Source organism: Paraglaciecola psychrophila 170 (assembly GCF_000347635.1).
Taxonomy (GTDB): Bacteria; Pseudomonadota; Gammaproteobacteria; order Enterobacterales; family Alteromonadaceae; genus Paraglaciecola; species Paraglaciecola psychrophila.
Map to the genome: position 1 here is coordinate 4786733 of NC_020514.1, position 57671 is coordinate 4844403.

General features: G+C 40.3%; 48 protein-coding genes and 5 pseudogenes. 23 read left to right on the plus strand and 30 right to left on the minus strand.

Translation table 11 applies throughout. The features are described 5' to 3' along the window. Positions 1–100 precede the first annotated feature (100 nt). Entirely contained in the window at positions 101–547 is a 447-nt protein-coding gene (locus C427_RS20985; protein WP_007642988.1) for a hypothetical protein, read from the plus strand. Here the strand turns inward: C427_RS20985 and folA are convergent. Continuing rightward, positions 522–1040 carry a type 3 dihydrofolate reductase gene (gene folA / locus C427_RS20990; RefSeq protein WP_409371882.1) on the minus strand — a complete coding sequence of 173 codons (519 nt, stop codon included), beginning with the start codon at positions 1038–1040 and terminating at the stop codon, positions 522–524. The genes C427_RS20985 and folA overlap by 26 nt on opposite strands. Positions 1041–1282: 242 nt before the next feature. Here folA and C427_RS28350 point away from each other — a divergent pair, with 242 nt between their 5' ends. From C427_RS28350 to C427_RS20995, 3 genes are all read left to right on the plus strand, one after another. Next, positions 1283–1408 (plus strand): hypothetical protein, encoded by a 126-nt coding sequence (locus C427_RS28350; protein WP_007642984.1) that lies wholly within the window; start codon positions 1283–1285, stop codon positions 1406–1408. A 92-nt stretch (positions 1409–1500) separates the two neighbouring features. Continuing rightward, a complete protein-coding gene (locus C427_RS26585; RefSeq protein WP_007642983.1) occupies positions 1501–1653 on the plus strand; it encodes a PA2779 family protein in 153 nt (50 codons plus the stop codon). Positions 1654–1667: 14 nt separating this feature from the next. Further along, positions 1668–2195, plus strand: coding sequence for a PA2778 family cysteine peptidase (locus C427_RS20995; RefSeq protein ID WP_007642981.1), 528 nt, complete (start codon positions 1668–1670; stop codon positions 2193–2195). A 485-nt stretch (positions 2196–2680) separates the two neighbouring features. On the opposite strand, the gene cgtA is transcribed toward C427_RS20995, so the two are convergent. The 3 genes from cgtA to rplU all read right to left on the minus strand — a co-directional run bounded on the left by cgtA (position 2681) and on the right by rplU (position 4552). Continuing rightward, the gene (cgtA, locus tag C427_RS21000; protein WP_007642973.1) at positions 2681–3832 is read right to left on the minus strand and encodes an Obg family GTPase CgtA; all 1152 of its coding nucleotides are present in this window, start codon (positions 3830–3832) and stop codon (positions 2681–2683) included. Between the two features lie 138 nt (positions 3833–3970). Further along, on the minus strand, positions 3971–4225 hold the full coding sequence (gene rpmA / locus C427_RS21005) for a 50S ribosomal protein L27 (protein ID WP_007642966.1): 255 nt from the start codon (positions 4223–4225) through the stop codon (positions 3971–3973). Between the two features lie 15 nt (positions 4226–4240). Then, entirely contained in the window at positions 4241–4552 is a 312-nt protein-coding gene (gene rplU, locus C427_RS21010) for a 50S ribosomal protein L21 (RefSeq protein WP_007642951.1), read from the minus strand. Positions 4553–4803: 251 nt separating this feature from the next. On the opposite strand from rplU, the gene ispB reads away from it, so the two are divergent. Both ispB and C427_RS21020 read left to right on the plus strand, forming a co-directional pair. Continuing rightward, positions 4804–5775, plus strand: coding sequence for an octaprenyl diphosphate synthase (gene ispB, locus C427_RS21015; RefSeq protein ID WP_007642950.1), 972 nt, complete (start codon positions 4804–4806; stop codon positions 5773–5775). Positions 5776–6113: 338 nt separating this feature from the next. After that, positions 6114–9182: a TonB-dependent receptor domain-containing protein gene (locus C427_RS21020; protein WP_007642949.1), complete on the plus strand. Its 3069-nt coding sequence runs from the start codon at positions 6114–6116 to the stop codon at positions 9180–9182. Between the two features lie 222 nt (positions 9183–9404). Here the strand turns inward: C427_RS21020 and C427_RS21025 are convergent, their stop codons facing one another. From C427_RS21025 to C427_RS21035, 4 genes are read right to left on the minus strand one after another with little or no spacing between them, the layout of a single operon-like run. Beyond that, positions 9405–10355 (minus strand): DUF4097 family beta strand repeat-containing protein, encoded by a 951-nt coding sequence (locus C427_RS21025; RefSeq protein ID WP_007642947.1) that lies wholly within the window; start codon positions 10353–10355, stop codon positions 9405–9407. Positions 10356–10382: 27 nt separating this feature from the next. Next, a complete protein-coding gene (locus C427_RS27920; protein WP_015431290.1) occupies positions 10383–10541 on the minus strand; it encodes a hypothetical protein in 159 nt (52 codons plus the stop codon). Positions 10542–10564: 23 nt separating this feature from the next. Continuing rightward, positions 10565–10882 (minus strand): hypothetical protein, encoded by a 318-nt coding sequence (locus tag C427_RS27925; protein ID WP_015431291.1) that lies wholly within the window; start codon positions 10880–10882, stop codon positions 10565–10567. Next, positions 10875–11441, minus strand: a complete 567-nt coding sequence (locus C427_RS21035; RefSeq protein ID WP_007642944.1) for an RNA polymerase sigma factor — start codon at positions 11439–11441, stop codon at positions 10875–10877. Before C427_RS21035 ends, C427_RS27925 begins: the two co-directional genes overlap by 8 nt. A 98-nt stretch (positions 11442–11539) precedes the next feature. Here C427_RS21035 and C427_RS21040 point away from each other — a divergent pair, with 98 nt between their 5' ends. The 3 genes from C427_RS21040 to C427_RS27930 are packed head-to-tail and all read left to right on the plus strand — an operon-like array spanning position 11540 to position 12606. After that, positions 11540–12175: an MOSC domain-containing protein gene (locus C427_RS21040; RefSeq protein WP_007642942.1), complete on the plus strand. Its 636-nt coding sequence runs from the start codon at positions 11540–11542 to the stop codon at positions 12173–12175. Positions 12176–12190: 15 nt separating this feature from the next. Then, on the plus strand, positions 12191–12448 hold the full coding sequence (locus C427_RS21045; RefSeq protein WP_007642939.1) for a DUF4287 domain-containing protein: 258 nt from the start codon (positions 12191–12193) through the stop codon (positions 12446–12448). Continuing rightward, on the plus strand, positions 12445–12606 hold the full coding sequence (locus tag C427_RS27930) for a hypothetical protein (protein WP_236613719.1): 162 nt from the start codon (positions 12445–12447) through the stop codon (positions 12604–12606). Before C427_RS21045 ends, C427_RS27930 begins: the two co-directional genes overlap by 4 nt. A 195-nt stretch (positions 12607–12801) precedes the next feature. Here the strand turns inward: C427_RS27930 and rplI are convergent, their stop codons facing one another. The 5 genes from rplI to C427_RS21070 all read right to left on the minus strand — a co-directional run bounded on the left by rplI (position 12802) and on the right by C427_RS21070 (position 15502). Continuing rightward, positions 12802–13254 (minus strand): 50S ribosomal protein L9, encoded by a 453-nt coding sequence (gene rplI, locus C427_RS21050; protein WP_007642932.1) that lies wholly within the window; start codon positions 13252–13254, stop codon positions 12802–12804. A 15-nt stretch (positions 13255–13269) separates the two neighbouring features. Continuing rightward, positions 13270–13497 (minus strand): 30S ribosomal protein S18, encoded by a 228-nt coding sequence (gene rpsR / locus C427_RS21055; protein WP_007622887.1) that lies wholly within the window; start codon positions 13495–13497, stop codon positions 13270–13272. Further along, a complete protein-coding gene (gene rpsF, locus C427_RS21060) occupies positions 13497–13922 on the minus strand; it encodes a 30S ribosomal protein S6 (RefSeq protein WP_007642931.1) in 426 nt (141 codons plus the stop codon). The genes rpsR and rpsF overlap by 1 nt, the downstream gene beginning before the upstream one ends. A 918-nt stretch (positions 13923–14840) precedes the next feature. Further along, positions 14841–15227 (minus strand): hypothetical protein, encoded by a 387-nt coding sequence (locus C427_RS21065; protein WP_007642919.1) that lies wholly within the window; start codon positions 15225–15227, stop codon positions 14841–14843. A gap of 35 nt (positions 15228–15262) precedes the next feature. Continuing rightward, positions 15263–15502: a type II toxin-antitoxin system RelE/ParE family toxin gene (locus C427_RS21070; protein WP_015431292.1), complete on the minus strand. Its 240-nt coding sequence runs from the start codon at positions 15500–15502 to the stop codon at positions 15263–15265. Between the two features lie 279 nt (positions 15503–15781). On the opposite strand from C427_RS21070, the pseudogene C427_RS21075 reads away from it, so the two are divergent. Then, positions 15782–16436 (plus strand): annotated as a pseudogene (locus tag C427_RS21075) (DNA-methyltransferase). A 167-nt stretch (positions 16437–16603) separates the two neighbouring features. Here the strand turns inward: C427_RS21075 and C427_RS21080 are convergent. Then, positions 16604–17461: a MipA/OmpV family protein gene (locus tag C427_RS21080; RefSeq protein WP_007642913.1), complete on the minus strand. Its 858-nt coding sequence runs from the start codon at positions 17459–17461 to the stop codon at positions 16604–16606. 346 nt (positions 17462–17807) lie between these two features. On the opposite strand from C427_RS21080, the gene C427_RS21085 reads away from it, so the two are divergent. From C427_RS21085 to C427_RS21095, 3 genes are all read left to right on the plus strand, one after another. Next, a complete protein-coding gene (locus C427_RS21085) occupies positions 17808–18098 on the plus strand; it encodes a co-chaperone GroES (protein WP_007622844.1) in 291 nt (96 codons plus the stop codon). Between the two features lie 38 nt (positions 18099–18136). Further along, positions 18137–19774, plus strand: a complete 1638-nt coding sequence (gene groL / locus C427_RS21090; protein ID WP_007642907.1) for a chaperonin GroEL — start codon at positions 18137–18139, stop codon at positions 19772–19774. 616 nt (positions 19775–20390) lie between these two features. Continuing rightward, positions 20391–21035 (plus strand): hypothetical protein, encoded by a 645-nt coding sequence (locus C427_RS21095; RefSeq protein WP_007642905.1) that lies wholly within the window; start codon positions 20391–20393, stop codon positions 21033–21035. A 243-nt stretch (positions 21036–21278) separates the two neighbouring features. On the opposite strand, the gene C427_RS21100 is transcribed toward C427_RS21095, so the two are convergent. Then, positions 21279–22880: an IS1634 family transposase gene (locus C427_RS21100; protein ID WP_007642903.1), complete on the minus strand. Its 1602-nt coding sequence runs from the start codon at positions 22878–22880 to the stop codon at positions 21279–21281. Between the two features lie 910 nt (positions 22881–23790). Between C427_RS21100 and C427_RS21110 the strand changes: the two genes are divergently transcribed. Beyond that, positions 23791–27894 (plus strand): Ig-like domain-containing protein, encoded by a 4104-nt coding sequence (locus tag C427_RS21110; protein ID WP_015431294.1) that lies wholly within the window; start codon positions 23791–23793, stop codon positions 27892–27894. Continuing rightward, entirely contained in the window at positions 27891–28529 is a 639-nt protein-coding gene (locus tag C427_RS21115; protein ID WP_015431295.1) for a TonB-dependent receptor domain-containing protein, read from the plus strand. The genes C427_RS21110 and C427_RS21115 overlap by 4 nt, the downstream gene beginning before the upstream one ends. Before the next feature lie 787 nt (positions 28530–29316). Here C427_RS21115 and C427_RS25705 read toward each other — a convergent pair. The 5 genes and pseudogenes from C427_RS25705 to C427_RS28920 form a co-directional block, all read right to left on the minus strand. Beyond that, positions 29317–30400, minus strand: a pseudogene (locus tag C427_RS25705) (IS3 family transposase). 107 nt (positions 30401–30507) lie between these two features. After that, positions 30508–30909 carry a disulfide bond formation protein B gene (locus tag C427_RS21130; RefSeq protein WP_236613720.1) on the minus strand — a complete coding sequence of 134 codons (402 nt, stop codon included), beginning with the start codon at positions 30907–30909 and terminating at the stop codon, positions 30508–30510. Between the two features lie 54 nt (positions 30910–30963). Next, the gene (locus tag C427_RS21135; RefSeq protein WP_236613721.1) at positions 30964–31638 is read right to left on the minus strand and encodes a DUF1826 domain-containing protein; all 675 of its coding nucleotides are present in this window, start codon (positions 31636–31638) and stop codon (positions 30964–30966) included. Continuing rightward, positions 31590–32818, minus strand: a pseudogene (gene zigA / locus C427_RS21140) (zinc metallochaperone GTPase ZigA). The gene C427_RS21135 and the pseudogene zigA overlap by 49 nt, the downstream one beginning before the upstream one ends. 52 nt (positions 32819–32870) lie before the next feature. Beyond that, positions 32871–33197: a MerC domain-containing protein gene (locus C427_RS28920; RefSeq protein WP_081589051.1), complete on the minus strand. Its 327-nt coding sequence runs from the start codon at positions 33195–33197 to the stop codon at positions 32871–32873. A gap of 2000 nt (positions 33198–35197) precedes the next feature. Between C427_RS28920 and C427_RS21150 the strand changes: the two genes are divergently transcribed. Continuing rightward, the gene (locus C427_RS21150; RefSeq protein WP_007641304.1) at positions 35198–35494 is read left to right on the plus strand and encodes a hypothetical protein; all 297 of its coding nucleotides are present in this window, start codon (positions 35198–35200) and stop codon (positions 35492–35494) included. Positions 35495–35530: 36 nt separating this feature from the next. Beyond that, positions 35531–35728, plus strand: coding sequence for a hypothetical protein (locus C427_RS21155; protein ID WP_007641306.1), 198 nt, complete (start codon positions 35531–35533; stop codon positions 35726–35728). A 91-nt stretch (positions 35729–35819) separates the two neighbouring features. Here the strand turns inward: C427_RS21155 and C427_RS26590 are convergent, their stop codons facing one another. The 6 genes from C427_RS26590 to C427_RS21175 form a co-directional block, all read right to left on the minus strand. After that, positions 35820–35993, minus strand: a complete 174-nt coding sequence (locus tag C427_RS26590) for a hypothetical protein (protein ID WP_153810673.1) — start codon at positions 35991–35993, stop codon at positions 35820–35822. 770 nt (positions 35994–36763) lie between these two features. Next, positions 36764–41077, minus strand: coding sequence for a DEAD/DEAH box helicase (locus tag C427_RS21160; RefSeq protein ID WP_007641309.1), 4314 nt, complete (start codon positions 41075–41077; stop codon positions 36764–36766). Between the two features lie 174 nt (positions 41078–41251). Next, the gene (locus C427_RS28355) at positions 41252–41713 is read right to left on the minus strand and encodes an alpha/beta hydrolase fold domain-containing protein (protein WP_269079237.1); all 462 of its coding nucleotides are present in this window, start codon (positions 41711–41713) and stop codon (positions 41252–41254) included. Next, entirely contained in the window at positions 41656–42294 is a 639-nt protein-coding gene (locus C427_RS28360) for an alpha/beta hydrolase fold domain-containing protein (RefSeq protein WP_015431305.1), read from the minus strand. Before C427_RS28360 ends, C427_RS28355 begins: the two co-directional genes overlap by 58 nt. A gap of 45 nt (positions 42295–42339) precedes the next feature. After that, positions 42340–43134, minus strand: coding sequence for an SDR family oxidoreductase (locus C427_RS21170; RefSeq protein WP_007641313.1), 795 nt, complete (start codon positions 43132–43134; stop codon positions 42340–42342). A 15-nt stretch (positions 43135–43149) separates the two neighbouring features. After that, complete coding sequence (locus tag C427_RS21175) at positions 43150–44637, minus strand: flavin-containing monooxygenase (protein ID WP_007641315.1); 1488 nt, start codon at positions 44635–44637, stop codon at positions 43150–43152. A 183-nt stretch (positions 44638–44820) separates the two neighbouring features. Here C427_RS21175 and C427_RS21180 point away from each other — a divergent pair, with 183 nt between their 5' ends. Next, positions 44821–45825: an AraC family transcriptional regulator gene (locus C427_RS21180; RefSeq protein WP_007641317.1), complete on the plus strand. Its 1005-nt coding sequence runs from the start codon at positions 44821–44823 to the stop codon at positions 45823–45825. A 148-nt stretch (positions 45826–45973) separates the two neighbouring features. On the opposite strand, the gene C427_RS21185 is transcribed toward C427_RS21180, so the two are convergent. Continuing rightward, on the minus strand, positions 45974–46894 hold the full coding sequence (locus tag C427_RS21185) for a LysR family transcriptional regulator (RefSeq protein WP_007641319.1): 921 nt from the start codon (positions 46892–46894) through the stop codon (positions 45974–45976). Between the two features lie 69 nt (positions 46895–46963). Between C427_RS21185 and C427_RS21190 the strand changes: the two genes are divergently transcribed. Next, positions 46964–48739 carry an arylsulfatase gene (locus tag C427_RS21190; protein ID WP_226991244.1) on the plus strand — a complete coding sequence of 592 codons (1776 nt, stop codon included), beginning with the start codon at positions 46964–46966 and terminating at the stop codon, positions 48737–48739. Between the two features lie 157 nt (positions 48740–48896). Here the strand turns inward: C427_RS21190 and C427_RS21195 are convergent, their stop codons facing one another. Further along, positions 48897–50117, minus strand: a complete 1221-nt coding sequence (locus C427_RS21195) for a M24 family metallopeptidase (RefSeq protein ID WP_007641323.1) — start codon at positions 50115–50117, stop codon at positions 48897–48899. Positions 50118–50339: 222 nt separating this feature from the next. Between C427_RS21195 and C427_RS27935 the strand changes: the two are divergent. Next, positions 50340–50689, plus strand: a pseudogene (locus tag C427_RS27935) (DUF3703 domain-containing protein). Here C427_RS27935 and C427_RS21205 read toward each other — a convergent pair. Further along, positions 50686–51303: a LysE family translocator gene (locus C427_RS21205; protein ID WP_007641325.1), complete on the minus strand. Its 618-nt coding sequence runs from the start codon at positions 51301–51303 to the stop codon at positions 50686–50688. The pseudogene C427_RS27935 and the gene C427_RS21205 overlap by 4 nt on opposite strands. A gap of 114 nt (positions 51304–51417) precedes the next feature. Then, the gene (locus C427_RS21210) at positions 51418–52224 is read right to left on the minus strand and encodes a YiiX/YebB-like N1pC/P60 family cysteine hydrolase (RefSeq protein WP_007641327.1); all 807 of its coding nucleotides are present in this window, start codon (positions 52222–52224) and stop codon (positions 51418–51420) included. A 534-nt stretch (positions 52225–52758) separates the two neighbouring features. Between C427_RS21210 and C427_RS21215 the strand changes: the two genes are divergently transcribed. The 3 genes and pseudogenes from C427_RS21215 (at position 52759) to C427_RS26070 (ending at position 57559) form a co-directional block, all read left to right on the plus strand. Beyond that, complete coding sequence (locus C427_RS21215) at positions 52759–56058, plus strand: nSTAND1 domain-containing NTPase (protein WP_007641329.1); 3300 nt, start codon at positions 52759–52761, stop codon at positions 56056–56058. A 2-nt stretch (positions 56059–56060) separates the two neighbouring features. Next, entirely contained in the window at positions 56061–56408 is a 348-nt protein-coding gene (locus C427_RS21220; RefSeq protein WP_007641331.1) for a DP-EP family protein, read from the plus strand. Between the two features lie 75 nt (positions 56409–56483). After that, positions 56484–57559 (plus strand): annotated as a pseudogene (locus C427_RS26070) (transposase). The last annotated feature ends 112 nt before the right edge of the window (positions 57560–57671 follow it).

Consider the following 57671-nt stretch of genomic DNA (forward strand, 5'->3'; position numbering starts at 1 on the left):
CCAGCATTCCCAAAAGACCATGAACTCTACAATAAGATTAATTATTTCAGCGGTTATCTCGTTTGTTTTTTATTTTACCTGGTCATATTGGGCAAACGGGATGGCTACAGATGATCAGGCATTAGTGCTTAGATCCGCATTATTACAGGGCACACTCAGCGCCACTATTACCATATTGTTTACCTTCATTTTAGAAAAATCAGTATCTAAATTTGGTAAGAGTTACCTATCGCTCATGTTTATAGTACCCATTATTTGTACTGTGCACTCCAAGACGTCGCAAAATATTGCTATTTTTAAAACATTTAAAAATGCACTCGATAATTCAGCAAAATATCTAAGTAACAATGTCATCCCTGGCAGTTTATTAGCGCCTTTGTTGCCTATTGCAATCCAGGCCAGTATTGCCATCAGTGTTAACTGGGTTAATCAAACTCCAAACTTATGGTTGACTGTCGCACCGAGCATTTTGATTACCGCTATTTATGGCTATGCGTATACTTTCACCTTGTTGTCGAAACCTAAACAGCCTGTTTTAGAAGAGTAATAAAACGGTAGGCATAAGGATGTAATGATTCTGCTTGATGAGCTTCATTATCTAATTCTTGCCAATTATACCTTGCTAGATAATCAGGAAAATGAGTATCACCAGCTACGTCCAAATCAATAAGAGTCAAGTAAAGTTGATGGCAAAATGCTAGGAAGTGCTTATAAATAGTGCCCCCACCGATGATCATCACTTCAGGAGTTTCAACTTTCTGTTCTCTACAATATCTTTCAGCCACATCAATAGCCTGTTCACAGCCCTGCACCACCGTTGCATCTGTGAGCTTAAGATCAATATCTGAACTGACCACGATGTTTAGTCGCCCAGGTAATGCTTTACCTATAGAAACGTAGGTTTTACGACCCATAATAATCGGTTTTCCGAGGGTTATTTTTTTAAAGTGCTTGAGATCTGCAGGCAAATGCCAAGGCATCGCATTGTCGGCACCAATGACCCGGTTGTTGGCCATTGCAGCTATCATTGATATCTTCATTTTGAATATTACATCGATTATTAAAAATCTAATTTTACACAATTTAGCTTTGAGTTGACACGGACCAACAATCTAATGTTTACATAAAGACGGATAAAAATTTGTTACACCTGAAGAAATCAAAGATATCGTTATTTATGAGTGATGAGAAAACACACTAGCCCTTAATATGCAAAGTAAAAATAGGCTTGATAGCTTAAAATTTGTTCTCCTATTATCAAATTTATTTTTTTGGAGAAAGAATGAAACACTTAAATCTTTTTACCTGTGCAGCCTTAATCAGTTTGGCTTTGTCGGGAACAACACATGCCGGAGTTTTTACTTCTGAGCAAGTTATTCAGTTTCAGCAGTTTGATTTTAATAAATAATAAGTCTTGAACATGATTGATGATGCAACTGTACAACATAAATTAATTGCACTAGGCGTAAATGCAGATGACGCACTAAAAGGTTAGATACGATGACCCCACAAGAGGTAACTGAGCTAAATAGACAGTTAAACCAAGCGCCTGGGGGAGTGATTGTAGGCACCGTTGTGACTGTACTTGTTGTCGTAGCAGTCCTCGAACTAATGGGTATTACCGACGTTTGTCCCTTTATTCGACCCATATAGGTAACTTAGGTTAAATGCTTAGCAAAAAGCGGTGGATCAGTGCATTAACGTGTTCACTGCTATTATTACAAGGCTGTCAAAATACACCACAAACTGAAATGCTCAGTGGCTCTATTCTGAATAATGTCAGCCCGAGAAAATTGATAAAAGACGTCCCTTTTTACCCACAAGAAAAATTCTTTTGTGGTCTCACTACTCTTTCTGAAGCATTGAATTTTTATGGACACTCAACCACCCCAGAAAGTATAGCGCCTAGTTTATTTATTCTAGGTCGAGAAGGCAGTTTACAACTCGAAATGATTTCAGCAGCCAGATCGTATGGTCTTTTAGCCTACTCCACTCAATCTGACTTTAAGACTCTATTCTCGCTTATTGACAATGATGTGCCCGTCATTGTTTTCCAAAATGTTGCGGCATCCTGGTTTCCAATGTGGCATTACGCTTTAGTTATTGGTTATGGCCAAATCGAACAAAAAATAATCCTACATACTGGCGAGGCAGAAGTTCACGAGATGTCATACGAATTGTTTGAAATAGTTTGAAATAGTTTGGCAAAGAGGAAATTATTGGATATTGGCTTTATTAAGATCGGAGCAAACTCATAAGTACTTAGACCTATTTATCTATACTCAAGCGGCTCACGATATGCTCAAGATTGGCTTAAATGAGACGGCACTTTCTCACTTATCACAGCAACCGAAGTTTGGCCGAAACAATGGTTATCCTATTTTTTGCTAGGTAATCACTTTCTTAATATTTCAGCCGAAGCGGCAAGTTGGTTTAGCGAAGGATATAAGTATGCTTCTGACATACCAGAATATCTTAATAATTATGGGTATGCTTTGGTTTAAAAAGGGTGCATTAGCGCTGCAAAAGAATTAATAACGTCAGCATTAACAATAACACTTATTGACCAAAACCTATTGGCTACCAAGAATCAATTTGATTTAATTCAGATAGCCCATGACACGGCACTGAAGGATCATTGCGCGTCATACGCATTATATAGCGATGACGCGTTATTTGGTCATCTCTTGGTGTAAACCACTTCTACACCAGAGTCATCATTATCATCGAAGTCATCATCATAGGCATCTTCAATAATATCTTTATGATACGTATCCCACTTGAATCCCACCTCTTCATCCTTAATTTCAGGTTCAACTTCAGCAGGCAGTGCCTCAATGAAGTCCATTGATTTCATACACAATGCATGTGTACCAAGTTTCTGGAATGCTGAAATTTGGAAATATTCACCTTGCCATTCAAGTGCTTCTGCAATCTGCTTGCACAACTCATTGGCTTCATCTTCGAGCATCAAATCGATTTTATTAAATACTAACCAACGTGGCTTAGCAGCCAGTTTCGGGCTGTATTTTTCAAGCTCTGCGACAATGGCTTTAGCGTTCTCAACAGGGTCTGAACCATCTGCTGGCATCAAATCTACCAGATGTAATAACACTCGGCAGCGCTCTAAATGCTTTAAAAATTGAATACCAAGACCTGCGCCTTCTGCAGCACCTTCAATTAAACCTGGAATATCAGCAATAACAAAGCTTCGCATAGAGTCCAAACGCACCACACCTAGGTTTGGTACCAATGTAGTAAAAGGGTAATCAGCGACTTTAGGTTTGGCTGCTGAAACACTGCGAATAAAAGTAGATTTCCCAGCATTAGGCATACCGAGTAATCCCACATCGGCAAGCAACAATAATTCTAACTTTAAATGCCTGACTTCACCTGGTGTGCCATCAGACTTTTGTCTTGGCGCACGATTAGTACTGGTCTTGAAACGAGCATTACCTAAGCCATGAAAACCACCCTGGGCCACTTTCATGCGCTGGGTATGTTTGGTTAAATCACCTAATACTTCTCCCGTTTCGCTATCGGTCGCGCGAGTACCAACCGGCACTTTCACATCTAGGTCAACACCGCCTCTACCAGTACAATTAGCACTTTGGCCTTTTTTACCGTGCTCAGCACGATGAAATCGTTCAAAACGGTAATCTATCAAGGTGTTTAAATTTTCATCTGCAACCAAATAGACGCTTCCGCCATCACCGCCATCACCTCCGTCTGGGCCACCATCTGGCACGTATTTTTCGCGGCGAAAACCGACTACACCATTACCGCCATTACCTGCATCAACACGGATATCAGCTTCATCTACAAATTTCATTACTTAACGACACCTTGAATGTTACTCAATTGAGCCTAGTATAGTCTGTTGAATACCAAAATGGATTCACTTTTTACTAGTTCAACAAAAAACCCCGCTTAAAGCGGGGCTTTTAAAAAATCTATGCGTAATTGCTAATTAAGCAATGATGCTCACAAATTTACGATTTTTAGGACCTTTTACTTCAAACTGAACTTTACCATCTGATAAAGCGAATAAAGTATGATCTTTACCGATACCCATGTTGTTACCCGCGTGGAACTTAGTACCCCGTTGACGAACAATAATGTTACCTGCTAGAACTGACTCACCACCGTAACGCTTAACACCTAGGCGTTTACTTTCTGAATCACGGCCATTGTTAGTACTACCACCAGCTTTTTTATGTGCCATTTGTATATACTCCTATTAAGCGCTGATACCAGTGATCTTCACTTCCGTGAACCACTGACGATGACCCATTGTGGTTCGTGAATGTTTACGACGACGGAACTTAACGATTTTAACTTTATCGCCACGTCCGTGCGTTACAACTTCAGCTGTAACCTTGCTACCACTTACAAAAGGGGTACCAATTTTAATATCGTCACCATTACTTACCATTAAGATGTCATCAAATTCAATTGACTCACCTGGAGCCACTTCGATTTTTTCTAGACGAAGGATTTGACCTTCAGCCACACGGTGTTGTTTGCCACCACTTTGGAAAACCGCGTACATAATTAAACTCCGCACTGTGTCTCTTGACACTTATATTCAAAAACAGGCGGCGAATTGTACGTGAACAGATAATACCGATCAAGCACATTTCAGAATTAATTTGGTTAAATATCAAACGCTTTAATATCGTTTCAGTTTTTTCGTACTACCAAGCCAAAGAGTCACTGGATACCCCGATAAATTACTGTAAAATCAATTAGCGTATTTACATCACGTAACTCAACTTCAAAAAAACGGGTAAAAACGGCAGTATGAAATTAGAAACAATTAATCAACTAGCTCGTACAGATATGATGGCGGTAAACAGGCTCATTCAACAACAAGTGGACTCTGAAGTGTCGTTGATTAACCAATTAGGCTTTTATATCGTTAACAGCGGAGGAAAACGCTTAAGACCTTTGCTGACTGTTTTAGCAGCAAGAGCACTTAACATACAAACAGATCAGCACCATACCTTAGCTACTATAATCGAGTTTATTCACACTGCCACACTACTTCACGATGACGTAGTCGACGAATCCACTATGCGCCGCGGTAAAGAAACGGCCAATGCCGTATTTGGTAATCAAGCTAGCGTTCTAGTAGGAGACTTTTTATATACGCGTTCATTTCAGATGATGGTTAGTTTGAAAAGTATGCGTGTAATGCAAATCTTGTCTGATGCTACCAATGTCATAGCAGAAGGTGAAGTACTTCAATTGATGAACTGTAACGACCCTGAAACCAGTGAAGAAAGTTATATGCAAGTGATTTACAGTAAAACTGCACGTTTGTTCGAGGCTGCTACTTTGCTAGCCGCGGTATTAACTGATCAGGGTGAAGAGATTGAATTCGCAATGCAAGAGTACGGTAAATACTTAGGAACAGCGTTTCAATTAGTAGATGACATTCTTGATTATGCAGCAGATTCAGAGGTAATGGGCAAAAACGTGGGTGACGATTTAGCAGAGGGTAAACCAACACTGCCTTTACTATATGCAATGTGGCACGGCACTGATGAACAAAAAGCACTCATAAAAGAAGCGATTGAAACCGGTAATGGAATGCATAACTTCACAGAAATCATGGCAGCAATGGAACAAACTGGCGCATTAACCTATACCAAAGAACGTGCAGCAGATGCATCTGAAAAAGCAATTAAAGCATTAGATAATGTTCCCAGCTCAGAATATAAGGATGCATTAATAGGATTAGCCAATATCGCCCTAGTAAGAGCAGCTTAACTCCATTTTTCGTTATTTTCCCTCATCGAAAGCGTTTAATCCACAAATGACCTGTGGCAATAAAATTCAGTAGATTTAACAACCATTAATAATCGTTTTGTCTTAAAACGATTATTAATGCTCATAATTCAACATTTACCCAATAATAATTGTAAATAAATTCTTACACTCAGGGCCATTTAGCGTCGGCTTATCCATATCTGACAAGTCAAACAGTACATCTTATTGGCCAAGCGTCCAACTTACGTATACTATCTTGAGGGAGGTTCACTACCTCTTAATATTAAAAGTCGTTTAAACGACAAAACAAACTAAAATTGTGGTCCAGGGAGACATACATGTTTACAAATTCAAAATTGACTAAGTCAATTCGTTTAGCATTAGTTTTTGGAGCTACGGCTCTAATTACGCCTTACTCAATCGCTCAAGAAGTTGCCTCTGAAGCAATTTCAGAAGAAGAGTCTTTTGAAAAAATTGAAGTTACTGGCTCTCGTATAAAGAAACTTGACCTAGTAACTACACGTCCGGTGACATTTATTGATTCTGATTATTTAGCAGAAAGAGGCATAACAAATGCACAATCTGCGGTAACCGATATCCCAGGCGTATTCGCAGCTGCTTCTCCAGAAGTCGGCGGAAACACTGCCGCTGCATCTCAAGGTGTTGGTCAACGTACCATCAATATATTTGGCCTAGGTTCCCAACGTACGTTGACACTAGTCAATGGTAATAGATTTGTATCAAGCAACTCACCAGTTGGCGGTTCATCTAGTGACGGTTCTCAATTAGATGTAAGTAACATCCCAGTTGCACTTATCGACAGAGTTGAAGTAGTAAAAGTAGGTGGTGCAGCAGTATACGGTGCAGATGCCGTCGCTGGTGTAGTTAACTACGTATTGAAAAAAGACTATGAAGGCGCTGAAATATCCGTTGACAACAATTTCATAGGTACTGATTTAGGCAATGACTTTTCAGTTCGCGGCTTAATCGGTGGAAATTTTGATTCTGGTAAAGGTAACGCAGTAATCGCCGTTGAATATAGCAAGCTAGACAACATTCTTGCTAAAGATGTAAAAACACTATCGAACAACTGGTCTGCATTCACCCCTACGGCTGCTGATGCGGTACTTGATGCCGATGGTGAGCGTTTTGCTGGCCAGATACGTTTATATGAAAACACGCGTGCTGGTATTCTATCGTTTAGCGGCTTATTGACTCCGGGTGATACTGCTATAACCAACTTGGGTTTAGGCCAATGGTCAGATGGAAATTTTTATCAAGTAGATCCTTCTGGTACAGGTAACTTAGTACCTTATGATACTGGTGTACCAACTGGTAATGCAGTTTGGTCTGCAGGCGGTGACGGTTTAGATTTGGGTCAAACCAATACTGCACAAGAAGGTATTGAGCGTTGGAATCTAACCTCAATGTCAACTTATGCAATTACTGATAATATTAATTTAAACTTTTTAGCTTTTGCCAATTCTTCAGAAGCGAAGAATCCAGGATACCAAGCGGCACAATATAACTCTGGTGTATTTGGTGGACTAGCCGGAGCACTTGAGTTTGCTACTGACTATCCATATTTAAACGATTCAGCTAGAAGTGAAATTGAAGGACTATTAGGTGGTCCGGGTAACTTTTACATGCACAAAGGCTGGACTGACTTAGGGCAACGTGAAGTTATCAATGAATCTAATGTATTTAGTTTCAAATTTGGCTTTGACGGTGATTTTGAAGTCGCTGATGAGTTTTGGACTTGGGAACTTAACTATCAAAAAGGTTGGAGTTCAGTTTATTCACAATCTTCATCTGTCAATGAACTTAGATTTGTAACCGCTATGGATGTGGGTGTTAACCCGGATACTAATCAGATTGATTGTCGTTATAATTATGAAGATGAATACGGCGAGCAATACCGTCCAGAAGGATTCGGCTTAACTGCTGACGACAATCCATTAGGCGGAGCTGATGCATGTTCACCACTTAACCCTTTTGGTGAAATAACTGACGCCGCTCGTGATTATGTTTTATACAACTCGATTGGTAAAACGCGAATCGAGCAAGAAATATTTAACGGCTACCTTTCTGGTACCGTGATGAGCTTACCAGGTGGTGATTTAGGTGTTGCAACTGGTTTTGAACATCGTAAAGAGTCCGCTTCTTTTGCTGATGATGCTTCTAGTTCGTTTATTGGTACTACAGCTAACTCACTTTCGGGTGGATATGACACAACGGATGCTTACGTGGAAGTGTATGTGCCTTTAGTGTCATCTGATATGGATATTCCATTCTTAGACTCTCTGTCAATAGAAACTTCTTTTAGAAGCATGGACAACAGCCGTTCAGGTTCTGATAAAGCATGGGCTCTAGGCGTTAACTTTCGTCCACTTGAAGATGTTATGATACGAGGTAATGTACAACGAACAGTAAGAGCACCAGCTGTTTCAGAACTGTTCTTACCTGTTGTTGAAATCTCTTCTTTTGCAACTGATCCATGTGATGCACGTAATAGAGAATCTGGGCCTAACCCAGCTATAAGACAAGCAAATTGTGATGCTGAAGGCATTCCAGCTGATTTTGCTAGTATTGCGCAAAATGCTTCACGTCGTGGTTTCCAAGGTGGTAATCAGGAATTAGGTAACGAGCAGTCTAAGAGTAAAAACATCGGGGTTATTTACAGTCCGTCTTGGGCTGAAGGTCTTCAGTTCGCTGCAGACTATGTAGAAATCGATATTACTAACGCAATTGTTAGCTTTACACTGACCGATATAATGGAAGCTTGTTATGACGGAGTTGACTTTCCTAACAGCTTCTGTGGCAACTTTACTCGTTTGGATGACAATCAATTACCTACCAATAACGCCTTTACTTCTGGCTTTGTTAACGCGGCGTTGAGAAGTTTTCGTGCGATAGAATATACAGCTAGTTATTCTTCAGATATCAAGGATATTCCTTTTGTAGGTGATATTTTAGGTGAAGTTGGATCTTTTGATATTGCGCTAAGAGCCTTTAATCTGAAGAAAAATGCTACATCTAATACTGGATTCGACTTTTCTGATAATACTGGTCAATATAATAATCCTGATTGGAGAAGCGATTTACGTATTCGTCATTCACTTGGTGATTTCACTACATTGCTCGATATTGAATATTCTGGAGAAGGAGCAAGAAACGTAGAGCAAACCAACGACCTACAGTATATAGATCAATTTGGTAACGCTTACAAAACAATCGAAAGTAGAACACTTGTTAATTTATCGCTTAACTATGCGGTTACTGAAGGCACAGTGGTTAGAGCTAGAATTACCAACTTATTAGATTGGGAACCGTCAGAGAGAGAAAACGCCATTGGTCGTTTCACTTATGGCCAATCAGTTAATGTTGGTTTTACAACTAAGTTCTAGTAGTAATAAAAAGAGCATGTAAAAGTGCTCACGTATGAACCTTAAAAGCTTGGATATTTATTCAAGCTTTTTTTATGTTCGTTAATAGAGTGATTTGGATAGATCATGTCAATTTTTGCTACTTCCATTACAGCTATTGATCGCGTTTTTAACTCTTTCTTTTTGTTTTAATTAAGTCGTTCATAATATACTGAATTATGTGTATACAACATAAAGCTCAGTTTACTTCTTATCTAATCGAGTGTGTCCACTAACAGTTGACACATTCACTTTTGCACTGCCGCCATTTAAAGAGAACTTTAACCAACGATTAGGGCCATACTTCGCTTTTTGCATTTTATCAGTAGATAAATTATTAGTGATACCGCCACCAGCATGACCTTCAATGTCAAACCTTGCCGATACCTCGCTTTGCAAATAGAGGCGAATCGAACCACCTACTGATGAAGCTTCAATCTCGCCGTTGTTCTCAAGTTCAAGCCAAGCCTCTGTCGAACCATTTACTGTATCAAGATTTAGCTGACTGATCTTACCAAGCTTTAATTTGATATCGCCATTGACGGTTTCTACGTTTATATCAGCACTATCACTGAATACTTCAATATTGCCGTTCACCGACTCGTAGGTGTCTTCATTACCTTTTGAACTGCGCGAGTCAATCGAGCCGTTTACAGTACTTATTTTTACGTCACCTTCTAAACTATCTGCAGTGACCTCGCCATTCACTGATTCTAGACGAATACGCCCTGCTAACTCTTTTACATCTATAGAGCCGTTAACTGTTTCAACTCTTGCACCACCGCGAATTTTTTCTAACTCAACATCAGCATTGACTGCGCTGTAGTAGACTTTGCTTTGACGAGGGACGAATATTTCTAAATCGTCACCATTATCTGATCCCCAGTTGCTCCAACCATGGTTATTCTTTACTTTGACTTTGATAAGCACTTCATTGTCGTCTTTTTCGAAGATAAACTTTTCTGTTCTGTCGCCTAGAATGCCTGTTACTTTAACTTCAGATTTATCCCAAGCAATCACCTTGGCAGAACCATTTACATGCTCAATCTGCACATAAGGGGCTTTAGATACGTCCAGTGAACGGTTGATCTTTTCATCAGCCAAAGCAGTCCAGCTCAGACATAAAAGCCCAGCAAAAATTAATAACTTTTTCATTCTTTATACTCCTAAAAATTCAGCACTTTAAATTTGTGACAGTTGTGACCACTTCGGTGAATGCACGCGCTCAATTATATTAATTTGTTGTTGATGCACACTTTGTAGCATCTTTAATAGGGCCATATTGTTTGGCTCATTTTCTAACGCCGTTTTAATCGCATCTGCAGCGTCATCTAATTCCATTAGTTGGTTTTGCCAATTTTGGGTCAGTGCAGGTTGATCTTGAAACCTGACCAATAAAGCATTTTTTGTTTTAGATGCTGTGCACTTAATGATGCAACCAAATCATCACCCGTTAACGAAACAGCCGGCTGGTTAACCGACAACCAGCCAATCAATCCAAACATAGCCACCGTAGCTGCCACCAAGTACATCTTCTTTCCCAAGGCTACACGAGGTGGTTCTGAAGCTTCACTCGACAACGCTAACTCGATACCCGGCCATAAATCTCTCTCTGGCTGTTGGTCTTTATTTAAGTCCGCTAGCTGGTCCGCTAAGGCCTGTTTAAAATTAGTTTTATTCATAGCCCATCCACTCCTTCAACAAATGCTTGGCCCGGTGAAATTGTGCTTTACTTGTGCCCACAGCCATATTGGTCATAGTGGCAATCTCTTCGTGTCGGTATCCTTCAATGGCATGCAGCACAAACACGATTCGTGCTCTGTCAGGCAGTCTTGCAACATAGCTTTCGATGTCAACGCTACTGCTCGACTCTTGTGCTGCTGCGTTCATAACCACAGAATCTTCGATATTAAACATCTTCTGCAGCCACCCTTTTTGTTTACGTATATAAGAAATTGTGATGTTAGACGTTACGGTGTGTAACCAAGTAGAAAACTTACTGTCACCTTTGAAATTTCCGATTTTTCGCCACAACTGAATAAACACTTCTTGTGTTGCATCCTCAGCCAACATTTTTTCACCTGTCAGCCGATAACATAGCCCATACACTTGCCCAATGTATGCTTGATACAATCGGTTATAAGCTTGTTTATCTCCGCCCTGCACAGCTTTTATTAAGTCCCACTCACTTTTTGTGGCAAACTTATGCTGAGCATCGACAACGTTTCCTTGGATAGTCAATCTAATGTCTTACTCTTGTTGTGTTAAAAGATTAGTCGCAGAGTAGATCATTAAAGTTTAAAGCACCAAAAAAATAATTAAAGTGAGTGAAAATAATTATGAAAATCATTGGTTTATATTCGGGGAAGTTATCCAACATTGGTGAAAAGCGCAGTCCAACGGGTATATACAAGCAATCGGTAGAACAAGTATCGGTGGATGAATTAGGTATCATTGGCGATATTCAGGCTGATAAACGCTTCCATGGCGGCCCAGAGAAAGCATTACATCAATATGCATTGAGCAGCTACGAAAAAATCATCAAACGTTACCCGCTTCTACATAAACAAGCCAAGTCAGGCATGATAGGCGAAAACCTGTCAGCCACTGATATGAATGAGCACAATGTGTGTATTGGTGATATCTACAATGTGGGCAGTTGCGTTTTACAAGTTAGCTCACCACGAATTCCCTGTTGGAAAATCGACGCAAAGTTCAAACAACCTGATTTAAATCACTTTATTAGCCAGCATAGACTCAACGGCTGGTATTACCGGGTTTTGCAGGCCGGTGACATCACGCTAAATGATAAATTCCTGTTGCAGCAAAGACCAAATACAAATGTCACTTTAGATACTATGCTTAAGGTGATTCATGGTAAGGCTGAATCGCACCTTATTCAGCTTACAACGAATGCCACAGGCCTTGATCATGAATGGCAAAAACGGCTGCAAAACAAATACCAATTAACTTAGAACGTGAGCCAAGTTATGGAACAAAATTTACTAGAAAAAACAGGTAAAACACTGGACCAGTGGAAGTTATTATTGTCACAACAGTCATTTAGCAAACATGGCGAATACATAACGTTTCTTAAAAGCGAACATGCTATTACTCTCGGTTTTGCCAATTTTATTACCTTGAAGTTTCATGAAGCGTATGCGGCTTCATCTGATGCTGATGATTTAGTTGCTAACCAATATAAAGTAAGGAATGCCTCAAACCTATATTCAACAAATTACTCATGACAATCACCCACCTTGGTTCTGATGTCGAAGCTGTCGCAAAAAAACTGGTAGTGAGTTTGGGAGTAACAAGACAATTCACTCCTATTCAACCGACGACAAAAAAGCGAATCGATCTAGGTCTTAAATTGAATAACACACCCCACAGTGAAAGACTGTAGACATCAGGGCGATTTGGCACTGTGTGAACACATAGAGTGCAACTCACAGAATTAGAAGAAGTTGATAATGAACAAATAAAGTGGATTAAAGAGACCTATAAACAAGCGAAGTAACATTTAAAAACACTAAACAAAAGACATACAAAAACACCGCTAACTTAGCGGTGTTTTTAGATGCTCAAAGACAATTAGCGATTAGGCTTCTTGAATTATAACCAACTTGATGGTCGCAGTAACTTCTGAGTGAATTTGCAAATCAATTTCGAATTCGCCAGTTTCACGTAAAGTACCAACAGGTAATTTAACTTCAGATTTAGTCACTTCGACACCAGCAGCAGTAATCGCAGCAGCTATGTCGCGTGTACCGACAGAACCGAACAACTTACCTTCATCACCAGCAGGAGAAGCGATAGTCACCTCACCCAACTCAGAAATCTTATCTGCACGAGCCTGTGCAGATGCAAGTTGTCCAGCAATTTTTGCTTCCAAATCAGCACGGCGTGCTTCAAATTTTTCTACATTTACTTTAGTAGCGGGAACTGCCTTACCTTGTGGAAACAAGAAGTTACGCGCATAACCTGATTTTACAGTGACTTTGTCACCCAAGCCGCCTAGGTTAGCGATCTTGTCTAATAGTATGATATCCATCTTTGCTACCTATGATTACTTGTGAGAATCAGTATATGGAAGCAACGCTAAGAAGCGCGCACGCTTAATTGCAGTTGACAACTGACGCTGATATTTCGCGCTAGTTCCAGTGATACGGCTAGGTACAATTTTACCACTTTCAGTGATGTAGTTTTTCAACATAGCGATATCTTTAAAATCTATCGCAGGAGCATCAGCAGCAGAAAAACGACAGAACTTACGACGTCTAAAAAAACGAGCCATTATTTATCCCCTTCTTCTACAGGAGCTGGAGCGGCTGTTTCTTCAACGGCAGCAACAGGTTTCTCAGCAGGCTTTTCAAAAGGTTTTTCATCACGCTTTTCACGACGTTCTTCTTTAGCCATAGGAGACTGTTCAGTAACAGCATCTTTGGTACGCATAACTAGGTTACGCAAAACAACATCATTAAAACGGAAAGCAGTTTCTAGCTCTTCAACGGCTTCAGCAGTGGCTTCAACGTTAACTAAAACATAGTGTGCTTTATGAAGTTTATTGATTGGGTAAGCCAATTGACGACGGCCCCAATCTTCCAAGCGGTGGATAGTGCCACCATCTTGGGTAAGAATTCCAGTATAACGCTCGATCATACCTGGAACTTGTTCACTCTGGTCAGGGTGAACCATAAATACGATTTCATAATGACGCATATATGTTGCTCCTCACGGTTGTAGCCTCGATAGCACAGTCAAGCTATATAGAGACAAGGAACTAAAAGTAGTGACTGTTTTAAGCGGCGAAGATTGTATATAAACTGGGCTTTTTGTACAAGATATATTTAGCTTTCATTCAGTAAAAAGTCTGTTTTTCAGTTATTTAGGGGGATGGAGTAGTTTGCTGGGCAGCTTACCCCTTTTATAACCTTTAAAGCATGCGCTGCGCTTACCCGCCTCCATGCGGTTTTTGACTCGAATCCCTTCGAACCAGTTACTCTTTTTGCTGCAGCTAAAAAAGAGTAACCAGAAAAAAGCCGCTCTCCAAATATGTTCTTCATCCAACTATCTGCTCACTTTTGCAGGTCGTAATGATTCGTTCCCGACGAGGCATTACTCAATCGCCTTCCCTGGCGATTGCCCTCCAAAAGAGAGCAGATAATTGGCGAACATACAGTCGAGGGTAGATCAAGAGCATCGGCTTTGCCGACTAAGAGTTTTAAATGGCTACGCCAAAGTCAATGTGTCTCCTGATAGATTACTCTTCCTCAAATAAGCGCTGCACCTTTGATAGATGGGACATAAATACAATTTATCTCATTGGTTTTAAATGATTTTAATTTTTGCGTAGGCAATATGTAGGGAAACAAAGACAACTTAAACAAAAGAGGTTTATAAATAAGCAGTGGTTGCGAGAGAGCGATACCAGCTATCCTTTGCAACGGACTACCCCCTGAAAGTCTCTTAGGGTAAAGCTTGCAGCAAATAATAAATACCATTATTAGACAGGGAGCTTTAATGCTATTAAGCTAGTTTCTCTCAAAATTTGGCATTGCTGAACAACCTAAATCAACGATTAAGGCGACTGCTAACGCCCGTCTGGTGTTATTCCATCTACCCATGAGAGTACAGTTTCTATCGGTAATGTTGGGCGTTTTTACGTTCAAATGTTTTTGCGTTGTATTTGTTATTCTGCGATTCCTGCAAAACTTTCTTTAAACGTATTGGCATTCTCTCCAGCGCTATTTTTTCCCCAAACCCATGAGTAACCATATTTCCTGAGACAAAATTAACTGCGTTCCACGCCATTGAAGATAGTTGAGTTGGAGAGTATGGCGAAACCAACTCCTTAATTTCATCATAAACCGTTTGTGTCACCATGCATTCAGGTCGGTTAAAATGCTTGTCGACAATAAAATAAAGCGTGTTATACATCCACCCCAACTTATTGTATTGGTGCAGCTCTACTATATCCTTATCGCTAAACCCTTTTATTGCCACTTTTGAATTGTTTAATCTCATTTAATCCTTCAAGAATTTCTAATCCAATATCACGATTATTCATGATCGATTGCCTCCGCTATTTGTTTTAAGACATTACCAGAAATTGTCGCCCTTTCAGATTTGCTATACATCGTTAGCATCCAAATTTCATGTTCTGATTTCTTCCAATAATAGATTGCGCGTATTCCACCACTTTTTCCTCGACCAGAAACAGCCCAGCGAACTTTCCTTACTCCACCAGAGCCACCGACAATATCACCGGCATCAGGTTTTTGTAAAAAATACGATTGCAACCCTCGGTAATCATCATCAGAAAAGTAATTGGGTAAGATTTTTTGTGAATATACTAGTTTCTATAAAAATCATATAACAAATATACGGCAATGCCGGATTAATTCAAATGTGTCGATTGACATGTGGCAAGGAATTAAAAGGACTTTTACGTTAATTCCAAGCTAAAAATTCGCACACAAGCCAAGCTTATTGTGTACAGTGCCGAAAATTGGAGAAAGTACAGTCTTCCAATATTTATAATAATGGTATAACAAGCAGTACTTTAGCTTAGGAAATTGATGCGTTTATTTAAAATCGATGCGGTAGATTGGCTCGCCACATTACCGTCAGGCAGTGTGGATTTAGTGATTACAGACCCACCTTATGAGTCATTAGAGAAACATAGGGGAATTGGCACAACCACTCGCTTAAAAGTGAGTAAATCCTCTAGTAATCAATGGTTTAATATTTTTCCAAACGAGCGTTTTGAGAGTTTATTTAAAGAGGTTTACCGAGTACTCAGCAAAAATGCTCACTTTTACTTATTTTGTGATCAAGAAACCATGTTTTTTGTAAAACCTATTGCCGAAAAAATGGGCTTCAAATTCTGGAAAGCTATTGTCTGGGACAAAGTCAGTATAGGAATGGGATATCACTATCGTTCAAGACACGAATTTATACTTTTTTTGAAAAGGAAAAAGAAAGCTTAATAATTTAGGTGTTCCCGATGTACTCGAGTGTAAAAGAGTTTATAGAGGCTATCCAACCGAGAAACCAGTTCCGCTTATCGAAATACTCATTCAACAAAGCACATCTAGCGGAGAATTAGTAATCGATCCCTTTTTTGGCTCTGGAGCGACTCTCTTAGCAGCTAAGAATTGTGGTAGAGAATATCTTGGCAGTGATATATCCGATGACGCACATGATTATTTCATGAACCGCGAACAGAATTAACCACTGGCTATGTATGTCATTCAATAATGTAGCTACCAAAACCTCCTAGTCAGCAAAACGGTCGACATGTGGCCGATACTATTGGCTTAAATTCGTTTTAAAATTCTCCAGTTATTATGTGAATTAGGTGGGAAATGATGACGTTGCATCTAATTAAACATTAAAACCTATCGGCCTGACACCTTTTCTTCACTCTCCCATAATTGCCACACCATGCCTACACCATAAGAATAAGTGCTTTTGTCTCTAAAAATTGGGCTATCCTCATTTGCTGCTCCCGAATGCAGAGAAGCACGGGCAAAGGTAAAAATTCGAATGTCTTCGGTGGCGTTAAATGACAGACCGACAGATAATTCTGTACCTAAATAACCACTTTTGGCATCGTAGGCTGAACGCTGTTCGGTGACAAAATCATTATCAACTTGATAGAAATAATTGTGTAATTTTTCAGTAGCCCAGGTGGGTGACAGGTTAATAGATAATGCGGTTTTCTCGCTTAACCATCCTCGTTGGCGATAACTCAATACCGGTTGAAACACATATCCGCGTTTGTTAAAACCCGAAAAATCGGTTGAAAATGCGGCGCGAGCTTGTAAGTTTAAAAACAACTCTCCTTTGCCATGTTGTTCAAATTCAAATTTAGATAACCGTACTCTAAGCTGTGGTCCTAACTCAAAAATAAAATCTATATCAGGCATACCAAGCCTTGCCTCGTTATCCTCTGAATTAGCGTTAAACGAACCTGCCAAAGATAAGTCGAGTTCATACCAACTTTTATCGATTGCTACTGCTCTGGCAATTGAGCCATCACCAATTCGTAAGGTTTCACCGCGATAAATAAAATATGGGGCGGGAATAACATTAATCTGACGTTGACCTGCTGCAGGGTATTCAGGGGAACTAAAAGCCGCAGCAAATACACCCACCTCCCACACAGGTCGCATATCATCTTCTAAGGCAATCTCCTCCTGAGCTTTGATGTGAGTACTCGTCACAATTAACACCAATAACGCCCAATATTTCATAAAGTAAAGCCTATTGTTTTTTGCAACCAAAATGAAACCTCCCATAGGCAACAATTATAGATTCAAAACCTAATACTCTGTGACAGCAACAAAAGATCCACTTTTACAGCATTGTAAAAGTGAATCACTTACCCTATGTCAAAATGTATGGAGTGAAACATCGTATTTATTTTACTTTTTTAATTAAAAAGCCTTGAGATCACTCCTGCTAACCCCATCTATGAACGCAGAACTAAGTTCTATCAGAAAAGAATTCTAAGCAGACGATGCGTCTTCTGCTTAATCACCGCCTTTATGTCAAAGGCACATAGCATTATTAACATTGGAATTTTCAGGAGATTTGAAAATGGCAATTCGTCCTTTAAACGATCGCGTTATCGTTAAGCGTCACGAACAAGAAAGTAAATCTGCAGGTGGCATTGTATTAACAGGCTCTGCAGCAGAAAAGTCGACTCGCGGCGAAGTTATCGCTGTAGGAAATGGTCGTGTACTAGATAATGGCGATGTTAAAGCAGTCGACGTTAAAATAGGTGACATCGTTATTTTCAACGATGGTTATGGGGTTAAAACTGAAAAGTTAGACGGCGAAGAAGTGCTTATCCTTAGTGAAAGCGACATCTTAGCAGTAGTCGAATAAACCCAATCCATTAACAGCATTTTTGAGGAATTATTATCATGGCAGCTAAAGAAGTTCGTTTTTCTGATGACGCTCGAGTAAAAATGTTAGCCGGTGTCAACATCCTTGCTAACGCAGTAAAAGTAACTTTAGGTCCTAAAGGTCGTCACGTGGTTTTAGAAAAATCATTTGGTGCACCTACCATCACTAAAGATGGTGTATCTGTAGCCAAAGAAATCGAATTGGAAGACAGATTCGAAAATATGGGTGCACAGATGGTTAAAGAAGTAGCGTCTAAAGCAAATGACGAAGCCGGTGACGGTACTACTACTGCAACTGTATTGGCTCAAGCTATTGTGACCGAAGGTTTGAAAGCAGTTGCTGCCGGTATGAACCCAATGGATCTTAAACGCGGCATCGACAAAGCTATTGTTGTTGCAGTAAAAGAATTACAAGCCTTATCTGTACCTTGTGCTGATAGCAAAGCTATCGCCCAAGTAGGTACTATCTCTGCAAACTCTGACGTTGAAGTCGGCGACCTTATCGCTGAAGCAATGGATAAAGTAGGCAAAGAAGGCGTAATTACAGTTGAAGAAGGCCAGTCTCTACAAAACGAATTAGACGTTGTAGAAGGTATGCAATTCGACCGTGGTTATTTGTCTCCTTACTTCATGAACAACCAAGAAAACGGGACAGTTGAACTAGACAACCCATACATGCTTTTGGTTGATAAAAAAATTACCAACATACGTGAATTACTACCTACATTAGAAGCGGTTGCAAAGGCATCTAAGCCTTTGTTGATTATTGCTGAAGATGTTGAAGGAGAAGCACTAGCTACCTTAGTAGTAAACAACATGCGCGGTATCGTTAAAGTAGCAGCGGTTAAAGCACCTGGTTTTGGTGACCGTCGTAAAGCTATGTTGCAAGACATTGCAACACTTACTGGTGGTACAGTGATTTCTGAAGAAATCGGCTTAGAACTTGAAAAAGTAACACTAGAAGATCTTGGTACAGCTAAACGTGTTGTGATCAACAAAGACAACACCACTATTGTAGATGGTGCTGGCGAAGAGGAGATGATTAAAGGTCGTGTTGCGCAAATTCGTGCACAGATTGAAGAATCTACTTCTGACTACGACAAAGAAAAACTTCAAGAGCGTCTAGCTAAATTAGCTGGCGGTGTTGCAGTTATCAAGGTTGGCGCAGCCACTGAAGTCGAAATGAAAGAGAAAAAAGACCGTGTTGAAGATGCACTTCATGCAACACGTGCTGCAGTAGAAGAAGGTGTTGTACCTGGCGGTGGTGTTGCTCTAGTTCGTGCGGCCTCTAAAATGGTTGACTTAAAAGGCGACAACGAAGACCAAACTCACGGTATTACACTAGCACTTCGTGCAATGGAAGCGCCATTACGTCAAATCGCTTCTAATGCTGGCGCAGAAGCTTCTGTTGTGACTAACGCAGTGAAGAATGGCGAAGGCAACTTCGGTTATAACGCTGCCAACGACACATACGGCGATATGATAGAGATGGGTATTCTAGATCCTACTAAAGTGGTTCGTTCTGCATTGCAGTTCGCCGCATCAATCGCAAGTTTGATGATCACCACAGAATGTATGATTGCCGAAGCTCCAAAAACTGATGCACCTGGCATGCCTGACATGGGCGGAATGGGTGGCATGGGCGGTATGATGTAATTAAGCTTCCCCACGCTAGTTGTTGATTTAAAAAGGTTTATTTTAACCTTGTAGAGTCAATTGTGGAGACATTAAGGGTGCCATTCGTGGCGCCCTTTTTTACATCTATAACTGACACACAGCTCTTTACGCTCCCTATTCTCACCTATTCACATAAGTCTCTTTTATTCCCTTACAGATGCCATAGGGGGGCATGCTGGGGTACTAGATATCTATGACGATTGCGTCGTTACCTTACTTCTACGATTATCGTAGTCTTGAAATATTCAGTTTTAAGAATCATTCTCATTTAGACCTTTACCACCAGTGCTCCTATTTAAACCAAAGACCTAAGCCAAAGACTTCCAGCAAGGGGATAAGCCTAAAGGCATTACGTATGAACGCATCATGGGACAATACAAACTAGAACTAGCTATCAAAGCTTCCCCATACAGGTGTGTCATTTGTACCATGTCCTTGATGACGATAGCTTCGTGGTTCACTGAATTGGAAGATTGGCTCGTTACCTTATGATTTAGATATAATTCTTTAGCCGTTTATACGTTGTTCAGTCCTAGCTCACACGGTAGGATATGTCACAGGAGAATATAATAAGCTGTTATAAGCAAGGAGTGGCATGTACATCATCGAATTAAACTATCCGGGCACGCGGCTTCAATTCGAAGACCAAAGTTTAAAGCATGAAATTGAAGGCATGCTAAGTAACTTACAGCGTATTGTAACGGAGGCTGCAATTTCCTTATCGATGTATGAGGCATCAAATTCCACACAACGAAATCATCGTCAAGAAATGGAGCAAGAGAATGAGTTGAGACAAGAAATTGATCTTCATGTTCGCAACGATGCCGAGGATGATTATTACCAAGATTTCGATAAATACAGATTAATCACTGAGAAAAAGCTAAGGGCAAGTAAGGCTGAACTTGGCATCATACCAAGATCATATTTGCATCAAATCCCATTTATTCATGCGCACACATTTGTCTATTCTGTTGATTCATTTGCTAAATTTTTAGAAGAACTAGTGGAGTACAAATGTATACCTAAATCTACCCAAGATTGCCTTAATGAGTTTAATAGGTTATTTCCGTCAGTGAGAAAAATTCGAAACTCAGCATTGCACATCGAAGATCGCTCTCGTGGTTATGGGCTATGGAAGGATAAAAAGAAAGGTAAAAAAATGGATACTTCAGGGTTTTTAGGACTCAGTAATTTGGAAGGCAACCAATTGTGTTACACGATTGATGATGGCACTTATTAAAGGGTCGAAATTAGCGTTAACGTATTGAATATTCTGGTTCAGATCATGAACCATTTGCTAGCAAGTTTTCAATGGGAAGGTCCCCCTAGAGTTGAGCCTCATTATTAATGTGTTCCGTTTTGACCATGCTAATTAGGTACATAAGAATAGGTACAATAATCGTTCCTTTTTAAGTTGATTTTAACCTTTAGCTACAGTGGGATGTAGACGTCTAAGACTTATATCCGATCTTCCGCACCCACTTTAAGAATAAATTCTCCGGTATACATCACCAAGGCAATTAATGATGATGTGTTGTCGTTCTTTTAAGTTCATCACCAGCGGAATGTGTTCAGCTTGATACAGAACCGTAATATTTTCGAAGCATTGGAAAACCCATCGAGCAGTGGGTGTTTGGCTTGGCTTTTTTTTCTGGTCGGGGAAGTAACACGCCTTGTCTTTGAGTGTTTTGCGGATTTGATGCTCTAGACTGGCGTACACCATTAAACAGCTGGTCATGACCATCAGTAAGGCTTCAATACGCTCTGGCTTCTTGAGGTAAATGGCACTGGTTAGGAAGTCGGGACTTTTTAAGAAACGAAAGCCTTTTTCAACATTTTGCTGGGCTTTGTAGCTGCTGAGTAAACTGGCCATATCCAAATCATCACTGACATCATTGGTGGCAATAATGAACAGTCCGAGTTGGTGTAAAGCGGTTTGGCGTGATATCAGAGGTGTGCATAATTCGCCCGTGATTTGATATTCAATGCGCGTGGGTAATTCGCCTCGTTTAGGTCGTCCTGCGTTTGCATATACCGTCACTTCAATTGCTCGGGCATTGACATCACACACGGTTTGTTTACTTCGCCATTTTACAATGGCACTTTGTGCATCTTGGATGCAGGCAAAGCGTTGTTGGCTTAACTGTTTGAAGCTTTTTCGCGCTTGCTCGCCGGCTTTTAACATGCGCTTGTTTAAGTTGTGTTGCTCACGCTTGTAAGCCTGCTCACTGCGAATGAGTAACCATGTTTGTTTAACACCGCCATATTCGCTGTCATAACTGACGCCTTCATAGCCTTGGGAAATAGGGGTAAACAGTAAAATTGGGGCTTGTGTAACCAGTGCCTTCGCTTCTTTCAGTGTTTGCGGCACCCGCGTGATAAATAATTGACCTCGGGCGTCTAATTCCTCAATCGTTTCTTTGACATAAAGCGCGGCATCGGCCACTAAATAGCGGCTGGCTTGAGCCGCTTTTAAACTACCGATATGCGCCTTCACAATCTGTTTAAAGCCTTCCATATCATTGTTGTTGCCACTGGCGGGCTTCATGTACACCGGAATACCCGACTGGTTTTCGCAAATGAGATTTAATATCACCTGATTGAGCTCAGGGCGATGGTCACGTGAATAGCCTTGGGCAATGCGAATGTGTCCAAACTCACCCTCTGGTGTGGCTTGGCCATCATAATGGAAACTAGTGGAGTCGAGATGCACCGCTTGGCAATCTAACCCTAGATGATTGACCACCCGCTCGCCTATGCCTTGGTAAAGAGAGGATACGCCCTTGTCGTAAAGTGCATCCAAACATCGCCCAAGCGCATCGTCATTAATATCATCGGCAGATATTCCTTCCCCGAGCAAACGGTCAAGCGGTTTGCTTTCAAAATATTCACTGTACATATGCAAAGTGCGACCGGTAAAACCTAAACCATTGAGTAGCATCGCCACGAATAATTGTCCAAAGCTGACTTTACGCTCATTAGAGCCACCTAATGCATCATCAATATATTGTGCAAGTTGAATATCTTTACAAAATCCAGCGACAAGGCCGAGGTGATCGAGGGATTTGGAGGAGGGGTAAGTCATTATTTATAGCTCTCAAAAGAGAGTAATAGGTCAAAACTGGGGATCGGCGTCAAGGTATTTTTAACAAACCCACATCAAGTGGTTAATTAATGACCAAATTTAGGTGCGGAATGACAGCAAGATCATTATAGATTGTACTTTTGGAGCAAGTCGTGATCAGATCAAGGCATAACATTAGCCTTGGTATAAAAATGAATACTACTTTTCTGAAACACTTTATTTCAATTACAGATCCTCGCATTGAACGCTGTAAAAATAATAACCTGCTCTATATTCTTCTGCTAACCATTAGTGTTGTGCTATCTGGCGCAGGAAGATATTGAAGACTTTGGGCACCTAAAACTTGATTGGCTAGAGAATATAGCGTTTTAAAAGCAGATATACTAATAGTGACACCATAGCGCGTGTTATATGTCGGTTAAAAGCGTATGAAATGGAGTGTGCATTTCAATATTGGATATCTCACTTATCAAAACTACCGGGTACGTGATGTTATTCATTGAAAGACGGCTCGACGTTCAGTGTAATAATAAGAATATTCAAAATGAAGCAGCCTTAATCCCTCTTCAGCTGACAATGGAATTGTGTCCAATGAAAAATGTCGACAAAAGCTTTTATCGCATCAACCAACTAGGCCAGCTTGGCCAGCTTGGCGTGATTAACAAGCATTTATATTGAAGTAACGTATGTTCAGTATGAGTGACTTAATGAGTTGTTAAAAAAAGAAATACTTGTATGGGTTAATCTGGGAACTGAGCTTATCCATAGTGTCCATCTGAAAACAACAATAGAGAATGATTTCAATTTATATTATTACATTTTATTACATTTTTATAATATAATAATTTTGCGATTTTGAATTCAATAAGTTTCATGTTCGTTAAATAATTAACCTAAGGAAGTCCAGTCCATGCCCATCAAAAAGAGTCTAATAAAAAGTATTTTATCGATAGCCCCTTTTATCCTGATTTCATTGATGTCGCAAGCAGCCTTGGCTGAATCTACAGTAACCAATAACTCTGACCCAAACGAATTAAGAGATGCACTTGCTGCTAATTTTACCGGAGTTCATACACTTGGTGCGGCTACCGCAGTTGGAGAAGTAGGTCAATTAGGAACTTTTGATAATCTTGATTTCGGACAAGTTGATAATAAAGATTCTATTTTTACTAACACTGGTATTATGCTAAGTACAGGCACACTTATAGCTGATGGTGTGAGCTCTACTCTAGCAGAAACCGATGTCGCTCAAGCGCTTACTGACCATCCCAGCTTTAATACATACGCTACTAATGACGCTGCTTCTTTGACTTTTACTTTTGAAGCTGAGCCTGATATTAAGTCCGTCGTTATGGAAGTTATGTACGCTACCAATGAAAGCATAGGTAATACAAGCTATTTAGATGCCGCGGTCATTATGGTTGACGGGGTTAATATAGCTACTTTTCCAAATGGTCTGTTACTGTCTAATTTTAACGCAGATTTTTTATTTGCTTCATCAACTACCGTAACCGGTTTTAGTAACGTATCGAATATACTTATAATTTCTGGTGCACTTGATCTTAACTTAACTACCCACACAATTAAAATTGCGATTGCAAATAATAATGATGGTGGTGTTGAATCAGCTATTCTTCTTGGGGCAATTAAAGGTTCAACATTAAGTGGGAGTGGTATAATTGAACCTGTAATAAATGAAGCACCGGTAATATCAGGTACACCAGCAACCACGGTAGCAGAGGGTGCAGTATATAGCTTCACGCCGAGTGTAACGGATGCAGATACAAGTGATACCACGACCTTTAGTATCAGCAATAAACCGAGTTGGGCCGCTTTTAGCGCCACCACCGGGGCATTAACCGGCACGCCGGATAATAATGACGTGGGTGTGACGTCGGGGATTGTTATCACGGTCAACGATAGTGCCGGCGGCGCCGCGAGCTTAAGCGCCTTTAGTGTGACGGTGTCAAATACCAATGACGCACCGGTTATCACGGGTACGCCAGCGACGACCATTGATGAAGATGTGGCTTACAGCTTTACGCCGAGCGTTAGTGATGTGGATGCAGGTGACACCCAAACCTTTAGTATCACCAATAAACCGAGTTGGGCCGCTTTTAGCGCCACCACCGGGGCATTAACCGGCACGCCAAGTAAGAGTGATATTGGTACCACATCAGGTATTATTATTAGCGTAGCAGACAGTGGCAATGCATCGGCAAGCTTAACGGCCTTTAACCTCGAGGTATTTGTTATCAACCAAGCACCCGTTGCTGCGGATGTGAGTGAAACCTTAGCAGAAGATAGCGATACGTTTGTTACCTTAACGGCCACGGACAATGATGAAGGAGATGAATTAACCTTTATTATTGCAAGCGAACCTTCACATGGTAAGTTAACGGCTTCTTTAAATAATGCTGCAAAATGGCAATACACACCTGAAGCGGATTATCAGGGTGAAGACAGCTTTACCTTTACGGCGAATGATGGTGAAGCAGACTCAGCACCTGCTACAATATCGCTCACTATCACCTCTGTTAATGACGCCCCTATAGCAACCGATGATAATATTACACTTGCCTTTAATGAAACGGGGGTCTACGTCCTTGATGTGCTAAGTAATGATAGTGACATTGAAAGTGACGAATTAACCATCACTAACGCCTCTGCCAGTATTGGTAGTGTTAGTATTGATAATAATCAGTTGGTTTATCAAGCTCAGGCGGGTGTGCAAGGGGTTATCTCGCTAGATTATGTTATTAATGACGGACACCAAAACCAAGACAATGGCTCTGCAAAGGCACGTGTGACGTTATTTATTGATGGTGGCATTAACGCACAATTACCAACTATTACACTGCCTGAAGACGTAATCGTTAATGCAACGGCGTTATTTACTAAAGTGGATTTAGGGGTACCCACCGCTGTGGACAACGCAGGAAAAAGACTGCCTGTTTCCTTACTCGATGGCACCACGTTATTTAGACCGGGTAACAACGTAGCGTATTGGCAAGCAGAAGATAGCCAAGGCCTCAAAAGTGTGGCAAGTCAATCTGTCGTTGTGCACCCGCTTATTACGATGAGTAAAGATGAAACGACAGTGGAGGGGACTTCACATAATGTGGGTATTTTCCTAAACGGCACTTCACCTACTTACCCGCTCACTATAAGTTATAGCGTGAGCGGTTCATCTGATGCTAACGACCATAACCTTATTTCAGATGAGATTGTCATCGACTCTGGAGAGTTTGGCACTATTAGTTTTGATGTTTTAGCTGACGATATTACTGAGGACAATGAAACATTAACCATTACACTCGATGACACGCTTAACTTTGGTGCTAAATCTACTTATACCTTAACGATTACTGCACAAAATATTGCACCGCAAGTGACCTATCGTGTGACGCAAGACAATGAACAGCGTTTATTGATTGAAAACAATGCAGGTCAAGTGGTTATTCAAACAGAGGTTTTTGATAGTAATACGCTTGATACACACCAGTATCAATGGCTAGATAGCGAGAGTGACTTAGTCGATGTTGACAATGATGAAACCACTTACACCTTTGATACCTCAGGGTTAACAGCCGGTATTCAAACCTTGAACTTAGTGGTGACAGATAATGGTGATACACCGCTATCGACAACAACCAACATTTATCTTGTCATTAACGATGCCTTAGCCGTATTAACCGATGTCGATAGCGATGGCGATTTAATTCCTGATAATGAAGAAGGGCTTGGCGATGATGATTTTGATGGTATTCCTAATTATCTTGATGTGCCCAGTGCATGTAACGTTATGCCACAGCAGGTCAGTGAAACACAACGTTTTCTTGTTGAAGGTGATGGAGGTGTATGCTTACGTAAAGGCGCTACGGTAGCCAATAACCAAAGTGGTGGCCTTGAACTGACGCTTGATGAAGTGCAAAACGATGAAGAGGCGCTAAATGTAGGGGGTGTATTCGACTTTATCGCTTATGGTTTACCCCAAGCAGGTCAAAGCTATAATCTAGTGCTACCTCAACGCTTACCCATACCTGCAAACGCCTTGTATCGGAAGTTTACGCCAATAAATGGTTGGGTTGAATTTGTTGTTGATGTTAATAACCAGTTTGCTTCAAGCCAAGGAAGCTTTGGCTTTTGTCCTCCTCCTAGCGATGCAAGCTGGACAATAGGGCTAAACGAAGGCCATTGGTGTGTGCAGTTAACGATTGAAGATGGTGGGCCCAACGATGATGATGGTTTAGCTAACGGCAGTATTGTTGACCCAGGCGGCGTGGCAGTATTAATAGATACTAATCACTTCCCTGTGGCAGAAGCTGAAACAACAAGCACTGCACTAAATACACCTATTACGATTGATGTATTACTCAATGACAGCGATGAAGATAACGATGTTTTAACGATTAACAGTGCCAGTGTTGATTTTGGTGTAGTCGATATTGCTATTAACATCCAGCAACTTATCTACACACCACCGATAAGCTTTATTGGTGTTGCTACGATTAACTATGGTGTAAGTGATGGTCGCGGTGGTACAAGTTTTGCCAATGTAATCGTTAACGTTATTGAAAACCAAGCACCTGTTACGCAAAACGACAGTGCGAGCACTGATGACAGAACAGCCATTATTATAGCGCCACTGGCCAACGATAGTGACAATAATGATGATACCTTAACGCTTATTAGCGCCGATGCAGAGCAAGGTAGTGTCACGATAAATACTGACAATACGTTAACTTATACCCCTCAAGCAGGCTTTGACGGCAACGACATCATCATCTATACGATTGATGATGGTAATGGTGGCCAAGCGATAGGGCAAATTACGGTTAGCGTTAAAGCCTATGAAACCATTACTGTGACCAATAAAGGCAGTGGTGGAGGTGCAATGGCTTGGTGGTTTATGGGTATAGCATCCCTACTTGTTTATCGTCGCAGAGTTGCTTGGGTAGATAGCCGAGCTGCGTCACAGCAGAGACTAACAAACAAAGGAGCTCGCTCATGAAAAGTAGCCATATAGAAAATAACCAGGTAAAAAGCTTTATCGCCAAGTTAATTACTCTAAGTGCGGGGTTACTGTTGAGTGCAACGAGCCATGCCAATAACTGGTTGGTGAGCGTAGAGCTTGGAAAAAGCGAAGCTAACACAGGAAGCCTCACTGCACAGTTACCGTCAGGAGAAGTTACCCATCTGAGCGATAGTGACACCAGTTGGTCATTAGGTATTGGTTATCAGCTAGACAATGGCTTAACCCTTGAAGCGAGTTATCTTAAGCAAGGTGATGGCGATGTCACCATTACCGGCGACACCTTATCACCAACACAATATCACAATAGTGTCGCTAACATATCGCCGGTATTAGGTGATGGTTTTACGCTTGGAGCGCGTTATCAATTCTGGCAACAAGAAGATATAAGTACGTCGGTATCACTGGGCCTTATAACATGGGAAGGTGACATCACGAGTACCTATCAAGCACAGCAAATAACCACTAAGCATGACGGTAATGATATTTACTATGGCCTAGAGGGACATTATCAACTAACCAAGCAATGGCAATTGAGTATAGGGTTTACGCGGTATGCTTTAGAGCCTAATGATGTTGATGTACTCTATTTGGGTGGGGCGTATAGTTTTTAGTGTTTTAATTAAGTTCAACTTACGCCGTTGTTTGATAACTGTCATTACCGTTGGATTTATAAGACTTTTTTTTCATAAAGTTGAGCTTTCATTAATATGAAAAAGCCGTATCTAAATTACGGCTTTGTGACAATACCTGTTGCTCAAGCATCTCAATATTGAATAAGCACTGAAATGCAAGGCTTTCAATTCTTGCCCTTGAAAAGATAAAGAACTATCAATTACATCATTGTTTTCATCATCAAATGATATAACCAGATTATCGCCATTGAACTCTGCAAAGCCATAAATAACTCCTTGGGCGATAGTGAAGGTTAGCTTATATCTCGTTTGAGGGCGTTAGCGCCATAGAGTATATATCCTAATGTCAGCTATCCTTGAAGATAGTGGACATAATAATGGTGATAATTGACATGAAAATTAGGTCAGCTTTGTAGCAAAAGTGGATGTTCAGATACGAGTGGCCAACGGCAGCTAACAGCTTAAACCCGTCTCACAAGCGAGCACAGAATCTCGGTAATATATTATTATGGCCTCACAAATTTTGATGCTTCCCGATGCCCAAAATTATCGTTACGCTCGCAAAGAGCAACGTCTGCTTAGTAGAACCATTATAAAGTAAAGGCAACTATTCTAATAACGGCTGATGGCACTATGCGGTCTAATTAGCCTTACTTTTCTAAATTGTTATGGTCAAATCCAACCGCATCCAAATTACCTATCTTATGTTCAATTTCAATGCCTAATCCGACAGTTTGACATGGTCAACATTTTTAGGACACCCCGGTTAAGCTGCTTTTTCTAATTTAGCCATATTCTGCTCATATTGATTTGGGCTTTGATAACCAAGATATGAGTGCAGTCTGCGGCTGTTATAAAACATCAAGATGTAATTCAGGATGTTCTGCTGCGCTTCAAAGCGTGTTTGGTAATTTGCCATTGCACACGCTCTTGTTTCAGACTCCCAAAGTAACTTTCTGCCACTGCATTATCCCAGCAGTCACCTTTTCTACTCATGCTGCCTTTGATACCGTGGGCCGATAACAAGTTTCTATACTGATGACTCGCATATTGCGACCCTCGGTCGGTATGCATAATTAAACCGTCTTTGGGTTTACGCTGCCAAATAGCCATGCGTAACGCATCAACAACCCATCGCGTGTCCATATCTAGGTGATATCGCCAACATAAACCTGATCTGGCGAATCGACATCAAACTGTCGCTTCACTAGATTGTCAAACAACGGTTTGTTGTGATTGCTATCAGTAGTGACTTTATACTTCTTACGGTATTTAACCCACACATCGGCTTCATTCATCAGTTTACGCGACTTTTGGCGACTAAGTGGGTAACCCTAAACCATTCAGTGCATGCTTCATTCTGCGACTGCCATAAACGTTCTCAGCCGCCTTGGCTACTTCCTTAACCAGCTTTATCATCTCACTATGAATTGGGTCAATGTCGTCGTTCATTTTCTTGACCCAACGATAATAACCACTGCGCTTTACTTCCAATAATTGACACATTCTATCAATCGGATAGGTCTTCTTCTTTTTGGCAATAAAGTCGTACTTTATTTGATTTCTTTGGCTAAGAAGACCGTCGCTTCCTTTAAAATGTTTTTATCCATCTCAAGCTGACGAAACTTTGCTTTCAACTGACGGATTTCTTCCTGTTCGGGCGTAAGCTTCCCATTACCACGAAAAGCCTGACCATCATTATCTTGTTCATGCTCTTTTATCCAACGGGTAATCAAATTTGGATCCACTTCTAAACTTCGAGCCGCTTCAGATCTGGTGTATTGTTGGTTAAGTACCAAGCTACTCGCATCTAACTTAAATTCTTTTGAATATTTCTTTCTAGCATTCATAGTCCACTCCAGATTTGAGTATTATCTCTTAACTAGAGTGTCCGAATCAATTAGAACACTTCAAACAACATCCAAGCCCAGATAAGAACGCTTTTTTTATTACTACCTTATTTTAACTTCGGTCTCTTAACGGTGTTGGGCGTTGCCCAAATAAGCAGTAAAAGACCAGATATCAACAACAGGGCACAACCAGACAGCAACCAAGGGTTAATATACCAATGTTCACCCCATTCAAACTTCCCGAACATGATCTTCTTCCAACCCTCAAAGTGCTGATGAGCCGCAATGAAAAAGCCAAATGCTGCAGTGGTGCTGGCAAAGTATAAATTTATCCAGTTACGCGGGTTAGGTAACAGTAAGCTCAAACCTAATAGCCCGATGATGGTACGTTGCGCTTGGCAGTATGGGCAAACATAGACCAAGTCAGTTAGCTCTAGGCTCCAGGCAATGATACAAATAGCTATCGAAACTAGGCCTAAAGACCTTCTATTACAATATAGCCAATTCAATAAAATTTTATCCATATTATTTATTTTACTCTGATATTTCTATTGGTCGCGTCTTCACATTGGATCTAATGTTAGCAGTACTCTTCTTTGGATTAATGGATTGGGCGGAGAACGATGTATTGCTCCTTTTCCTTCGTTTTTTGGCCAAGCATCCCCTTTCAGCAACAGCACATCACCTTGTTTAGCGCTCAATACATCATGCTTACCTTGCATTTGATTAGGTGTTTTTATTTGATTTAACAATTCAAGATCATCCTTAGCAGCATTTGGCAACCACTGGGTACCTTTACCCATATAAGTACAAATAAGTCGGCCGCTGATTTTATCAGTATGAAATTTAGGGCACATTGCATGGTCGAGTGTTATTAATCTTAAGCCCACAGACTTGCAATCAAATATGCAACACATCATATCTGACAATAAGTGCACATCTTCTAGAAAGTCATGCTTGTATTGTGAGTCAGGTAAGAGGCTGTTAAATTCAGAAAAAACTTCTTCAGGAGAAATTTCTCTTACCACTTTAATTTGATGTTTAGTAAGTAATGTAGAGTACTCATATACAGACTGAGAAAGCTTTCGTTGCCATCCGCATACATTGATATGCTCGGTAAAGAAATGCGTAAAAACATCATGGTGATCCGATATGTAAGTGGTTGAAGTTAATTCAGATTGAACAGCAATCATCCTTCTATCTCCCATATTGGAAATGGGTCTGGCAAACGTCGCCAAGCTTTTTGGCCTTGCAACATTTCTTCTTGCGACAATAAACATTCATCAAGCGCTGTTTGGATCTGCGATTGGTTTAAACCTTGACCAATAAAACCAGTTCTTGGCGCATATCACCGAAAGGTTCCTCCCACTGTGAATGAATGCCTTCAAGGGAGGCTGTATCGTCTGGCCAATCAGATTTTGGTATTGCCTTCCAAAAAAGCCCTGCAGCACCATATCTAGCGATACCGCCGGCTTGACTCCATTGTCCTGCTAACATAGGTCTAGTGGCGAGCCAAAAGAATCCCTTGGAGCGAATTAGCTTACCCGTTGGCCAGTCTTGATGAAGAAACTCGAAAAATTTATTGGGATGAAAAGGACGCCTTGCTCGGTATACAAAGCTACTGATACCAAACTGTTCGGTTTCTGGTATGTGTTCGCCGCGTAACTCTTTTAACCAACCAGGGGATTGCTGTGCCTTCTCATAATTAAATAACTGTGTGTTTAACACTTCGTCTATGGCAATTTTGCCATTTGAAATAGGAATGATTTTCGCATCAGGGTTGAGTGAGAATAATGTTGCCTTAACTTCATTTAGTTGCTGCTCAGAAATCAAATCAGTTTTGCTGATCAAAATGACGTTACAAAATTCAATTTGGTCAATCAGCAGATCGGCGACACTTCGCTCATCGTCCTCACCTAAGGATTCTTGCGTGTCACAAAGATCTTTGGCGTCTTGAAAGTCACTTAAAAAATTTGCGCCGTCTACCACAGTAACTAGAGTGTCGAGCCTAGCCACCTTTGCCAAGTTGTTGCCGTCTTCATCTTCAAACGTGAATGTTTCAGCCACAGGCAAGGGTTCAGAGATCCCAGTAGATTCTATCAATAAATAATCAAATCGGTTTTGTGCGGCCAGAGCATTGATTTCTAATAATAGGTCTTCTCTGAGAGTGCAGCAAATACACCCATTACTCATTTCAATAAGTTTTTCATCTGTGCGATTAAGACTGACTTCGTTGCTGATGTGAGAAGCGTCTATATTGACCTCGCTCATATCATTTACAATTACCGCAACGCGGATATCTTGCCTATTATTGAGTATGGCGCTAAGCACCGTAGTTTTACCTGCGCCTAAATACCCAGATAGCAAGGTCACTGGTAAGCGACTGTCATCTATAGCAGTGCGTATAGCTTTGTTCATATATGTTCCCGTTGATAATATTCGTTACGAAATAAGGCAATGGCACATTCACCTAAAAAGTCACTTTATGCCTTGATAGGGTTAGACTCAGGAAATGTGCGCCGATAAGACAAATCGAACCAAGCACTGTTAGCCAAACTTCATTCTCGCCATGATTAAATTGTGTAGTAATAATTGTGATAAAACCGGAACTAGTCAGTATCAGTAGCCACTGATTTCGCATTACCAAGTAGCGTTTAGGTATGCTGCTAAGCGCAATGACAAACACTGGAAACAACAGGAGCCTATGCACCCATTCTGCTTCTAAGTAACCTAAAACCAAATGGGTCCCCATAACCAAAACAAGTAATGGGGTGAGTAAACAAAGACACAGGCACAAGAAGGCAAAAAAATACCAAGTTTATCTTTCATAAATAACAAGGATTCTTATGCCAATTAAACTATTGTTATAATATAACATAACACTTAAGCGCGATGCAATATTATTCAAAAAGTCCTTATACGTTTCGAGGAGGTCCAACATAAAGATAAAAAAGATGATGAGAATATGAAAGGATTTATGCGATTTACTGGTGCTCTGATTACGAAGGTATTTGTGTTCCAAACTGGTATCTCAGAAGTGGGAGGGGGTAATGAACTGTATTTTTGTTGTACAATGGATATTCACAAAATTGAATCCTAAATTAGTAGGGGTATAAGTTGGAGTACCTCTTTTTGCACTAGTTAAAACGAGCAATAAAACATATAGATCAGCAGTTTATGGGCAGCATGATGTAGTCTACTTTAGATTACATAGCCCTTCATAAAACAACATAATACCCCACAAAAATTTTGGTTTACGGGGTGTTTCTTTATGAGCCATGCTTGTTAGGAATATCGAGCTTACTCAATAATATTCACCTTAAAAACTAAATAGTATCAATTGACCAAATTTACTTTTGCGAATAAGTGGTTTAATTACTTATGATAATCCACGACTCCCCATCACATCTACAGAAACAAAATTATACATTTGTTAAAATTACTGGGCAGCGGAATAGTCGGGATCAGTGTGAAGTTAACTATTAACTATACTTTTTCTACTTCGATAGAAATTGGAAAAGTCGCATATGGCGAAATCAGTCGGAGTTTCACCAGTTGGTGTTGCACCAAGTTGTGTCGCACAACACGTCATTCAACGAGGTAATAACAAGCAGATTGTTTTACTGATGAGCTAAACTTAGCTGCCTTGTAAATTAATTGAGGAATATTCAAAGAAGTGTCAAATAAAAGGCTATGCATAGGTATTAATAACTAATTATATTTACCTTCTTGTTACACCAAAATTCAAAATAATGTAAATAACATGATGCAGTCGTTAGGATAAAAATGTGTGCGTTACTTTAATTTTGGCTCTAACTGAACTGGCTCATTGTGGGAAGAACATTATAAATCATGCTTAGTGCAAGAAAATGATTACTTTTACAACTTTGCCGTTGCATTGAGTCCAATCCGGTGAAAGCCACTATGGTGGATGAGCCATCAAAATATATCAAATAAATGCATTACACAAAGAATCCAAATTATGCACGCCTAGTTCATTGTATATAGCTTTAGGTAAAGAAAAACACAAAGGGTAGAAGCATATCGTAAATTATTTAAAGATCATGTGGAAGGCAAAGTAAAAGGTGGTACAAGAAATAGAATTAACAGGAGTACAAGCGCAGATAATGATAAATTCAAGGAGTAAATAGGGCGTTTAACTGGACGAAAAATTACTACTAGAAGGAGTGGAAGGCCGATGCGGCAGGGAAAAAACAGCTCAATTAAATTTAACTTTACGCTGAAGCTGCTTATTATTTACTAAACCCAATTATCATCAACAGTTATCATTAGAAGTATAGTGTTTTGGCGCAGGTTGCGGCATTGCTAGGCCTATTCCCGGTTTTGATATTCTAAAATGGGCCATTCACTAGAAAGCCGTTGATTTTGGCGAGTATAGAAAATCTATTGAGACTAAAAGAACGTATAAGAGTTGATTGCCGCGTTAGAGTAGAAAAATAATCAAAACTGTACTCAAAATATTAGCATATCAATGTGTGATACTACTGATGTTACTACTTATGTTGCTGTTGGTTTTGTTACTTTTAAGGGTAATGTTGTGCTCTAAAAGCGATAAAAGCCACAGTTTAGCAAAAAATCTTTATCATAAACCTTTCTGCCATTGCGTAATTAACTAGTATTTATGCTTCTGCAATGTCTGAATTTAAAACAAAAATAAGTACATGTTTTGATCATTCAATATCAGCTAGATTTAACTATTCAGTGAAGTTATTCCTAAAACCAGTAGCCGGATTAATTCGACGACTAAACCGCGAGAAGGAAAGGATTATTTGTGAGATGAGTATACAAACGTTAATAGAAGACTACTTGACGATGACCAGAGATATTATGCCAAAAATGGCACTTGAATTTTCAAACAACTGGCCGGTAAAGTATGATCATTGTTTTCAGCGTATCGTTCTTGATTCAGTATGCCAAGGAGTGTGGTATAAAAGCATTAACCGGCCTGCATACAAACACTTGAATCATGCGCAGGCAATAACTGCCGTAAAACTGTGTAATGAAATCATCGCGGGGAAGGTTGATTTATCGCAACTGAATCAACAGTCACTTACTTGGCGTGGTAAACGCTAAATCATTGTTTTCATTAATTAGTTAGAACAGAACTCTATGCCAAAACGAACTTCACTCAGCGATGCAAAGCGTATTGACAATGCTAGTGATATTGAGGACGTTGTGTCTGACAAACGTTCAGGATGGCGTGCAAATGCAGCAACGGCGCGCCGCCGCCAGAGACGCTATAAAAAGCGCCTAGTTGCGGAGTTATCGCATATAACGCAACAAAACGATATCGATTTTGAGCCATAATACGCACTTCATTGTATGCGATAATGGCGCAAGTTAGTTTACCCTGTTGAGCAAGATTTTTATTATCAGTGTGATAAAATCAAGTGGATATTCAACAGAAACAAGTTTTAAATATTATAATGCCATTCATTATGATTGCATTCTTATCATCTTGCACTACCAGCGAACCTATTGGAAATATATCGCCTAAAGGACGACTCGTCACTTCAGTACCATCATTTTCAGATACTGTAACAATCCCCAATGCTTTGTCTGCAGCCATCATAATCACTTTCTAAAATTGATATCTATAGCCAGCTTTTAATCAGCGCAGTTTACCAATTTATAAGCCACCGTGATGACATGTAGCTGCGTATTCCTTGTCGAACCATGACGACATATATACTTTGCTTGTCATCAATTTGATAATTAACTGATATGTCAACTACGGTACCTACTTTTATACCATTGATCTCGTCAATGTTAACGTTACCTGCAACAACCCGCATTTTATCTGCTTAATCAAAATAACTGGCGTCAGTGTAAAGTTAACTATTCACCATACTTTTTCTACTTCAATAGAAATAAGTAAAATAACATATGGCAAGATTAGTGAGGGTTTCACCAGTTAATGTCGCACAACACGGCATTCAACGAGGTAATAGCGGGATGACTTATTTTAGTGATCTAGTCTTAGCTGCCTTGAGGAATATTACAAAAAAGTGTCAGGTAAAAGTTCATGCATGACTATTGAATACATTAGGCAAAGAATCCAAATTGTGTACTCCTCATCAATTGTATATGGCTTTAGGTAAAGAACGTGAGGGATAGAAGCATATCGTAAATTGTTTAAATATCATGTAGAAGGCAAATTATTAGAAGATATAAGAAATAGAATTAATAAAGATATGATCGCAAATAATGATAAATTCAATTAGGAAATAAGGCGTCTAACCGGACGAAGAATGACGACTAGAAAGAGTGAAATACAGATGGAATAAAAAAAGAGGCTCAATTAAATTTAACATTACGCTGACCTTGGTTAGTTAACCCTAGCTAAAATGCCTCTTTCAATAGACTCAACATGTCATCTACCGACAGCTTAGTGACTGCTTCGTTACCCGATAGTAGTTTGTCTGCTAAGTCGCGTTTATGCTGATGCAGCGCGACAATTTTTTCTTCTATGGTATTTTGAGCAATAAGCCTATAAATGGTTACTGGGCGGGTTTGGCCTATTCGGTGAGCGCGGTCAGAGGCTTGTTCTTCTACCGCTGGATTCCACCATGGGTCCATGTGTATTACGTAATCTGCAGCGGTTAAGTTTAAGCCTGAGCCACCGGCTTTAAGGCTGATTAGAAATATATCTCCTTCCCCACTTTGAAAGGCGTTAACACTTTTTTGCCTTTTTTTCTGCGGTGTGGAGCCATCTAAATATTGATAACTAAAGCCTTTGGCTTCAATGTGTTGTCTGATTAATTGTAAGTGCCCAACAAACTGGCTAAAAATGAGCGCTTTATGATTGTTTAGTTTTAGCTCTTCTAATAACTCATCAAGGGCGGCTAGTTTGGCGCTGGGTATGTCGGTTTCGGCCATCACTAATTTAGGGTGGCAGCAGGCTTGGCGTAGTTTCACTAACTCGGCGAGCATTTTAATTCGCTGTTCGCCTGCATTGGCTTGTTGCTCGTTTTGGCTGATGTTGTCTATTGCATTGAGTCTCAGCGCTTCGTAAAAATCACGCTCTTGGGGACTCATTTCTACTCGAATATTAATTTCAGTACGGGATGGTAATTCAGTTAATACTTGGTTTTTCATGCGCCGTAAAATAAACGGTTGGATCAGCGCTTTAAGTGCTTGGCTGGCTTTACGCGCGGCGAGCGGCTCTTCGTTTGCGTTTTCAATGGGCACTGAAAAACGTTCCCCAAAGCGTTTTATGTTACCCAGCAAACCAGGGTTAATAAAGCGGAATAAGCTCCATAGTTCGGTTAAGTTGTTTTCAATGGGTGTGCCGGTAGTGATCATTTTAAAGTCGCTTTTTAATGCGACGGCGGCTTTCGTACGTTTGGTTAATGGGTTTTTTAATGCTTGGGCTTCGTCGGCTACTATACTGTGCCAGTGAACGCCTTTCAGTATTTCATGTTCCCTTTGAAGCAGACCGTAGCTTATAATCACGCAGTCAAACGGACTTAACTCGTTTAACAATTTTTGACGCTGGACGGTGTTAGCTGTGTCGGCAAATATTTTGATATTCAGCGTAGGCGCAAATTTTAACGCTTCTTGTTGCCAGTTAAAACAAACTGATGTGGGAGCTATGACTAAACTGGGACCTTGCTTAGCCCGCGACAGTAAAATAGCAAGGGCTTGTAACGTTTTACCCAAGCCCATGTCATCGGCTAAACAAGCCCCTGCGCCCCAATGCGCAAGACGCGATGCCCAGTCAAACCCCACTAGTTGGTAGTCACGTAATTGCGCTTGAAACGTCGAGGGGATTTGCGGTTCAATCGTATTCGCTTGGTGCATTTTTAGGGTTTGCTCATCCCAGGCATGAATTGTTTTCATGCGCATCCCTGTTGTGGCTTCCTCCATTTGCAAGCTAGCTAATGGGTGAAATTTACCATCATCGGTGACTTGATTGATTAATTCGAGTTTGTGGCGAAGATCATCAGACAGGGCGAGTATTTGATCTTGGCCAAGCTCTATAAAGCGACCATTACTGGTTTTGACCAGTTCAAGCAGTTTTCGTAGGTCAAGTACTTGCTCATTGTCTATTTGCAAGTCGCCAGTAATATCAAACCACTCGTTTTTTTGACTAAATGAAATTTGTAAGTGTGCGCTGTCTAATTTCTTGGTTAAGCTTACTTTTTTGCCTTTTGGCCAGCGCAGCACTAAATCAAAGGGTGCTTGAGTAATGGCCATCTCTAACTGCTCTAGCGCGACTAGCGCAGTTTGTAGATCGTCTAATAGTAAGATGTTATCTGGCATATTTAAAAAAGCGGGACAAGCTTGGTCGAGTTGGTCCAATAATGTTTCTTCGCGCACTAGGTCACGTTGGGTTGCCATGCGCTTACCGTTTAAATCGGTAGTCAAACTGGCATTACCAACCGCAGGTTTGAATGCAGGCCCTGTTTCACCAAATGGCATCACCACACAGGTAAATGTTAGCCCGTTTTTGATTGGATGAATATTCACCACTAAATTGGGGTCGCATTCATGGGTTTCTAACCCGGTATCCAGCTCTGTGATATCAGATTGAATATTTAAAAATGGCGCAATAGCCGCAATACCTGCTAGCGCTTTTTGCTTAGCACTGATTGGAATTAACAAACCTGCCTCGCCAATGATGTCGGCCACTTTGAGATGTTCAGCCGAAAACACCGTAAGCTGATATTGTGTATCAGTAACAGACTTTAAATCGTAAGCGGGCTGCCCCTCGTCACTGCTAATATCATCGGGTAAATCCGCGATACTTAAACAAAGTTGGTCTCCATGCTGACTAACCAATAATTCAGGCTCGCGCTTGATGATTTCAATAACTTGGCTTAAATCACCTGATTGGTATAAGTTGTCTATTCCCACTGCTGCTTTGAGTGCCGACAATCCTTGCAGTGTGTATTCAAGTTTTGAGTAATATCCCCAACTTTGATGAGCATCGATTGCACGACAAATTTTCTTATCGCTTTCGCTTAAGTAGTCGAATAATGCGGTTTCTTCTTTCAAACGCTTTAACGAAACGACTCGACCTTTGCTCCAACCTGATTTATTAAACTTTTGCTCACGAGCCGTTAATGTATGGCCATAACTCTGCTCAAATTCCCAAATCAAACGCACTGGCTTGACTGTTTTTACTGCATTCGGTGCCACATTTTTTTCAGCATTTGGATTCAGTGCAATTAATTTATCTAGCGCTAAGTCCCACTCTGATTTAATTTCTATCAGGTTGCTGACATCGATTAATACCGATTCGGATGCAAGGTCTGACTGTTTCTTCAGATCGGGCTTTTCATCAATGAAACTCGCTGCCATTTGACAACATATTTGTGCAAATAAGGGGTAAGCCAGTTGCTTAAAATGTGCTTGGTATCTTAATGCTACTTTAGCCCATCCTGGGCCTTTGCTTTGGTTACACCAAACCTGCGCCAATAAATAATTAAAATAGCAAAGCTGATGAGAGAAAAAATCAATCTCATCATCAACGCTATTAAATTCAATATTTATATTATATTTTTCGCCCGACAGTAAGCTCTGAATCGGTTTAACAACACCTTGCCCTATATAGAAAAAATCATTATCAGATTTACGGTCGCTGTCTTCAAATTCAACTTGTTGTATGGCATTTGAAAAATAACTTACATCCTGTTGGTTCCCTTGAACCATCAATGCCAATTTATAGAAATACCCCAACACGTCATTTAAATACTGTTTTTTGCGTTTTGTCAGTTTGTTTTTAGCGAGCATAGCTTGCTCAAAATAATCAATAGCTTGCTGGTTTTCACCGACTAAAAAGCAATATGTACCTTGTAACTGCAAGCCGTAACTGCTGATATCTTGGATAACTTGTATGCGCTCAAAATCGCTAAATCGCATTTGATACAAATACTGTTCTGCCAATAAATGATGGCAGTCGATATTGTATAAGGGGCTTATTCTGTCAGAATTTGCAGCGCAAACTTGCTCTAATAATTGCACCGGGTAAGCACAACTTTGCCCTTCTACTTGAAAAGTTCTGATCAGGGTGGCAAACGCCTGGTATTGCAGCACCTTAGGTAATTCTAAAAACGTGCTTAAATCAAAGGGTAAAAATAGAATTTCAACTAAAATTCGATTTTGCTTATGATTAATAATTTGTGGGTTTTTATTGAGCGCTAAGGCAGCTGTAAGCTGTTCTGTTTGATTCAAATAATAGAGGTCTCGGATAACTCTGCTTCTATCGACCTCTCTGTTCTGCCAACTGTAGCTGTCTACCACTGGCACAACCTGTTCAACGGCTGTGATGATCTCAAGTAAGGTTGAATGTGATTGGCCATGAGCTGTAAGCGTAAATAGTGCGTGAAATTGATCTATCTCAGCGGTTAAACGGTTGGTAAGCAATCTATTGAGTTGTAGTCCCTCTCGGTTAGGGATCAATAACGACAGTTGAGTCAATTGCTCTTTTTGCTGCACCGTTAAACGATACTCTTTTTTTGCTTGCGGCAAAAAACCTCTACTGTCTAATATATCAATTACATGCGCTAACTTGTTAATGCCAATAGGTTTATACACCACAGCTAAAATCATCAACATGGTTTGTTCCGCTGCATTTAGCTCTAAGAAAGCGTGATATAAAGATTCTATTTGTAGATGGATTGATGGCTGGATTAAAACAGCAAGCTTCATAGTAGTGTGGTTCTTAATGAATATTCGTTTTTCAATGACGTGAAATTAACAAAAATTGCCTTCGTAAACAATGGATCTCACCGATGCAAAATAAGATTTCTATAAACGTATGAATTTCACACAAAAGGTCTTGATTTTAATAGAGATTCTGTGTTTTAGCATCAAGTACTGGGATTAATGATTAAACTTATTTAAAGCCATAGCCACATTATGAGTGGCTTGTTTAGCGCGAGCGCTTACAGCTGTCACTGATATAAAACCATGCATACAATCAGCATAGTGTTCGTGATGTGTTGATATACCTGCCGCTTTTAGCCGTACGGCATACTCTATACCATCATCTCTTAATGGATCAAATCCTAGGGTTAAGATATAGCTGTCTGGAGACTCGCTAATGTCGTTTGTTATGAGCGGGCTTACTAGTGGAAGCGCGGCTTCGTCTAAAGAATTTAAATAATGTTGTCTAAAATAATCCATCAGATCCCGCGTTAGCAGTAACTGTTTATTGAAACGTCGATAAGACTCCGTCAGGCCTTGCAAGTCGAACATGGGATACAATAAAAACTGAAATTGCGGTTTTACTTTGCTCTGCACCGGCAGCTGTGTGTGTGTAATGTACTGAGTCCAATTAAACATGCTAGATACGCGCCTGCACTGTCGCCACCGACACCGATGTATTTTGGATGGATATTCAGTGCTTTGTGATTGTCATGGATATAGTTCCAAGCATCAATCGCATCGCAAATTGGCGTTGGAAATTTATATTCAGGGGACAGTCGATAATCCACAGAAATAATATTCATGTTGCCGTGTTTGGCTAAATATCGGCAAAATCGATCATGCGTATTAATACTGCCAATGACGCAGCCCCCCCCATGAAAATATACTAACGTTTTAAGAGGCGTTTTTTCTATTGGATTTATTGGATAGTACGTACGAATTTTTATGGTTGTAGCGTCACTGTTATGAGTACTAACAGGGATATTCAAATCAACAACTTTGTGCATCTCAATTTTCTTAAGTCCTAACATTCGATCCATCATCGAAAATATAGGTCTGAATAATTTGGGTGGCAGCTTGTGAAGTGGTGGCATGAATGACAATAGCTTCGCAATCATTAATTGTTTAGCTTCTAACTGCTCACTCTGCAATTTTTTACTTTCTTGGTATTTTTCGTCTTCTTCGTTTTTTTCATTTTCTTTGTTGAAATCATTCATTCTGCATGACCTTTTTTACGATTCTTTCGGTGGGAAAAAAATTCTTTATCGACTCAAAAATTTCATAACTAAGCGATTGATATACGCGGGAGAAACAGTTCTCAGGAAATGCAGTAAACCATAAGATACGCTGACTGTTCTATGCGTATTTGGCTGCCTTACTTGTTTATCAATCACAGCCACTACGTCTTCAGCCGTTAGATGAGTGCCTAATCGTTGCATTACTTTTGCAGTCTTTTTCTGTGAATTGAGCATATTAGTAGCAACAAATGGCGGCATGACATCACAAACTCGAATGCCATATTTTTGCCATTCTAGTTCTAGCGCCTCCGTTAGCGCTTTTACTGCGAATTTACTGGCCGAATAGCTGGCTAATTCTGGCACACCATAATCGCTGCTAGCTGATGACATATTTACAATGGTGCTTTTGTTATTATCTTTGCCGCTATTTTTGTTATTATTTTTTAAGTACGGCCATGCTGCTTGGCATAAATTTATCACCCCCACTACATTGACACTGATAACTCGCTGGTGCTGGTTGTTATTTATATCTTCAAATGCGCCAACGTCTAGAATGCCAGCATTATTCAATAACACTGATAAGCTATTATCATTCCCTTTACAAAACTCAGACATGACTTGCTGAGCTTGTGAAAAATCACTCACATCCAATGGGTATAAAGAAATCCGCGCCTTATCCCATTCTTCAGTTACTTCTTCTAAGAGGGAGAAATTTAAGTCGGCCATAGCAACCACATAACCCATTTTATGAAAATGCCGAGCCGCTGCTAAACCGATACCGGCAGCTGCACCTGTAATAAATATGCTGTTTGTGTTCATGTAAGAGGCCCAGAGTTAGCTATCAAAATGACCTTGTCTGAATGACCGTGTTTCAATATGTTCCATCTGGGGCTCTTTCATTTCATCGATCCATCTGCGCCATGTATATGGCCATAAAATGGGGTCGCCGTCGGCATCTAAATACCAGCTTTGACATCCACCCACCCAACTTGTGCCTTTCAAACCTTTTTTTATATAGGCAGTGAATTCGTCAATGGCCTCTTGCTTAGCTTCAAATTCATCAAATTCATGATGACGCCATTTATCAATCATTTTTATAAGGTAATCGGCTTGCACTTCGCTCATAGCGATAACAGAAAAGTTACCAATTGGTGTGTTTGGACCTAACATTAAAAAGAAATTTGGGTAGCCACTTAGCATCATTGAACGATAGGCTTTGATTTTATGTTCCCAAGCTTTATCAATATGCAAATTATTGCGCCCGATTAGGTTCATGGGACGCATAAAATTAAAGGCATTGAACCCAGTCGATAAGACCAGAACGTCTAATTCATGATGTTTACCGTCTTTGGTGATGATGCCAGTTTCAGTGACACGCTCAATTGTGTCAGTAATTAATTCCGCGTTAGGCTTTTGAATAGCTTTATAAAAGGTGGTATTGATGATGACCCGCTTACAACCTACTTGATAGTTTGGTTGTAATTTTTCACGCAATCTCTTGTCTTTTATACTGAATCTTAAGTTGGCTTTGCATAAAAAATTTAATACATGTTTTTGTATAAAGTGACCGGTTACTGCTTTGGTAAAAAAGTGCTCTAAAAAAGCTTTCCCCAGATTACGATGCATTTTTGTGAGCAAAGGAAAACGGGTCATCAATTTTCTCATGGTTTTTGAGAACTTAAAATCTGGTAAGTGCATTAACCATTGTGGAGTGCGTTGAAAAACGGAAACTTTAGCCCCTGTATTAATCAGTTCGGGGATAGTTTGTGCGGCAGTGGAGCCAGTACCAATCACACCAACACGGGTTGAATCAGATATTTTTACGTCATGATCCCACTGTGCTGTATGAAACTTAGCGCCTTTGAAGTCATCAATTCCTGGAATATCTGGAAACTTAGGGTGATGCAATATACCCGTCGCACACACAATAAAATCCGCTACATAGGTTTGCTCTTTGCTGGTTTTAACTGTCCATTTCCCACGATCATATTGCGCATCGGTGACCTCCTCATTAAATCGGATGTCGCGTTTCACATCATATTTATCAGCCACGTTTTCAAAATAGTCTCTTATTTCTGGCCCACGGGCAAAAAAACGGCTCCAGTTTGGGTTAGGTTCAAACGAATAGGTATACATGTGAGCGGGCACATCGCACGCTGCCCCAGGGTAGGTATTTTCTCGCCACGTGCCGCCCACTGAATCCTTTTTTTCTAAAACAACAATGTCAGTAATACCCGCTTTACGCAGTTTAATGACCATGAGCATCCCCGTCATGCCTGCACCAATGATGACAACTGACGGGTTACGTTTTACTTGGGGCATGAGGCACCTTAAATATTATTATCGCTGTTCGTTATGGCTACTTTGACTGTGATTAAGCTATGTTTCACGATTCAAAGATAATTAACATATTGTATACATATCTAGAATAGAAAATTATTCATCATTGATCTACGCTCTAAATAGACTTATATTTGTGATTTTAAGACATACTCATCATATATTATGACAATTCGTAACATTACTAGTGTGCAAATTATTATTGCCTATGGCGCTGAGCTGGGGATTGACGTGGACCTTTTACTGCAAGGCTCGGGGCTGGTGAGCTCTCAACTAACCGCTCACGACGAGCAGGTTGAAGACAAACAAGAGTTACATGTACTTAAAAATTTAATGATGAATTCCACCAGCCCATTTAAGGTAGGAATGGAATTGGGCAGCCGTTATCACCTTACCAGTTATGGCATCATGGGTTATGCCCTGTTAGCGAGCAGCACCCCGAGAAAAGCGATTGAATTAGGTTTACGTTTTTTAGATTTAACCTATGTCTATTCAAAAATTGAGTTAATAGAGATTAATCAGAATTTATCTCTTAGGTTTTCATGTGATATTGCGGGTGAATTAGGAAAACTTATTTTAGCTAGGGACATGATGGGCGCTGCTATGATCCAAAGAGAAGTGTTTGAAAGTGGCTATTTACCTATAAACTTACAATTCACGTCACCTCAACCACCGGACTTATCACTAGATGCTCTGCAGCAATTATTGGGGGCTGAAATTCAATTTGATGCAAATTTTAACGGCATTGCTTGGGTGGCCAAGCAGATGGATCTCCCCTTGGTAAAAGCGAATGCTGCAACCGCTAAAATATGTGAACTACAATGCAGTCAGTTGCTGCAGCAAAAACAAAATTGGAAACCCATAGAGAAGCAGGTTAAAGACACTTTACTGCACCTCGGCTTAACCTCGTCTATGCAAGATATAGCAGATTATTTATCCCGAACAACTCGCACATTACATCGCCAACTAAAACAAGAGCAAACAAGTTGGCGACAAGTGCGTGATGAGGTGCGTATAGGCATAGCAGAAGAGCTGTTATCAAACCCAATGAAATTGGATGAAATTGCCGAGCGACTAGGCTTTAGCGATGGTGCTAATTTTAGCCACAGCTTTAAGCGCTGCAGAAATATAACTCCAAGCCAGCACCGAAAGCAGTCAAAAAACAATTAAAAAGCACACAACACCTAACATCTTATAAAAAAAATACTAAATAGTAATATTCGGAATTTTATACTTCCTTTACTCAGTAATTGTTGAAGGGCTGTAACGTTTAAATCATCAAAAAAATTTAAAAGCTCCATCACACAAACGTATTTCATTAACTCCTTTTATTCGGTCTTTTACTACTTTTGAGTGTTTTTAACATTTTAATCATTTCCCCTAAGCTTGGCGTTAATTGCCGTGAGCGCATACGCCACAAGCCAATATCACTGCTAATGCTAAACGGTAACTCAATAGCGGTCAGAGAACGTTGTTGCCATTCATCCCGATGCAAATCACCAACTGCAATAGTAATTAAACCATTTTGTTCAGCTAATTCTAATGCTTGGGGCAAATCAGTCACTTCGAAATCGGGTTTATTAGAATTTAATAAAAAGGTTTGAAATTGTGGGGGTAAATGCCGGATATAACGTTGCGGAATGGGTGGTAACACCCATTTATGTTGAAACAAATAATCCAGCACTGGGGTTTGCTGATGAATGGGATGATCATGATTGGCGACCACATAAACAGGGGCTTGAAGCAGTGGAATGACTTCATAGGTCTGGGGATCATGCAGCGTATGTAATTCCCCTACATCATATAACAAGCAGTCATATGAATGATTATCAAGGCCATGTTTAAGATCCTCAAAGCGTCCCGTGCTGGCATGAATTTGTATATCCGCATCACGGCTAATAATTTCATGAATTAACGGTTTTAGGAGCAACTCATGGATCAACGGCCCGCAACCAATATTAATAATGCCTTTTTCACCATGACTAAAAAAACGCGCATGGGACACCAATGTTTGCATGGCTGAAATACAGTCTAACGCATCTCGATAAAGCGCTTTACCTGCTGGGGTGGGTGCAACATCACGGGTATGGCGGTCAAAAAGTAAAACAGCCAACTGTGACTCAAGCTTTTGAATACTTTTACTGATATTCGATTGCGTGACACCAATGGCACCGGCAGCTTTAGTCAGATTACGATGTTCATAGACACTGACAAAATGTTCCAGCAGTTTGATGTTCATTGTTTCTCTTTAGTTTGTTTGGCTTCATCTACCTTTAAAGTTTTTGGAATTATTATATTCCAAAATAGAATGACTATTCAAGTTACATTATTTTTCTTTAACAGTAACGCTGCGGTTTTAATGATGGTTCAACTCAATTGGTTTATACGTGTCGTGGTTATCACGTCGCTCTTGCTTAACACTCATGTTGTGTCTGCAACACAACGTCTAAGTTCAAACTCAAGTAAGCTCAGTAACACTAAGGCTGATAATAAAAAACCAAATTTTTTAATTATTTTAGCTGATGATTTAGGATATTCCGACATCAGCAGCTTCGGTAGTGAAATCGATACCCCAGGTATTGATTCGCTAGCAAAGAGCGGTGTTAAATTCTCTAATTTTCATGTGGCAGCAACCTGCTCTCCTACTCGCAGCATGTTGCTGACAGGAGTGGACAATCACCTTAATGGCCTTGGTAATATGCGAATTATTATGGATGATAATCAATTTGGGCAACCAGGTTATGAAGGTGAACTCAACACTCGTGTAGAAACTGTTTCGACTATTTTGCAGCGTAATGGTTACAGTACGTATTTATCTGGGAAGTGGCATTTAGGCATGCAGACGGATAACTTACCGGTTAATCGAGGTTTTGATCAATCGATTTCGTTAATGGAAACCGGTGCTGATAATTGGGAGAAAAAGCCTTATTTACCCCATAACAAAAATGTTCATTATTTTGATAACGCCAATGAAATCAACTTACCGGAAGATTTTTATTCTTCAGATTTTTATACCGACAATATCATGGGATATTTACAACAACGCGATCCTAAAAAACCATTTTTTGCCTACTTGGCTTTTACGGCTGTGCATTACCCACATCAAGCACCAAAAGCATTAACCGAAAAGTACCTCGCTAACTATCAAGATGGTTGGGATGTGATTAAATCTAAACGTTACGCCCGTCTAGTGCAGCTTGGTTTGATGCCGCCGGGGTTAGAAGCATTGCAGTTACCAAGGGTTGAACAGTGGAGTACATTGTCTAAAAAAGACCAAGCTTATCGCACCAAACAAATGGCCGTATATGCTGCCATGGTCAAACGGATGGATTACAACATTGAGCGCTTGTTATCATATCTAAAACAAGCGGATTTATTTGATAATACCGTCATCATGTTCATGAGCGATAACGGGGCAGATAACAATGAAATTGAAAAAATATTTCCTGATTATATTCAGAAAAATTTTACCACTGATATTGAAACACTAGGTGAGAAAGGCAGTTATGCTAACTACGGACCAAGTTGGGCAAATGTATCGATGACACCTTTGAGTTGGTATAAAGGTTCAGCATCCGAAGGCGGGATGCGCTCACCATTAATTGTGCATTACCCAAAACAATTACAACAAGGCTTAGTCACACATAGCTTTAGTTACATTACGGATATTGTGCCAACAATATTGGATTTAGCTGGCTTAACCAACGCGGTAGATAAATTTAAAGTACCGATCATGGGCCGCAGTCAAGTCGGGGTGTTAACAGGCGTAAACGAAACTGTCTATGCCGAAAAAGATGTGGTTGCTTATGAACTTGCTGGCAGCGCAGCTTTGTTTAAAGGAGATTACAAATTAGTACGCAACTTTCCTCCATTTGGGGATAAACAATGGCGCTTGTTTAACATTAAAACCGATCCTGTGGAGCGTTATGATTTAGCCACAGCCCAACCCAAACGCTTCCAAGAGATGTTGCTTGATTATCAGGTGTATCAGAGCGACATTAATATGGTCGAGGTGACTGATGATTATCATGTGATCGAACAGCTGGGTAAAAATCTAAAACGAATCAAAGACCATCAGCATTAAAAAAATGTAAGCTTAATGACAATGTCTGGATGGACCATCTAGACTAATGAAATGCAATTTACGTTTGTTGGAAATGTCCAATTCCAAGGAAAATCTCAAGACTCTAACCTCAAGACTTCGAGTGATGTTTTAGCTACTTTAAGGTTGCGTTATTCTATTATTTATCTAATCCAAACGGATTATCTATACTATTGCTTGGCTCAGTAAACCATCGTGGGCCCTGGTCGGTCATATAGAAATGATCTTCTAAACGAATGCCAAACTCATCAGGTACCACCAACATGGGTTCGTTACTAAAACACATACCTGTAGCAAGAGGTGTCTTATTGCCTCCGACTAAATACGGCCACTCATGAATGTCTAGACCAATACCATGGCCGGTACGATGCGGGCAGCCGGGGGTTTGATATTCTGGTCCTAACCCTTGTGATGCTAAATAACCACGGGCTGCATCGTCGACGGCTTCGCAAGGTACACCAATTTTGGCGGCGTTAAAGGCTGCGAGTTGTGCGGCTTTTTCATGATCCCAAAACTGTCGTTGCCTAGAGGTTGGCTCGCCAAAAACATAAGTACGGGTAATATCTGATAAATAATTATGCACTTTACAGCCGGTATCTATTAATACCATATCGCCTGCCTTTAGCACCTGTGCATCCTTAACACCATGGGGGAATGACGTGGCGACGCCAAAAAGCACAATACAAAAATAGTTACCCGGCGCACCCACTGCTTGGTGTGCGCGTTTAATAAAAACCTCTACTTCTGGAGTGCTGATACCTGCATAAAGCATACTTGCTGTAGCTTGATGTACAGCAAGTGTCATGTTCATTGCCGCTTGCATTAAAGCTATTTCATTTGCGGATTTGTGCATTCTGCAATGGGCTGTCACTTCTTGTGCATTGATCAGGTTTAAGCCGGTTTGAGCTTTATTGATACCGTCGAATATAAAGAACTGCGCACTTTCATCGATACCTATGGTCGCGGCATCACTTATATCTAATTGCTTTAATACATCTACAAATAAAACGTAGGGGCTTTGGTGTTCTTGCCAGCTATGTATTGGCCCATCTATGACCTTAAAACCATTTAGAGTGCCTATTTCAAAATAGGGCGCTATATATTGCACCATGCCAACTGCAGGCAATATCGCGCCGACCATACGCTCGCTCGCGTACCATTCCATACCCGTGAAATACGTAAGATTTGTGCCCGCATTGAGGTAAATAGCATCAATATTATTTGCTTGCATGTAAGTTTGTGCTTTAGCAATGCGTGCTAGGTGTTCTTTAGGTTGGATTGGAATAAGCGTCTTTGTCATATCACTTAATGTGGCTAATGCTTGCTCTGGTGTTTGAGTGCCTATACCTATGGTTATCATGTTTATCCTTTTTAGATACTTACAAATTACAAACTTAGGGACCGTTTTATGCGATTAATAAGACATATAATATCGCCCTATTGTGCCAGATATGTCGTTAAGAATGTGGTGACACTTTCGGTAACCTTGTATTTATAATGACTGTAATATTTTTGTTCGTTAAACAAAGTATCAATCGAAACCTGAGGACACATATTTATCTCTAAGCACATTTACAAAAATATAGAACCTTTCGTTGATCAAGGATTAGCATTAGCGAAACAAGCAAGAAAACAAGGCGATGTTATAGTTGAGTTTACACATTTAGAAAACGCCCGTGTGTTAGGACAGGCATCCACTCTGTTGCACACCAAAGCACATGCTTTGATGTTGTTTCGGCCGTGAGGCAGGTCAATATTAAAGAGGATTTAGGTCAAGTTATACGTATAGTTGGGGCAGCAACAAAAACTGCTATTGGGTTTATTCCTACAGGAAATACTGATGGGACTAATATGAACCCTTTTAAGGTGTTACCTGTTTCACCTAAACTCGCTGCTATCATAACTAAGGCCAATAGCACAAAAACTGACTAACTCAAAGCCAACCAAACACCTACACCTATCAACAGTGTGCCAGAAATGCCATTCATCCATCTAATATTATTGCCTGTGTTGAGAAGGGTCTTCAAACCCTTTCCTCCTGTTGCATAAATCAACATACAGATAAACTCGCTAAGCATGATAATAATCACTAAGGCCATAAGTTGAAAAGTGATAGGTCGGGTTGCATCTATAAATGGCGGCAAAATAGACAGCATAAAGGCCCATCCCTTAGGATTAGCGATGGCGGTGACAAAACCTTGGGATATTAGGGCATATCGATTAAGCGCTAAGTCCATCTCTGTACTAAGTGACAGCTGAGTACCCGACCAATACATCTTGCAGCCTAAATAAATCAGATACAGGCCGCCTATCCACTTAAACCAAACAAACAATGTGGGGTAATTTAGCATTATTGCGGCAGCGCCCATCACTGCAGATACAGCAACGAGGGCTACGCCAAACACTTCCCCAAGCATCATCCATAAGGTGCGGCGTAAGCCCACTTTCAGTCCCAAGGTCATAGCCAACGTCATACACATACCTGGCGTAATAGAAATAAAAAATATAGTGGGAATAAATACGACGAGTGTGGCAAAAGTTGGCATATAAGATCATCAAAAGAAAAACTAGGTGTATCTTACGGCTCTACCGGTGGTTTGGGAATTTTATAACGTATTAACCTTTAAAATTTCGGCTTAATACCTTTTAAGACTACCTAGCTAACTCTGTTGATACTCACTCCACTCTAGAGTGTGGTAGTCAAAATTTGCATTTAGGGTAGGCTTGACGATATTAAAATAGGGAGACAGGTCAAAATCTCTAGGCACATACGAGCTGTGATGGCGAATTTGTAACACCTCGTCATAAGAGGCTTTACTGTATGTATGTTTGGCTTTCTCAAAAACGGTGTTTGGGCCTTCAAAAGAAAGATTTGGCTCTTCAAAAAAAACATCCGGTAAAATCGGATAACGAATTGATTGAAACGTCTGAGCAATGAACGAACTACAAATAGCGCGAGTTGGATCACCGCTGCCCAGCACAATCATTTTTCTGCGCCAACGTTTGGGTACCGGCGGTGTTTGCACTAGGTAACGCATTAAATCAAACACATTTTTCATATCGTACTGATATCCAACTTGGGCCTTAGCAAACGTAACAGCACTTTCTATTTCTTCATCATTCAGGCCTACCGGGCGACATATCCTAGTGTGTAAGTGTCCATAATGACTCAACGCTATTATCCTTATACCGTCGAGTACATCCGCCTCTACTAAAGTCACCTTGTCACAATTTGGGTCTGCACTATTGCTGTCATCGGCAATACACAAAGCAGCATGGGACCAAGTAGATTGAGTGAGATATTTAATAGCAGTGCTGATCCGACTTGAACCATCCACCAACAATACATCACCTACCCTTATCGTTGCAGCCAACAATTCTGGTTTGCAAGTTGAAGGTTGAATAGACCCGCTCGGCTTTTCCAAATACGTAGCTAAGCCACGGCCAATTTTATTCAATAAACTCATTCGACACTCTTATCTCTTTAAACCGTTTAAGCACTTCTAATAATACGTTCTGAACTAACTAGTCGGAAATTGCCGAGCTGATGTTACTAGTGTGGCCTTTGCCGTCGGCTTCCATGCTTTACCGACATCATCTCTTAAAGATCTCATGTTATCGTAAATTATGTGGGTGAATACAGTAATACCATGTTGGGTAAATCTCCTCTATTTTCTTCTTAAAGGTCAGAGGACACTATCTTGAAGTGCTAAAAAGTCTTCGTAATTTAACGAATTTCTATTTACCAAATTCCTCCCTCACTTGCTTCTTAACACCTAAATTAAGGTATAAAACTTTATGATTATTCACATATATCTTTTTCACCTCATAGGTGATAACTCCTCTACTATCAGTTATATTTGTTTTAAGCACATCATTTAAAGCTGTATACAGCTTAAAAATAAGCAGCAAAATATGACATCTGCAAATTTAACGTTCTTATTTTTACTGCCAACTTTATCTAGGGGCGTATTCTTTATAGATAAAACGTGGACCAGACATTGCCAATAAAAGAGACCCGTATTTTCTTCCTTGGTGAATGGCAAGTTAACCCAAGTACCAATACTTTGCGCCGTGGCGAGCTGATTAAACAGCTTGAGCCCAAGGCAATGGATGTATTACTACTTTTATGTGCGCAGCAAGGTCAAATATTAAGTGCTGATGATATCGCCAGCCGATGTTGGGGTATGGTTATTGGAGACAACCCAGTTCACAAAGCCATTACCCAATTGCGCAAAGCACTAGACGACAAACCCAGCACACCTACTTATATAGAAACCATCCGTAAACGCGGCTACCACATCATTGCCAAGCTAGACTTTCCTCTTGATGATGAGCTTAAAGCCGAACAAAGTAGCTGGCAGGGCGCCTCCCCCTTTCCTGGTTTAGTGGCCTTTGAAGCCAAAGACGCTCAAGTATTTTTTGGCCGTAATACTCAGATTTCAACCCTTTTAGAACGACTATCAAACCAAGTCAGTGCCAAACATACTTTTTGCTTAATTTTAGGCCCCAGCGGCACCGGCAAATCATCTTTAGTAAATGCCGGTTTGTTGCCAGCGTTAACCAGCCAAAATGGGTATAACGGTATTGGCGTGATATCACACACCAGTATTGATTTTGCCGACGTCAACCCTGAACGACTTTTTATCGATTTAGCCTCTGCCCTACTCGACTGGGACGTAAACGATCAGCCAGTATTTGCAGGTATGAGTGCCGAAAACTTGGCCCAACAGCTGCAAAAAGACAGCAATACTTCAATCGAACAATGTATTCAAGCACTTAAACAAACACAGCAAAGTTACAGTAAACCGCTATTTTTATTATTTATCGACCGGCTTGAAGTCCTGTTGTCGTCACCTGTTTTTAGTGATGATGAGCGAGTCGCTTTTTTAGGGTTAATTGAAATCCTCGCCACCAGCGGTGTCATTATTGTCATCAGCGCTTGTCGTAATGATTTTTACCCTTTAGTGGTGAATCACCCCAGTCTAATGGCAAATAAAGGAAACGGTGGGCATTTTGACTTGTTAGCCCCGACCCGCGCAGAACTGATGCAAATGATCAGGTTACCTGCAGTAGCAGCAAACTTAACATGGTCGGTCGATGTTGATTCAGCCACACCTCTTGACCAAATATTATGTGCAGAAGCAGCCAACAACCCAGACGCATTACCCATGTTGCAATACACCTTACAAGAACTATATTTGCAGCGCAGTGAGGCTGATGAATTGCAGGTATCTGTCTATAAATCACTAGGTGGCATTGAAGGGGCAATTGGTAAAAAGGCTGAAGAAATTTATCAGCAATTACCTGCCGATCACCAACCCCAATTAGCAGTGGTGTTATCACGCCTTGTAACACTAAGCCAAGACGGCGAAACCATCACTAGCCGCGCTGCTCGCTGGTCAGAATTATCCCAAGTCAATGAAATATTTTTTGTGCAAGCCATGGTTAACAGTCGTTTATTTGTGTCTCACTTACAAAATAACGAACCTTGTTTTAGTTTGGCTCACGAAGCTTTATTAAGACGTTGGTCCAGAGCCAGTGAATGGATCACTGCTCACAAAGACAGCCTTACGATTAAAAGTCGCTTGCAGCAACTAACCGAACGCTGGCTTAAAGAAGACAGAAGTTCGGCTTATTTACTGCCTCAAGGTAAACCCTTAGAAGAAGCTCTTAGCCTGCAAAGTATGCCGGTGTTTACTTTAGATGCCGGTGAGTTGGCTCTGCTTAATGCCTCACAACAAAAAGTTAAAACCAAACGTTGGTTAACTCGAGCGACTATTACCTTATTGTGTTTTCTAACTTTTACCGCAATATTTATGAGCGTAAAAAGCCAGCAATCTGAAGTATTTGCTCAGCAAAAACGCCTCGATGCAGAAAGTCTACTTGGTTTTATGGTAGGGGAATTTGCAGACAAGTTACGTAGCGTTAAACGTATGGATTTGTTGGATGGGATCAGTAATAAGGCGTTGGAGTATTTTAGTCAACAAGAGGATGAATACGACAGTAGTAGTATATTTTCTCTATCGAATCAAAATTTGAATTTTAAGGCTAAGTTTCAACATGCCCAGACATTGAGTGCTATGGGTGAGGTGGCCTATTCTCGGGCTAAAGCCGATGAGGCTAAGCAGGCATTTACTGCCGCGAAAGTGATATTAAATAAGCTGTATGTTGTACAAGCTGATAATTTAGAGTTGTTAAAGACCTTAGGGGCGAATGCATTTTGGTTAGGACAATTGGCCTATGATCAGAATGATTTTGAAACCGCACAACCATTGTTTGAGTTGTATCGGAACTATAGTGAAGAGATGAAACAGCTAGAGCCAGAGAGCATAGTTGGTTGGATCGAGTTGTCTTATGCACAAAACACGCTAGGTTCCTTATACTTGGAGTTACAAGAATATAAACTTGCAAAATTAGCATTTAAAACTTCGTTATTTCTGAAACAACGTGCATTAAGTCAAAGTCTAGAAAATAGTGACTTACAAATTGACATTGCTGGCACATTGTCTTGGTTGGGTAAAATCGAACTGCATTTTGGAGAGTTGACTGACTCAGTTCAATACATGCAACAAGGGCAAAAAATTTTAGAACAGCTCCTAAAGTCCTCTCCAGACAACGCGAGAATAATGGAATTGCTGATACTTTCAAACATAGCGCAAGCAAAAATATTTAATATCAAGGACGAATATAAGCAGGCTGTCGATAAACTGACAGTAGCAGAAAACCTTTTGCATAAAGCCCTAGAGCAAGATAAAAACAATCAGTATTGGCATTATGATTTATTACGAGTTCACCTTCTTAAGGCCGGCCTAAATGCCAAGCTAGATAATAGATCTGAAATGTTAATAAGTCATTCCTCTGAGTTGACCGACACCACCTTTAGTTACCAACAAAAGTCACTGGCCGTTTCTGTAATGGCAATTGATTACTTTCAAATAAAAGAGCTTTGGCAAGAAAGTAAACAATATATCCATCAAGCGAGCATGGAATTGTTACCTGACGAAAAGAAAATAACAACTAGCTCTAACGAAATACTAATATTGGCCAATTTTGAAGTGTTAGAAGCGAAACAGCTTTTGAAACAAAATCAAAAAACCAAAGCCCACAATGTATGCAAAAAGACCATTCAACGATTGCGCCCCTTAATAAGTAAGAGCCAATCGCCCTACTTTTTAGTGCCCTATGTACAAGCCTATGACTGTATTGAGCAGCTCAGTTTGGTATCTAACGAATTACAACTTTTAGCTAAAATGGGAATTAACGTAAATCAATTCATAACCCAAAATAAGGAAAATTAAGAATGAGTAATTCAAGTAAAAATATAACCGTCACAGTTACCATAGTCGAAGGCGTACCGACCTTTAGTTATGCACCAGATGGTCCAATTATTGTAACTGAATCGACAGATGTGATTTTTACACTGAGTAACACAAGTCATCCGGCAGTATCATTTAAAGAGCCGCTAATTTCTTATGTACCAGTCGATGCTTCTAGAAATATTACTTTAAGCCTTTCTGCAGACGAACAAAGCCTAACACTTAGAGATACTGATATAGATAAGGAAGTAATTGGCGTGCAACTAGTCATTAAGGATGCATATAGAAATACTTACGCTAGTCCCGATCCTCAAATAATAAACAGAGACTGAGTGTAATTTAACTATATATTGAACTAGATTAATCTTTAGTTAAGAGACTGTTAACAGTTGATTTTTGGAGGCTAAATGACTCAGAAACGATCCAGTTTGATTTGTTTGGCGGATACCCCATGTTATCATTGTGTATCACGGTGTGTTCGTCGGTCATTTTTGTGTGGAGTGGCAGCCGCTGTTGATACCTATTCTGGTCAAAGTTATGAGCACAGGAGGGCTTGAGTTGAAGAGCGCTAGTTATTTATTTGTTCTGTGTTTGCCATTGATATTTATTCGCGACATCCTTGTCTCTCACCTTTCAGACCGTCCTTCGAACGTTCAAAAATTAGCTCCTGCATTTTTATTGTGCTTTTCGGTTGATGAGCAATCATGTACATGTAGTTCTGCATGTACATGTTGAAAAAGCTTTAGGCTGGGGTAATAAACAGGTATTGAGCCTTTGGCATACTTTGTATAAAAGCACGTTATTGACTCAAAAATTTATGCGGGTGAATAGTTGAGAAACGTTGAGCAAAGGTGAATTGATTACTTTGCATGACACCATTGCAGAGTATCGCAGACGCTTGCACGACATTAGTTGGTTAATGCGTAACTTGAATGAGCACATTGCCCGAGAAGCAAATAAAGAAGATAACTGCACTGGCATGTTCTGGGGAGGTCGATTCAAATCTCAAGCCTTGTTAGACGAGTTAGCTATATTGGCTTGTATGACTTATGTTGATCTTAATCCAATTCGAACCAAAGTGGCTACAACGCCTGAAACCTCAGATCACACCAGCATACCCAAATGTGTTTAGGCTCTAAAACAGCACCAAGAACAACCTAAATTTATTGCCTTTGCCGGTAATTCCAGAGAAAACATGCCTAAGGGTATAGCTTTTACTCTGTTAGACTATTGTGAATTAGTAGACACCACAGGGCGAATTATCCGCGAAGATAAAGCGGGGCATATAGATCAGCATCAGAGCCCAATACTTTAAAGATTATGTTTGTCTGCTGAAAACTGGCTAATACTCAGCACCGAATTTGAACAACATTTTTGTTACGCCGCAGGCGCGGAGCAAATGATGAATAACTTCAAAATCCATACCCAACGCCAAAGAATACGCGGCATGAGTAAAGCTAAGGTTTTATTATGCAGAGCCTGATATGTTTATCCTGTTCGGTAAATAGCACATACTTTTCACTTATAAATCCCTTGTAAACAACAAGTTAAAATCGGAAGGTTAGCAGAAGGTTACATAACACTATTTTAGATAA

What these genes read in the sequence shown, in the direction of transcription:
- C427_RS21025 (WP_007642947.1), bottom strand. Translation starts at nt 10,355, where the DNA reads ATGAAAAAGTTATTAATTTTTGCTGGGCTTTTATGTCTGAGCTGGACT.
- C427_RS21205 (WP_007641325.1), bottom strand. Translation starts at nt 51,303, where the DNA reads ATGCCAACTTTTGCCACACTCGTCGTATTTATTCCCACTATATTTTTT.
- C427_RS21080 (WP_007642913.1), bottom strand. Translation starts at nt 17,461, where the DNA reads ATGAAATATTGGGCGTTATTGGTGTTAATTGTGACGAGTACTCACATC.
- C427_RS21180 (WP_007641317.1), top strand. Translation starts at nt 44,821, where the DNA reads ATGACAATTCGTAACATTACTAGTGTGCAAATTATTATTGCCTATGGC.
- folA (WP_409371882.1), bottom strand. Translation starts at nt 1,040, where the DNA reads ATGAAGATATCAATGATAGCTGCAATGGCCAACAACCGGGTCATTGGT.
- C427_RS21020 (WP_007642949.1), top strand. Translation starts at nt 6,114, where the DNA reads ATGTTTACAAATTCAAAATTGACTAAGTCAATTCGTTTAGCATTAGTT.
- rpmA (WP_007642966.1), bottom strand. Translation starts at nt 4,225, where the DNA reads ATGGCACATAAAAAAGCTGGTGGTAGTACTAACAATGGCCGTGATTCA.
- C427_RS21040 (WP_007642942.1), top strand. Translation starts at nt 11,540, where the DNA reads ATGAAAATCATTGGTTTATATTCGGGGAAGTTATCCAACATTGGTGAA.
- C427_RS28355 (WP_269079237.1), bottom strand. Translation starts at nt 41,713, where the DNA reads ATGTTTAATTGGACTCAGTACATTACACACACACAGCTGCCGGTGCAG.
- C427_RS28350 (WP_007642984.1), top strand. Translation starts at nt 1,283, where the DNA reads ATGAAACACTTAAATCTTTTTACCTGTGCAGCCTTAATCAGTTTGGCT.
- C427_RS21170 (WP_007641313.1), bottom strand. Translation starts at nt 43,134, where the DNA reads ATGAACACAAACAGCATATTTATTACAGGTGCAGCTGCCGGTATCGGT.
- rpsF (WP_007642931.1), bottom strand. Translation starts at nt 13,922, where the DNA reads ATGCGTCATTATGAAATCGTATTTATGGTTCACCCTGACCAGAGTGAA.
- C427_RS26590 (WP_153810673.1), bottom strand. Translation starts at nt 35,993, where the DNA reads ATGATGGCTGCAGACAAAGCATTGGGGATTGTTACAGTATCTGAAAAT.
- C427_RS21115 (WP_015431295.1), top strand. Translation starts at nt 27,891, where the DNA reads ATGAAAAGTAGCCATATAGAAAATAACCAGGTAAAAAGCTTTATCGCC.
- C427_RS21095 (WP_007642905.1), top strand. Translation starts at nt 20,391, where the DNA reads ATGTACATCATCGAATTAAACTATCCGGGCACGCGGCTTCAATTCGAA.
- cgtA (WP_007642973.1), bottom strand. Translation starts at nt 3,832, where the DNA reads ATGAAATTTGTAGATGAAGCTGATATCCGTGTTGATGCAGGTAATGGC.
- rplI (WP_007642932.1), bottom strand. Translation starts at nt 13,254, where the DNA reads ATGGATATCATACTATTAGACAAGATCGCTAACCTAGGCGGCTTGGGT.
- C427_RS21150 (WP_007641304.1), top strand. Translation starts at nt 35,198, where the DNA reads ATGAGTATACAAACGTTAATAGAAGACTACTTGACGATGACCAGAGAT.
- C427_RS21065 (WP_007642919.1), bottom strand. Translation starts at nt 15,227, where the DNA reads ATGAGATTAAACAATTCAAAAGTGGCAATAAAAGGGTTTAGCGATAAG.
- C427_RS21185 (WP_007641319.1), bottom strand. Translation starts at nt 46,894, where the DNA reads ATGAACATCAAACTGCTGGAACATTTTGTCAGTGTCTATGAACATCGT.
- rplU (WP_007642951.1), bottom strand. Translation starts at nt 4,552, where the DNA reads ATGTACGCGGTTTTCCAAAGTGGTGGCAAACAACACCGTGTGGCTGAA.
- C427_RS21045 (WP_007642939.1), top strand. Translation starts at nt 12,191, where the DNA reads ATGGAACAAAATTTACTAGAAAAAACAGGTAAAACACTGGACCAGTGG.
- C427_RS21175 (WP_007641315.1), bottom strand. Translation starts at nt 44,637, where the DNA reads ATGCCCCAAGTAAAACGTAACCCGTCAGTTGTCATCATTGGTGCAGGC.
- C427_RS27920 (WP_015431290.1), bottom strand. Translation starts at nt 10,541, where the DNA reads ATGGAATTAGATGACGCTGCAGATGCGATTAAAACGGCGTTAGAAAAT.
- C427_RS21195 (WP_007641323.1), bottom strand. Translation starts at nt 50,117, where the DNA reads ATGATAACCATAGGTATAGGCACTCAAACACCAGAGCAAGCATTAGCC.
- ispB (WP_007642950.1), top strand. Translation starts at nt 4,804, where the DNA reads ATGAAATTAGAAACAATTAATCAACTAGCTCGTACAGATATGATGGCG.
- C427_RS20985 (WP_007642988.1), top strand. Translation starts at nt 101, where the DNA reads ATGGCTACAGATGATCAGGCATTAGTGCTTAGATCCGCATTATTACAG.
- C427_RS21110 (WP_015431294.1), top strand. Translation starts at nt 23,791, where the DNA reads ATGCCCATCAAAAAGAGTCTAATAAAAAGTATTTTATCGATAGCCCCT.
- C427_RS20995 (WP_007642981.1), top strand. Translation starts at nt 1,668, where the DNA reads ATGCTTAGCAAAAAGCGGTGGATCAGTGCATTAACGTGTTCACTGCTA.
- groL (WP_007642907.1), top strand. Translation starts at nt 18,137, where the DNA reads ATGGCAGCTAAAGAAGTTCGTTTTTCTGATGACGCTCGAGTAAAAATG.
- C427_RS21085 (WP_007622844.1), top strand. Translation starts at nt 17,808, where the DNA reads ATGGCAATTCGTCCTTTAAACGATCGCGTTATCGTTAAGCGTCACGAA.
- C427_RS21100 (WP_007642903.1), bottom strand. Translation starts at nt 22,880, where the DNA reads ATGACTTACCCCTCCTCCAAATCCCTCGATCACCTCGGCCTTGTCGCT.
- C427_RS26585 (WP_007642983.1), top strand. Translation starts at nt 1,501, where the DNA reads ATGACCCCACAAGAGGTAACTGAGCTAAATAGACAGTTAAACCAAGCG.
- C427_RS21220 (WP_007641331.1), top strand. Translation starts at nt 56,061, where the DNA reads ATGAGTAATTCAAGTAAAAATATAACCGTCACAGTTACCATAGTCGAA.
- C427_RS27925 (WP_015431291.1), bottom strand. Translation starts at nt 10,882, where the DNA reads ATGAATAAAACTAATTTTAAACAGGCCTTAGCGGACCAGCTAGCGGAC.
- C427_RS28360 (WP_015431305.1), bottom strand. Translation starts at nt 42,294, where the DNA reads ATGAATGATTTCAACAAAGAAAATGAAAAAAACGAAGAAGACGAAAAA.
- rpsR (WP_007622887.1), bottom strand. Translation starts at nt 13,497, where the DNA reads ATGGCTCGTTTTTTTAGACGTCGTAAGTTCTGTCGTTTTTCTGCTGCT.
- C427_RS21155 (WP_007641306.1), top strand. Translation starts at nt 35,531, where the DNA reads ATGCCAAAACGAACTTCACTCAGCGATGCAAAGCGTATTGACAATGCT.
- C427_RS27930 (WP_236613719.1), top strand. Translation starts at nt 12,445, where the DNA reads ATGACAATCACCCACCTTGGTTCTGATGTCGAAGCTGTCGCAAAAAAA.
- C427_RS21160 (WP_007641309.1), bottom strand. Translation starts at nt 41,077, where the DNA reads ATGAAGCTTGCTGTTTTAATCCAGCCATCAATCCATCTACAAATAGAA.
- C427_RS21210 (WP_007641327.1), bottom strand. Translation starts at nt 52,224, where the DNA reads ATGAGTTTATTGAATAAAATTGGCCGTGGCTTAGCTACGTATTTGGAA.
- C427_RS21190 (WP_226991244.1), top strand. Translation starts at nt 46,964, where the DNA reads ATGACTATTCAAGTTACATTATTTTTCTTTAACAGTAACGCTGCGGTT.